Here is a 55,305-nt window from a genome sequence, read left to right as displayed (position 1 = left end):
CCAATTCCACCCCACCTGCCTGTATCACCCCCAGGCCAAGAGCTTCCTGATCACCGAGGCCCTGCGCGGTGAAGGTGCGCACTTGAAACTGCCGAACGGTGAACGTTTCATGCAACGCTTCGACCCGCGCGCCGAGCTGGCCCCCCGGGATATCGTGGCCCGCGCCATCGACCACGAAATGAAACGCCTGGGCATCGATTGCGTCTACCTGGACATCAGCCACAAGCCCGCCGACTTCATCAAGACCCACTTCCCGACGGTCTACGAGCGCTGCCTGGCCTTCAATATCGATATCACCAAAGGGCCGATCCCAGTGGTCCCGGCGGCGCATTACACCTGCGGCGGGGTGATGGTCGACCAACACGGGCGCACCGACGTGCCTGGCCTGTACGCCATCGGCGAGACCAGCTTCACCGGCCTGCACGGCGCCAACCGCATGGCCAGCAACTCACTGCTCGAATGCTTCGTCTACGCCCGTTCCGCCGCTGCCGACATCCTCGAGCAACTGCCGCGCATCCCGGTGCCGGCCGCCCTGCCCCGCTGGGATGCCAGCCAGGTCACCGACTCGGACGAAGACGTGATCATCGCCCACAACTGGGACGAACTGCGGCGCTTCATGTGGGACTACGTGGGGATTGTGCGCACCAACAAGCGCTTGGCGCGGGCGCAGCATCGGGTTCGATTGCTGCTCGATGAGATCGATGAGTTCTACAGCAACTACAAGGTCAGCCGTGACCTGATCGAGTTGCGCAACCTGGCCCAGGTCGCCGAGCTGATGATCCGCTCGGCCATGGCGCGCAAGGAAAGCCGCGGCCTGCATTACACCCTCGACTACCCGCAGATGCTGCCCGAAGCCCTCGACACTATCCTGGTGCCAACCACCTACGGCGGCTGAACTTCAAGCGCACGCGCAGGCGTCGATGCACATCGGCGGCCTGCGAACCGCGCGGCACACACACCGAGCGTACCCGCCACTCCCCCGGCAACCGGTAGCGCAGCACCACGATCAGCGGCAACGCCAGGCTGTCGGGGCGCAACTGCACAGCGTGCCAACCCCGCGCCGCGCTCCACAGTTGCCAGCCGTCGGCATTGCGCCGCAGGCCACGAACCGACGAATGGTGAGTCAAGCGAACCTGGCGCGGCAGCGCCCACGCGGCATGGGCCAGGCACACCAGCACACCGAGTGCAGCCATCGATAAAGGCACAGCCAGCAGGCACAGCGCACCGAGTGCAAGCACCTGGGCGAGGAGATACGCCGCCAGCAGAAGCCCGCAGGCCTGCCAGCGGCATTCGAAGGTATTACTTGGGCTGGACACGATCCAGGATCATCCGGACCATGCGCTGCAGCTCCGGATCTTCTGATTCGGCACGCTCCATGAACCAGCCGAACATATCCTGATCTTCGCAGGTCAGCAGCCTGACGTAGAGGTCGCGGTCCACCTTATCGAGGGTGGCGTACACCTCTTTGGTGAACGGCACCAGCAACACATCCAACTCCAGCATGCCGCGACGGCTGTGCCAGTACAGGCGATTGATTTCTACATCTTCGACCATGGAGCGCTCCTCAAATAGGGCGCAAGTATACAGGCCCACGCCCCTCGGAACAGTCGGCTTTGGTCGGGCTTATGAAACTACCCATTTGCCGGGCGCCCCTCTATGATGCACCCATGACTTTCCAACTGCGATGACCCATGGCTGACTCTGCTTTCTTCTGCCCCCTGTCCCACGAAGGCGTCCTGGCCGTTCGCGGCGCTGACGCGGCCAAGTTCCTCCAGGGGCAACTGACCTGCAACCTCAACTACCTCGACGACACCCACGCCAGCCTCGGCGCGCGCTGCACCCAAAAGGGGCGCATGCAGTCGAGCTTCCGCATCGTGCTGCAAGGTGACGGTGTGCTGCTGGCCATGGCCAGCGAACTGCTTGAACCACAGCTGGCGGACTTGAAGAAGTACGCGGTGTTTTCCAAGTCCAAGCTGACAGACGAAAGCGCCGCCTGGGTCCGCTTCGGCCTGGCCGACGCCGATCAGGCAATCGCCAGCCTGGGCCTGGACTTGCCAGCCGAGACCGACAGTGTGGCGCGCCATGCAGAACTGATCGCCATTCGCGTCTCCCCCGGCCGCGCCGAACTCTGGGCGCCCGCCGCGCAAGCCGACACCCTGCGCAGCCAACTGGGCGCAACACTCATCCAAGGCGACCTCAATAGCTGGCTGCTGGGGCAGATCCGCGCCGGCATCGGCCAGGTCATGGCCCAGACCCGCGAGCTGTTCATCCCGCAGATGCTCAACCTGCAAGCAGTCGGTGGCGTGAGCTTCAAAAAGGGCTGCTACACCGGCCAGGAGATCGTCGCCCGCATGCAATACCTGGGCAAGCTCAAGCGCCGTCTCTACCGCCTGAGCCTGAACGGCAGTGCATTGCCCGAGCCTGGTACGCCACTGTTCGCGCCCAGCCACAACAGTGCCATCGGCGAAGTGGTGATCGCTGCGCGGGCCGACGAAGGGATTGAACTTCTGGCGGTGCTGCAAGCCGAAGCAGCCGACAGTGGCGACGTGCATTTAGGTACGCTGGAAGGCCCGGGCCTCAAGTTGCTTGACCTGCCTTACCAACTGGACCGTGATCGCGAGATCCAGCGGTAATCGCCGGACCCTTTTGCAACACCCTAGAGAGCATGAATGAACAAACTGGCGGAAAAAGTCCAACAGGCGTTGGTGATGGCCATCGATAACGATGACCTGGTTCTGCCCACGTTACCGGAAGTGGCCCTGAAAATTCGTCAGGCCGCCGAAGACCCCGAAGTCAGCATCAGCCATTTGAGCAAAGTCATCGGCCGCGACACCGCCCTGACGGCGCGACTGATCAAGGTCGTCAACAGCCCATTGTTGCGGGCCTCCCAGGAGGTCACCGACCTGCATACCGCCATCACGCGCCTGGGCACCAACTACAGCAGCAACCTGGCGATTGGCCTGGTGATGGAACAGATATTCCACGCCCGCTCAGAAGCCGTGGAACAAAAAATGCGTGAAGTATGGCGCCGCAGCCTGGAAGTGGCCGGAGTCTGCTACGCCTTGTGCCGTAACCACAGCCAGCTCAAGCCGGACCAGGCCGCACTCGGCGGGCTGGTGCACCAGATCGGCGTGCTGCCGATCCTGACCTACGCCGAAGATCACTATGAACTGCTCTCCGACCCGGTCAGCCTCAACCATGTGATCGATAGCATCCACCCGCTGCTGGGGGACAAGCTCTTGCGCGGCTGGGACTTCCCGGAAATGCTGGTGAATGTGCCCGCCCACTACCAGGACCTTGAGCGCGACTCGGCCAGCCTGGATTATGTCGACCTGGTGCAAGTGGCCGTGCTGTATTGCCACAAGAACACCCATCACCCGTTGGCCAACACTGCGCTGTCGAACTTGCCGTCATTCAAGAAACTGCGCATCGACCCGCTCAACGCAGCGGTACGTACCGAGCTGGACGAAGCGCGCTCGATGTTCTACTGAGCCGGCTTGCCGGCGATAGCGGTGGGCCACTCTCAGCCGGCGATAAAACTCACCCGCACCTTGAGCCCTTTCAGCTCGCCATCATGCAGGCTGATCTGGGCCAGGTGCGCGCGGCAGATTTCACCGACAATCGCCAAGCCCAGCCCCGACCCCGCGCCCTGCTGGTTACGCCGATAGAAGCGCTCGAACACCCGGTCGCGCTCATCCAGCGGAATACCCGGGCCGTCGTCTTCCACTTCCAGTACCGCTGGCGCCGTCACCCGCAGGATCACATTGCCGCCTGACGGCGTGTGCGCCAGGGCGTTATCCACCAGGTTGCTCAACAGCTCGTTCAGCAAGGTCGGCTCGCCGCGCAGCCACACCGGCTCATCCGCCTCCAACGCCAGCGCCACACCCCGCGCATGGGCCAGGGGCGCCATGGCCATGCCCAACTCACGGGCCAGTTGACTGAGGTCGAGCAACTGCGCGCCACCTTCGGCAATTGCCCGTGCCCCGTTTTCGATGCGTGCCAGGGACAGCAGTTGATTAGCCAAGTGGGTCAAGCGATCCGTGCCTTGTGCCGCCGTTTCCAGGGTACTGCGCCAAACCGCCGGGTCCTCGGCGCGCAGGCCCAATTCCAGCCGGGCCTTGAGGGCGGCCAACGGAGTGCGCAACTCGTGGGAGGCGTCGGCAATAAACTGTGCCTGGCGCTCGAACTGCCCGCGCAGGCGCTCGGTAAAGTGGTTCAACGCCCGCACCAGCGGCCCGAGTTCGTGTTGCACTTCAACCAGCGGCAGCGGCCGCAGGTCATCCGGCTGACGCTCCTCCACCGCCGTGCGCAAACGCTCCAGCGGGCGTAGCGCCGCACTCACCGCAAACCACACCAGCAGCAAGGCGCCGATGGCCAGCATGCCCAGGCGCAACAGGGTGTCGGCCATCAGGCTGCGGGCCATGCTGACGCGGGCTTCGTCGGTTTCGGCCACGCGGATTTCTGCCATGCCGTTCATGTTCGGCTCCGACACTGCCTTGAGCAGGCTCACCACCCGTACATTCTGCCCCTGGTACTTGGCGTTATAGAACCGCGCCAAGGCCGGGTAATCGTCGGTGCGCGGCGTACCGGGCGGCGGGCCGGGCAGGTGTTCGTAGCCAGAAATCAGCTTCTGGTGAATATCATTGACCTGGTAGTAAATCCGCCCGGCACTGTCATAGGCGAATGTGTCCAGCGCCACGTAGGGCACATCGGCACTCAAGGTGCCGTCGCGCTGGGACAGGCCGGCGGCGATGGTGCGTGCCGAGGCCAGCAGGGTGCGGTCGTAGGCGGTGTCTGCAGCCTCGCGACCGTTCCAGTAGGCGCTCAGGCCGCTGGCCAGCATCAGCACCACCAACAGCAGTGCCAGGTTCCACAGCAGGCGCCAACGCAGGCTGCTGTGCTTACGCATCGCGCGCTTCCAGCAGGTAGCCAAGGCCGCGGAAGGTGACGATGGCGACCGGCTGGCCATCGAGCTTCTTGCGCAAGCGGTGCACATAGATTTCGATCGCGTCGGGGCTCGCTTCCTCGTCCAGGCCGAACACCTGGGATGCCAGTTGCTCCTTGCTCATGACCCGACCAGGGCGGGCGATCAACGCTTCGAGCACGGCCTGCTCGCGGGAGGTCAACGTCAGCAGCTCACCGGCGAGGGTGAAGCGCCGGGTTTCCACGTCATACACCAGCACACCACAGGTCTGCTGCCGCTCGCCGCCCAGCACGCTGCGGCGCAACAGCGCCTTGACCCTGGCTTCCAGTTCGGTCAATTCGAAGGGCTTGGCCAGGTAGTCGTCGGCGCCCAGGTTAAGGCCATGCACCCGATCCTTTACATCGCTGCGGGCGGTGAGCATCAACACCGGCAGATTTTTCCCACGAGCCCGCAGGCGCGCCAGTACCTCGAAACCATCCATGCGCGGCAGGCCCACATCGAGAATCGCCACAGCGTATTCCTCGCTGCTCAAGGCCAGGTCCGCCGCCACGCCATCGTGCAACACGTCCACCGTCAACCCCGTGCTCTTGAGCGCCTGGGCCACACTTTCGGCCAGTTGCAGATGGTCTTCGACGAGCAGGACACGCATGGATTCATACCTCGTTAAGGGGTGGCCGATGCCGCCCTCTGTTTACCAACTCGCGGCGCAGTTTACAGCCGCGGCCTCTGCTGTGAAGCCCGAAAACATTGAAAGGACGCTGAAAGGTTAGTGAAAGGTTCGCCCATTAGCATCCAGAAACGGACGGTTACACCTTCCGAGCTATTTCACCCATAGCGCCCGAAAAACGCCTCGAAGCGTTTTCGCCCCATAAGAACAATAACGGAGTGCATCACGATGCTGTCGACACAGCCCCAGGCTTGCCCGCCTGTTCGTTTTTCCCGCCTGACCCAGACCGCCCTCGCCAGTGCCGCTGCCCTTGCCGGCTTTTCGCCGCTTAGCCAGGCTGCCTTCTTCGAAGACAGTAGCGCGACCCTGGAAACCCGCAACATGTACTTCAACCGCGACTTTCGCGACGGTACCAGCGCGCAACAATCCAAGCGCGACGAATGGGCCCAGGGCTTCATGCTCAACCTGCAATCGGGCTACACCGACGGCACCGTCGGTTTTGGCGTGGATGCGCTGGGCATGCTCGGGGTCAAGCTCGACTCCAGCCCAGACCGCACCGGCACTGGCCTGCTGCCCACCCACGATGATGGCCGCGCCGCTGACGAGTACTCGAAGCTGGGGTTGACCGGTAAAGTGAAAATCTCCGCCACCGAGCTGAAAATCGGCTCGCTGATCCCCGAGCTGCCAATCCTCAAGCCCAACGACGGGCGCATCCTGCCGCAGACCTTCAACGGCGGCCTGCTGACCTCCAAGGAGTTCAAGAACCTGACCTTCACCGGCGGGCGCCTGGACAAAGCCAAGGACCGCGATGACACCAACTACGAGGACATCGCCCTCAACAACAAAAACAGCCGCTTCGTCGGCGGGGCCACCGGCAAGCACTTCAACTTCGGCGGCGTGGACTACAAGTTTGCCGAGAAGGCCACCGCCAGCTACCACTTCGCCCAACTGGACGACGTGTACCGCCAGCACTTCCTCGGCCTGGTCGCCGCCACCCCGATGGGTCCCGGCACCTTCGGCACCGATCTGCGCCTGGCCATCAGTGACGACACCGGCAGCGCACGCGGCGGCAGCATTGACAACAAATCCCTCAACGGCATTTTCAGCTACGCCCTCAACGGCCATAAACTGAGCGCCGGCTACCAGCACATGTCCGGCGACAGTGCATTCCCGTATGTGGATGGCAGCGACCCGTACCTGGTCAACTTTGTCCAGATCAACGACTTTGCCGGCGCCGAGGAACGCTCCTGGCAGGCGCGCTATGACTATGACTTCGCCAAGCTGGGGATCCCCGGCCTGAGCTTCATGAGCCGCTACCTGTCCGGCGACAACATCCAACTCAAGAACGGCGACACCGGCAAAGAGTGGGAACGCAACACCGAGATCAAATACGTAGTGCAAAGCGGCACGCTCAAGGATGTGGCCGTGCGCCTGCGTAATGCCACCTACCGCTCCAACTACTCGGCCCGGGACGCAGACGAAGTGCGCGTGCTGGTCAGTTACAGCGTCGCCCTGTGGTAACCCTGAAAGTCATACCCCAATAACAACAATGACGGAGTTCCCCATGTCCTCATCCCTGCGTAAATTTGCCCTGGCCGCCGGCTGCATGCTGTTTGCCGGCCAACTACTGGCCGCCGAAGAACCCAAGCGCCCGGAATGCATCGCACCGGCCTCCCCCGGCGGTGGTTTTGACCTGACCTGCAAACTGGTGCAAAGCGCACTGGTCAACGAAAAACTGCTGAGCAAGCCGATGCGCGTGACCTACATGCCCGGCGGCGTGGGCGCGGTGGCCTACAACGCCGTGGTGGCCCAGCGCCCTGCCGATGCCGGCACGCTGGTGGCGTGGTCCAGCGGTTCGCTGCTGAACCTGGCACAGGGCAAGTTCGGGCGGTTTGATGAAAGCGCGGTGAAATGGCTGGCGGCGGTTGGCACCAGCTATGGCGCGATTGCGGTGAAAGCCGATTCTCCCTACAAGAGCCTGGATGACCTGGTACAGGCCCTGAAGAAAGATCCGAGCAAAGTGGTGATTGGTTCCGGCGGCACCGTGGGCAGCCAGGACTGGATGCAAACCGCGCTGATCGCCAAGGCTGCCGGAATCAACCCCCGTGACCTGCGTTATGTGGCCCTCGAAGGCGGCGGTGAAATCGCCACGGCCCTGCTCGGTGGACATATTCAGGTGGGCAGTACCGACATCTCCGACTCCATGCCACACATCCTCAGCGGCGACATGCGCCTGCTGGCGGTGTTCTCCGAAGAGCGCCTGGACGAGCCGGAAATGAAGAATATTCCGACCGCCAAAGAGCAAGGCTACGACATCGTCTGGCCGGTGGTGCGTGGCTTCTACCTCGGGCCAAAAGTCAGCGATGCCGACTACGCCTGGTGGAAAGAGGCGTTCGACAAACTGCTGGCCTCCGAAGAGTTCGCCAAGCTGCGTGACCAGCGCGAGTTGTTCCCGTTCGCCCTGACCGGCCCGGAGCTGGACACCTACGTGAAGAAACAAGTGGCTGACTACAAAGTGCTGGCCAAAGAGTTCGGCCTGATCCAGTAATCGCCCCTCTGTGGGAGCGGGCTTGCTCGCGAAAAACCGCAACGATGACGCGTGCTGCCTGGATACACGCGATGTCCTTGCGTTCTTCGTGAGCCAGCTTGCGCCTACAAGAGTCGCAAAGGAGTTTCCTATGCTCTTACAACGCATTTTCGCCGCGGTGTTGCTGCTGGCCTGCGCCTGCCTGGCACTGATGGCCTGGCCGTACCAAGCGTCATTTTCCTACGAGCCGGTGGGACCTCGGGCCTACCCACTGTTGATGCTCGGGCTGATGAGCCTGGCATTGATCTACATGCTGATTCGCCCGCAGCCGACCAAGCATACCGAAGAAGAACCCGCGCTGGACCGCCAGACCCTGGTCAAGATCGGCATCTGCGTGGCACTGCTGATCGTGTTCGCCGGCACCTTCGAACCCTTGGGTTTCATTCTCAGCAGCATGCTGATCGGCATCCCCATGGCGCGCCTGTATGGCGGCCGCTGGATGCCCAGCGTGGTGATCGTCAGCCTGATGGCCATCGGCCTTTATCTGCTCTTCGATAAAGCCATGGATGTTCCGCTGCCCCTCGGCCTGCTCGACGTTCTGGAGAACTGATATGGATACTTTTGGCTATTTGGGCCAGGGTTTCGGCGTCGCGCTGAGCCCCTACAACCTGGTGACCGCACTGTGCGGCACCCTGATCGGCACCGTGGTCGGCCTGTTGCCGGGCCTGGGCCCGATCAACGGCGTGGCGTTGTTGATCCCCATCGCCTTCGCCCTGGGCCTGCCGCCGGAATCGGCGCTGATCCTGCTGGCAGCCGTGTACCTGGGCTGTGAATATGGCGGGCGTATCAGCTCGATCCTGCTGAACATCCCCGGCGAAGCCTCCACCGTAATGACCACCCTCGACGGCTACCCAATGGCCCGCAAAGGCCTGGCCGGCGTGGCGCTGTCGTTGTCGGCATGGAGTTCGTTTATCGGCGCGTTTATCGCCACCTGCGGCATGGTGCTGTTTGCCCCGCTGCTGGCCAAATGGGCGATTGCCTTCGGCCCGGCGGAATATTTCGTCCTGATGGTATTTGCCATTGTCTGCCTGGGCGGCATGGCCGGTGACAAACCGCTGAAGACGTTTGTGGCCGCGCTGATCGGCTTGTTTCTCTCGGCAGTCGGTATCGACGCCAACAGCGGCGTGTACCGTTTTACCGGGGACAACATTCACCTGACCGACGGCATCCAGTTTGTAGTGCTGGTACTGGGCCTGTTCTCCATCAGCGAGATCCTGTTGCTGCTGGAAAAAACCCACCGCGGCCAGGAAGCGGTCAAGGCCACCGGGCGGATGATGTTTAACCTGAAGGAAGCGTCTTCGGTATTCGTCGTCAATATCCGTTGCGGCCTGCTGGGTTTCATCATGGGCGTACTGCCCGGTGCGGGCGCCACCTTGGCGTCAGCTGTGGCCTACATGACCGAGAAACGCCTGGCCGGTGCCAGCGGTAAATTCGGCCAGGGCGACATGCGCGGCCTGGCTGCGCCGGAAACCGCCATCGGCGCTTCCGCCTGCGGTGCCCTGGTCCCCATGCTGACCCTCGGCGTACCCGGTTCGGGCACCACCGCCGTGATGATCGGCGCGCTGTCGCTGTACAACATCACGCCGGGCCCGCTGTTGTTCCAACAGCAACCGGATATCGTCTGGGGCCTGATCGCCTCGTTGTTTATCGCCAACATCATGCTGGTGATCCTCAACATCCCGATGATCCGCATCTTCACCCGCATCCTTGCCGTGCCGAACTGGGCGCTGGTGCCGGTGATCGCCATCATCACCGCGATTGGTGTGTACGCGGTCCACGCCACCACCTTCGACCTGTTCCTGATGGTGGGCATCGGTATCTTCGGCTACATCCTGCGCAAGCTGGACTTCCCGCTGTCGCCGGTGTTGCTGGGCTTTATCCTCGGCGGCCTGATGGAGCAGAACCTGCGCCGGGCGCTGTCGATCTCCAACGGTGACCTGCAGATCCTCTGGTCGAGCCCGATCACCTTTGGTGTCTGGGTGCTGACGGCATTGATGCTGGCCTTCCCGCTGATCCGCATCTACCGCAAACGGGCCCTGCAGCGTCGCGCCGTGGCCGATGTCTGAAGTCACCTTTAAACAATGGTGGGGAACACCGCTGGTCGGCCTGGCCGGCGGTTACCTGGCCAGCCTGATCGGCTGGCCTTTGCCGTATATGGTCGGCTCGCTGCTGGCGATCATCCTGGTGCGTTGCCTCACACCCTGGCAGTTGGCCGAAATTCCCGGCGGGCGCAAATGCGGCCAATGGGTGGTGGGCATCGGCATCGGCCTGCACTTCACCCCGGTGGTGATCGAGCAGGTGATGAGCCACTTTGGCCTGATCTTCTTCGGCGCGCTGGTCACCAGCCTGTCGAGCATTGTCGGCGTGTGGTTGATGCGCCGCAGCGGTGAGGATCGCGCCACGGCGTTTTTCTCAAGCATGCCGGGCGGGTCCGGGGAGATGGTCAACCTCGGCGCGCGCAATGGCGCGGTGCTCAGTCGCGTGGCGGCTGGCCAGAGTCTGCGGGTGTTGCTGGTGGTGCTGTGCGTGCCGGCGATCTTCAAGTATTTGCTGGGCGGCGGTGCGCCACAGTTTCACCCGGCTCCCGTGGATTGGGCCTGGCTGGCCCTGCTGTTTCCGATCGGCGCCCTGTTGGCCTGGGGCTGGCAGCGCCTGCGCCAACCCAACCCCTGGTTGTTCGGGCCGTTGCTGGTCAGCGCCATCGCCAGCATCACCTGGGATTTGCACATCGGCCTGCCCGATGGTGGCAGCCAGATCGGCCAATGGTTGATCGGCAGCGGCCTGGGCTGCCACTTCAACCGGCAGTTCTTCCGCCGGGCACCGTCGTTCATGGGCCGTACGGTGATCGGCACGCTGCTGACCATGTTGATCGCCACCCTGGCGGCGGTGGGCCTGAGTGCATTGACGCAGTTGGATTTGCGTTCGCTGACCCTGGGGATGATGCCAGGAGGGATTGCGGAGATGAGTCTGACGGCGGAAACCTTGCAACTGTCGGTGCCGTTGGTGACGGCGATGCAGGTGATGCGGCTGTTGTTTGTGTTGTTCCTCGCGGAGCCGTTATTCCGCCATTGGAACCGCCAGCCGGGCCCCCTCTAAAACCTGGCACAACCCTAAAGCGGGAGCGGGTTTGCTCGCTCCCACCTCCTCAGGTGTTGAACTTCAGAGCGGCGGCACTCGCCACTCGATCGGCGTCTCGCCGTTCTGCTCAAGAAACTTGTTCGTCCGGCTGAAATGCCCACACCCCAAAAACCCGCGATAAGCCGATAACGGTGACGGATGCACCGAGGTCAGCACCAGGTGTTTGGTCGCATCGATCAGCTTCTGCTTGCCTTGGGCATGGGCGCCCCACAGCAGGAACACCAGGTGCGGCTGATGCTCGCTGACCAACTCGATCACCCGGTCGGTGAAGAACTGCCAGCCCTTGCCCGCATGGGCGTTGGCATTCGCGCGCTCCACAGTCATGGTGGTGTTGAGCATCAATACACCCTGGTCGGCCCAGCTTTGCAGGCAGCCGTGGCTGGGGATGTCGATATTGAGGTCGCGCTTGAGCTCTTTATAGATATTGACCAGGGACGGCGGTGTCGGCACGCCCGGTTGTACCGAGAAGCACAGGCCATGGGCCTGGCCGGGGCCGTGGTACGGGTCCTGGCCGAGGATCACCACCTTGACCTTGTCCAACGGCGTGGAGTTGAGCGCATTGAAGATCAGCGGGCCCGGCGGGTAGATTTCCTTGCCCGCCGCATGTTCCTGGCGCAGGAACTCACGCAGCTCTGTCATGTACGGTTGCTCGAACTCTTCGCGCAGGGCGTGTTTCCAGCTCGGTTCGAGTTTGATACGGTCGTCGGCAGTCATCAGAAACACATCATGTAAAAAGAATGGGCGAACCCTAGGAAAGCCCACTCCACTTGTCAATTGATCTGACGCAGAACCGGCACTTTCCCCCGAAGGGATCATACTCAACGTTCAATTTACCGATTGAGGTCATGATGAATCTGCACTTCGAAGAGCTCACTGGCACAGACGGTGCCCGTATCGGCATCGCCAGCCTGGACGCGGAAAAGTCCCTCAATGCCCTCTCGCTCCCGATGATCCAGGCCCTCGGCGAACGCCTGGACAGTTGGGCGCGCAATCCGCAGATCGTCTGCGTGCTGCTGCGCGGCAACGGTGCCAAGGCGTTTTGCGCCGGCGGTGAAGTGCGCAGCCTGGCCCAGGCCTGCCGAGAGCACCCGGGTGAAGTGCCGGCGCTGGCCGCGCAGTTTTTTGCGGCCGAGTACCGCCTGGACTACCACCTGCACACCTACCCCAAGCCGCTGATTTGCTGGGGCCATGGCTATGTGCTGGGCGGGGGCATGGGGTTGCTGCAAAGCGCCGCTATCCGCATCGTCACCCCGAGCAGCCGCCTGGCCATGCCGGAAATCAGCATCGGCCTCTACCCGGATGTGGGCGCCAGTTGGTTCCTCTCGCGCCTGCCCGGCAAACTGGGGCTGTTCCTGGGCCTCACCGGCGCCCATATGAATGGGCGCGACGCCCTCGACCTGGGCCTGGCAGACCGTTTCCTGCTGGACGAACAACAGGGCGAAATGCTCGAAGGCCTGTTGCAATTGAACTGGCAGGAGCAGACCGCGATGCAGCTCAACAGCTTGTTCAAGGCCCTGGCCCAGGAAGCTGCCAGCCAGCAGCCAGAACCACAGTGGCTGCCGCGACGCCCACAGATCGACGAATGGCTGGATGTAGGCGACGTGCAGTGCGCCTGGCGCGCCTTGAGCCAACTGCGCGAGCATGCCGACCCGCTCTTCAGCCGGGCCGGCAAGACCTTGAGCGAGGGCTGCCCGCTGACCGCGCACCTGGTGTGGGAACAGATCCGACGGGCGCGGCACCTGTCCCTGTCAGAAGTTTTCCAGATGGAATACACCTTGAGCCTCAATTGCTGTCGGCATCCGGAATTCAGCGAGGGAGTACGGGCCCGCCTGATCGACAAGGATCAGCAGCCCCACTGGCATTGGCCGGATATCAAGCGCATTCCCGAGGCCGTGGTCGAGGCGCACTTTCACAAGGCCTGGGAAGGACGGCATCCGCTGGCAGATCTGTCGGATCGATGACATGTGGCGGCCAGCCACAAAAAACGGCGCATGACGCGCCGTTCCAAAGATAAGCGGATTACCTGTGCCCGCCACGGCCTCCTCCATGATCACCACCCCGGCCACCTCTATGCCCCTGGCCACCATTGCCCCGGTGGTCACCCCAACTCTGGCTGGGGTATGGCCGGTAACCCGGCCTTGGCCCGGCTTGATAGTAACGGGGGGCCGGCTGGTAATAGCGCGGCGCCGGGTAATAGCGGGGTGGCGGTGCGTAATAGCCCCGCCGGTACTGGTAGGACGGGCCACCGCCGTAGTAATAGACCGGCGCGGGCGCGGTATAGACTTCGGATCGATAGTAGCTGGAGCCTCCATCGTAATAAGGCACGCAGGCAGAAAGGGTCAAGCCGAGCACAGCGCTGAGGAGCAATCGACGATACATGGCGGCCTCCTGGACCGCGGAAGAGCACACACCAGCGACGCTGGGGGGCGCCACACAGCTTTTGCTGAATGACAGAAGATCAGACATCAAAAACCGAATCTGGTGCGACTTGGACATAGATTGATACATCTGTGGCGCAATAAACCGCCCAGGCCTGTATCGTGCCAGGGACACCGGGTTTCACCGGGATCTTGACTGAATTACGCCTGAACCGACCGATGACCACTCCCACACTTTGCCCCGCCTGCGGCGCCCGCAACGACTGCACCTTGGCCGACCCGCGCACCGCTGACCGTGCCTGCTGGTGCTACAGCGTCACCATCGACCCCAAGCTGCTCGAAGCCCTGGCGCCGGAACTGCGCAACACGGCCTGCCTGTGCCCGCGCTGTGCCCAGGTCGACGCCCAATTGCGCGGGGTCGAGCCCCGGTAATGCGTATCGACCGCTTCCTCAGTAACCTGCCCCGCTTCAATCGCCAGCAAGTGCGCCTGCTACTGGCAGAGCGCCGGATCAGCGTCGATGGGCAGCCGGTTGCCGACCCGCGCCAGGACGTTCGCGAGTTCAGCCGCGTGGAGTGTGATGGCCAGATCCTGCAAGCGGGCAAACCCGCACGTTATTTCATGCTGCACAAGCCGCCAGGGTGCGTGAGTGCCACTGTCGATCCACAGCACCCCACTGTCCTTGATCTGCTGGATGAGCCGGACCAGGGCGACCTGCATATCGCTGGCCGCCTGGACTTCAACACCACCGGGCTGATGCTGATCACCAATGATGGCCAGTGGTCCCGACGCCTGACACAGCCCCACACCAAGCTGCCCAAGGTCTACTACGTCGAGACCGAACAGGAGATTGGCCCGGAGTATGCCGCAACATTCCGCGCCGGCCTGTACTTCGCCTTCGAGGACCTGACCACCCAACCGGCCGACCTGCAAGTGCTGGGCCCCAAAAGCGCGCGCCTGAGCATCATTGAAGGGCGTTATCACCAGGTCAAGCGCATGTTCGGGCACTTCGACAACAAGGTGATACGCCTGCATCGCGAATGCATGGGGCCGCTGGTGCTGGATGAACGGCTCGCTCCCGGCCAGTATCGGCCGCTGAGCGACACGGAAATCTGCCAGATATGACCGTTCAGCCGGTGATAGCCCAAACTGCGGGGTGAAACTTGCGACCTGGCCCGCCTCCTGCTTGAATCAAAACGCCAGCCGCAATCTGACTGGCGAGTCACCCAACCTTCCAAGAAACACTGTGCCTGCCCACACCGCTTGACGTGCGGGCCATGGCAAGTTGCCCGCCATAACAACACCCGTCGGCCAGTTTCATCGGACCGACATGGGCCTCCTTTCAAGGCGTATGCCTACCTGTCACAAAGCTCGTGCAGAGTGATCTGCGCGCACCACCCGCTTGCCAGGAGTCTTACGACATGAGGCCAGAAATCGCTGTGCTGGATATACAGGGTCAGTATCGGGTTTACACGGAGTTCTATCGCGCGGACGCTGCTCAAAAGACCATCATCCTGGTCAACGGCTCCATGGCCACCACTGCGTCTTTCGCCCAGACCGTGAAAAGCCTGTACCCGCAATTTAATGTGGTTTTGTACGATCAGCCCTACGCCGGTCGCTCCAAAGCCCACAACCGCCATGAGCAAATGCTGACGAAGGACATTGAAGGCCAGATCCTCCTGGAACTCATCGACCACTTCGCCGCCGAGCATGTGCTGTCGTTTTCCTGGGGCGGCGTCGCCACCCTCGTCGCCTTGTCCCAGCGCCCTCGCCGCGTGGAAAAAGCCGTGATCAGCTCGTTCTCGCCGCTGATCAACGCGCCGATGCGCGACTACCTGGAACGTGGCGTCGACTACCTCGGCAACCTCGACCGCCACAGCGTCGGCAACCTGGTCAACAGCACCATCGGCAAACACCTGCCGCCGCTGTTCAAGCGCTTCAACTATCGGCACGTCAGCACCCTGGCCGAGCACGAGTACGGGCAGATGCACTATCACATCAGCCAGGTACTCAACAGCGACCGCCAGTGCTACCTCAAGGCTGCACGGCAGATCGACATTCCAGTGCTGTTCTTGAACGGCGAGTGGGATGAATACACCAGCGCCGAAGACGCCAAACTGTTCGGGCAACATGTGGCCAAAAGCAGCTTCGGCACCATCCAGGCCACCGGGCACTTCCTGGACATGGAGCACAAGGCCGCGTGCAACGACAGCCGGCAGGCATTGATGGGCTTTTTGAAACCGGAACAGTCGGTGAATCGACTGCGGTATCACCAGGGCCAGGCCCTGCATGCACTTGCGATTTGAATGCGACCTGGGTGGGCACGACTGCCCAGGGTTGTCTGAACATTTCGGCTGACGCTCGCAACTTGCACATTTTTCAAAGAAAAACTTCAAATCGCCGCGCAGTTCTGGTACAAAGTCAGCCGCTCTGAGCGGGTATAGTTTAGTGGCAAAACGAAAGCTTCCCAAGCTTTAGTTGAGGGTTCGATTCCCTCTACCCGCTCCACTCAATTGCCCTCCTCCACCTGCTTCGCCGGGGTTGGGGATGAAGAAAAAACCGGCCCATGTGGCCGGTTTTTTTATGCCTGGAATTTGCCAGTAAAACCCGCCCCCCCCCTCCTGCAGCCTTGTCCCGCGCTCATACACTGCTTGCTTGCAGCACCTGCCGGCGCAGAAGCTCAACATCACGCTGCCTGGCTATTTGCTCAACCGAATTGACGGGTACGTACTGCATCCCCCGGAAGAAAAAAGCCGCTCGGGGTTCCTCGCGTCGCCAGCGTTGAAGTTACTGTAACAACAGCGGTGACACCGCCGAATTTGACCGCAAGAAACGTAGTTCACCCACCCGCGATGAGCGCTAAAGTGCAGGCCTGTCCGCTAAATGATCCGCGCAACAAGGAGCCCACTCATGCCGTGTGAATACAAACTGATGCCCTCCCCCGTCGGCCAACTGACCCTGGTTGCCCGCAACGGCAAGCTCGCCGCCATCCTGTGGGAAACCGAGCGCGCCAACCGTGTGCGCCTGGGCGAACTGGTAGAGGTCAACCACAGCCCGGTGCTGCTGGAGGCCGAGCGACAGTTGAACGAGTATTTTGCCGGCACCCGCGACCGCTTCGAGCTGGAACTGGACTTTGACGGCACCGAGTTCCAGAAAAAAGTCTGGAGCGCACTGTTGACCATTCCTTTCGGTGAGACCCGCAGCTACAGCCAGATCGCTACGCAGATCGGCAACCCCAAGGCCGTGCGCGCGGTCGGTGCGGCGAACGGGCGCAATCCGATTTCGATCGTCGCGCCCTGCCATCGGGTGATCGGTGCTTCGGGCGGGCTGACCGGGTTTGCCGGCGGGCTTGAAGCCAAGCAGTATTTGCTGACCCTCGAGGATGGCGAGGCTACAAGGTCGTTGTTCTGACAGCCACCAAGCGCTAGGGCTGATCAGCCTTGGAATCCTTCAACTGCACCGAGGATTTGCTGCCGTCGGTGTTGTCTTGGGTTTCATTGTTAGAACTGTCGAAACAGCCTTGCAACAACACCAGGCAGCAGGCCAGGCAGAGAGTACGAGAGAGGCTCATGATCACGCTTCCATTTTGACGGGGTGATGAAATAGTGACCGGCCTACACCAGCAGGGTTCGATGCCTGCGCCTCGAACCTGCCCAACGGTTGCACAGCCCCGTCAAATTCATGCAGGTCAGCAATTGTAAAAAGAAATTTCAGCGTGCCGCCACGGTCAGTACTTCATCAGCACCTAACTGGAGCATCACCATGAAGTTCTCGACCCTTTCCCAATCCCTTGCCCGCTGGGCAGGCAGCGCCCGTACCTTCTTTGCGGCAGTGGTGTTGATTGTGCTGTGGGGCGTCAGCGGCCCTTGGTTTCACTACAACGACACATGGCAATTGGTGGTCAACACGTCCACCACCATCATCACCTTCCTGATGGTGTTCCTGATCCAGAACACCCAGAACCGTGACAGCGACATGTTGCATATCAAGATTGATGAGTTGCTGCGGGTGACCAAGGATGCACAGAACGCGGTACTGAGCCTCGATGGCCTGGACTTCAAAGCCCTGGAAAAACTGCGCAGCGAATACCGTTCTCTGGGCGAGCGCCAAACCGTCAGCCTCGGCGGCGACAGCACAGCAGCGGCCCCAGGCGACTCAGTCAAGACCGACCTGAACCAGGCATAAAAAACGGCGGTTGGATCAGCTCCAACCGCCGCTTGCATGACCAGGCCCGCGATCAACCGTCGCCGTTACGGCTCTTGCCATAGGATGAAGCCAGCGCCCGGGCTTTTTCCAGGCGGGTTTCCAGCTTGGGCAGGGTTTCGTCAACCAATGCCTTTATTTCGGGGATGTCCGACGCCGCGCCCTCCTGCTTGAACAGCGCGATTGCATCTTCGTTGGCCTTGACCTGCTGGGCTGTGTAGGCGGCGTCGAAGGAATCGCCATCGGTCAGTTCAGGCATCAGGGTTTCGGCCTTGTCGACGATCTGGTCGCGAGGTGCCACTGGCAGGTCGAGTTTTTTCGCAATGGCCGCCAAATGTTGATTGGCCAGGGTGCGTTCGTTGATGACCTCGATGGTGTAGTCCTTGATCTCCTGGGACGAGGTCTTGGCGTGGGCCATGCGGCTGGTTTCGATATCGGCCATGCCCTTGGCCGAGGCCTGTTCGATGAATTCGGCGGGGCCTTGGGCGAAAGCATTGCTGGCGCCGAGGCCCAGCAGCATCGCGAAAGTGGCGGTGCGTAACCGGATAGCCATGCGGCTCATGGTGGGTTCCTCCAGGTAATAAAGACATGCCGGGGAACGAGCCCCGCCCTGAATCTGAATTTTCAGGGATGCAAAGGTTTAGAAAAAACTTGCTGGTGCGACGAACGGTCGTCGCTGATCAGGAGGTTTTACTGCCCAGCAAGCCCGGCAATGCGTGGGCCAGGGCATTGATCGCAAAACCGATGAACATCACGCCGCACAGCTTGGTGATCAGCACTTCATGGCGCTGATACACCGTGCGCACCTGCCGCGCGCCCACGACGCCGATCAGGATCCCGTAAGCCAGCAGGCCACCGAAAAAGCTCAGGACAATCAACCACGGCAACATGCCCCAGGTCAGCAACTCGGCCCGGCTCGACAGCAACGCGGTGAACGTGGCCACGGCCACCGGGTACGCCTTGGGGTTGGTCAGGCCAAACAAAATGCCGTGCCAGAACGGATGGCGCGCCGCGCCCTGGGCAGCCTCGCCGCTGCGGCTGCGGGTTCGAATCGCCCGAATGCCCAGCCAAAACAGATACAGGGCGCTGAGCACACCCAACACATCAAACGCACTGCTGCCGATTTCCCGGGCGCCGACAATCGCCACCAACGCGGTGCTACACCACACCACATCACCCAACAGGTGCCCGCACAAAAATCCCGCGCCGGCCCGACGCCCGCGTGCCGCCCCAATGCCAAATACCGCCAGCACCCCGGGCCCCGGCGTGATGCCATAAATAAAGCCCGAGGCGATGACGGCAAACAGCAATGATGAAGTCATGGGTAACACGCTCAGATAAATAAGAGGGGCGCGTCGATTGTGCACAATCCATCCGGCACTGCAATGCTAGGCCGCGCGTTTGGCCAACACGTCTTGCACTTGGGCGATCAACCACTGCAAGGCGCCATCCCCGCCACGGCGTTTATGCCAGGCCAAGACAAAACCGAAGGACGGGATATGGAACGGCGGCGGCACCACCAGCAAGTGCCGGGAGTCGATGTTCAGCAGCCCCTGGGAAGACACGGTGAGGATCAGGTCAGTGCCCTGGATCAACTGCGGTGCGATGCCCCAGTGGGGCAGGCTGATTGCCACGTGGCGTCGTTCACGGATCGCGGTCAGTGCCCGTTCGATTTCCGGAGTGCCGCTACCGCGCATTTCCAGCAGCACATGGGGCCGCGCGAGGTAAGTGGGCAAGTCGAGCACACCGCCTGCGGGCAAGCTGTCGCGGTCGACCAGGCAGGCGTAGTGCTCCTCGAACAACGGCGTGCTGCGCAGCTCGGCGGGCAGGTCGGGAAATACCCCGGCCGCGAGGTCGATCTCACCACTGAGCACCCCTTCCTGCATGCCTTCGCGACTGGCGTGGGTGATGGCCAGGTCAATCCCCGGCGCCTGCTCGCGCAGCGCCCGTGCCAGCCCGGGTAACAGCAGCGCCGCGCCGTAATCGGACATGGCCAGGCGAAACGTACGCCTGGCCGACGCCGGGTCGAAGCGGTTCGGCGCCAGCAACGACTGGACCTGGGCCAGCGCATCGGCCAGCGGCGCCGCCAGCTCCAATGCGCGGGCGGTGGCGACCAGGCCGCCACCCTGGCGCACCAGCAATGGGTCGCCCAGCAGATCCCGCAACCGCGCCAGCGCGTGGCTGACCGCCGGCTGGCTCAGATGCAGGCGCTCGGCGGCGCGGGTGACGTGCTGCTCGCTGAGCAGGGCGTCCAGGATCACCAGCAGGTTGAGGTCGATGCGGCGCAAATCATTCATGGCATGCATGTTAAGCATAAGAACTTGGAATTTAAATCTGCGCGACGAATACCGTACAGTCCAGTAAAACCTTTGGGAGATTGATCATGACCACGTTGCATTGGCTGGGCTTGTTGCTGTTGGCGGTGATTGCCGGGGCGGTGGTGCCGTTTCAAAGCGCGATCAATGCCAACCTCGGGCGCGGCCTCGGGCATCCGTTGTGGGCGACCCTGGCCTCGCTGCTGGTGAGTATCCTGGTGCTGTTGCCAGTGATCCTGGCGCTACGCCTGCCGCTGCCAAGCCTCGGTTTTATCAGCAAGGCGCCGCTGTGGATGTGGACCGGAGGCGCATTCGGTGTGTGTTTTATCTCCCTGGCCCTGGTCCTTTTGCCCAAACTCGGGGCATCGGGATTTATCGCCCTGGCCATGACCGGGCAAATCCTCGCCTCGTTGTTACTCGATCACTTTGGCTTGTTTGGCCTGGTGGAACGACAACTGACCGCGCCGCGCCTGCTCGGCGTGCTGATGCTGATCGGTGGGGTGGCGTTGATTCAGTTCAGCACCGCGCCCGCCAAGGCCCTGGCCGCTGCGGGCTGAGCCACAGCCATCACCGCCCCTCGGCGGCCAGGCGATGGATGTCGGCAGGCTCGATCACCGGTTGCGGTGCGCCATGGCGGACCACACTGAGCATCGCCCGGCCCACGGTCTCGGTACTCACCACCCAGGCCGGCCGCACGCGACGCACCAGTGACAGCAGCGGCCCGATCAGGTTGTAGATCGTCTGGTACAGCGCGGTTTTCGAGCGCACGCCATGCAGCGGCTGGATGATCCCCGGCCGGAACACATACACCGCTTTGAACGGCAGGCGCAGCAAGGCATTCTCGGTCTTGCCCTTGACCCGCGCCCACATCACCTTGCCCTGCTCGGAACTGTCGGTGCCGGCACCGGACACATACACAAAGGTCATCTGCCGATTGAGCCGCGCCAGGGTGCTGGCAGCGACCAGGGTCAGGTCATAGGTCTGGCGGGTGTAAGTGGCTTCATCCATGCCCACCGACGATGCCCCCAGGCAAAACAGGCAGGCATCAAAACCTTGCAGCAGATGCTCCAGGGGTTGGAAGTCGAACATATCGGCATGCAACACCTGGTGCAGCTTGCCATGCTCCTGAGTCAACGCCGTGCGCCCTACGGCCACTACTTCCTGCACATCAGCGGCCAGCAGACACTCACGCAACACGCCCTGGCCGACCATGCCGGTGGCGCCGAATAGCAGAACTCTCATAGGGGGCCTCAGTGGCGAGCTTCAAGTTAAGCGCTGTAAGAGGTGCTCAGGTTAACAGCTTGTCGCTTGAAGCTTGCTACTTGCCGCTGCCCCGCTCAAAACGCGCTACGGAAAATCTCCTCGATCTGGCGCTGATCCGCCCGCCGTGGGTTGGTCAGGCCGCACGCGTCCTTGAGGGCGTTGGTCGCCAGCAACGGGATATCTTGCAGCTTGGCGCCCAGCTCGCGCAGGCCGGCGGGGATGTCGACGTCCTGGGACAGGCAGCGGATCGCCGCGATGGCCGCTTGCGCGCCCTCTTCGAAGGTGGCGTGTTTGTCGGTCACGCCCAGGGCGCGGCCAACGTCACTCAGGCGTGCCGCGCTGACGCTGGCGTTGAAGCTTTGCACGTGAGGCAACAGCACCGCGTTACACACGCCGTGGGGCAGGTCGTAGAGGCCGCCCAACTGGTGAGCCATGGCGTGGACAAAACCCAGGGAGGCGTTGTTGAAGGCCATGCCGGCGAGAAATTGCGCGTAGGCCATGTTTTCCCGGGCGGCCATATCGCTGCCGTCGCGCACGGCCAGGCGCAGGTTGGCGCTGATCAGCTCGATGGCCTTGATCGCGCAGGCGTCGGTGATCGGGTTGGCCGCCGTGGACACATAGGCTTCGATGGCGTGGGTCAGCGCGTCCATGCCGGTGGCGGCGGTCAGGCCCTTGGGCATGGCGACCATCAGCGCCGGGTCGTTGACCGACAGCAGCGGCGTGACGTTGCGGTCGACGATGGCCATTTTCACGTGGCGGGTTTCGTCGGTGATGATGCAAAAACGCGTCATTTCGCTGGCGGTGCCGGCGGTGGTGTTGATCGCGACCAAAGGCAGCTGCGGCTTGCTCGACTGGTCGACCCCTTCGTAGTCGCCGATATGCCCGCCATTGGTGGCACACAGGGCAATGCCCTTGGCGCAGTCATGGGGCGAACCACCACCCAACGACACCACGAAATCGCAGGCACTTTGCTGCAGCAACGCCAGGCCGTTCTCGACGTTCTCCACGTTGGGGTTGGGTTTGGCGCCGTCGTAAATCACCGAATCGATGTCCTGCATTGCCAGCTTCTCGGCAATCATGCTGGCCACGCCCGCCTTGGCCAGGCCGGCGTCGGTGACAATCAGCGCCTTGCGAAAGCCGTAGTTGCGGATCGCGCTCATGGCTTCGTCGAGGCAGTCGATGCCCATGATGTTGACGGCGGGAATGAAGAACGTGCTGCTCATGATGAACCCTCGGGGATACGTTGATGCCTACAGCATCAACCCCACCCGCCTGCGGCATCTTGACCAAGATCAACGCCCGCCCGTGATAAAGTCACCACCCAGCCGTTTTTGAGTAGACCCGCCGCAATGAAGGATTTCCAGGATATCGACGCCACCCTTGAAGACTGGAACGCACTGCGCAACAGCATCGCCTTCGACGCCATCCTGATCGGCAACGGTGCCAGTCGCGCGGTGTGGGAAGATTTTGCCTACGACTCGCTGTTTGAAAACGCGCGCACCGTCGAAGAAAAGCCCCTGAGCGCTTCCGAACTGAGCGTGTTTGACGCGATGCAGACCCGCAGCTTCGAGCAGGTGCTGGGCGCCCTGAAAACCACCAGCCGCGTCAACAAAGCCCTGGCCGTCAGCTCCGCCGCGCCGCGCAATCGCTACTACGCGATCAAGGAAGCGCTGATCAATACCATCCACGCCGTGCATATCCCCTGGCGCCTGGTGCAGCCGTCGACCCTGGCCACGATCAACCAGGAACTGGCGAGCTACAAGACGGTGTTCACCAGCAATTACGACCTGCTCAACTACTGGTCGATTCTGCACACACCGGGCATCGACGACCTGTTTCGCGGCGCCGAATCACGTTTTGACCTGCGCGATACCGCTACCGCCGCGACGCGCATCCTGTACCTGCACGGCGGCCTGCACCTGGTGCGCAACCTGGATGGCTCGGCGCGCAAATTGCCGTCCACTGACAGCACGTTGCTCAGCAGTTTTGCCATCAACAACACCATCAAGACCCTCGACGATGTACCGCTGTTCATCAACGAAGGCCCCAGCAGCGAGAAACTCAAGAGCATTCGCAGTTCGGATTACCTGGCGTTCTGCTATGAGCAATTGCTGGGACAGGCAGGTGCGCTGTGCATCTTCGGCCATCACCTGAGCGAACAGGACGGGCACCTGGTGGAGGCGATTCGCCGGTCGAAGATCAAGACCCTGGCGATCTCGGTATTTGGCCGCAGCGACGGGTTTATCCAGCAGCAAAAGCACAGGTTTGCCGGGCTGTTTGAGGGGATGGAAGTGGAGCTCAGGTTCTTTGCGGCGCGCAGCCATGCGCTGGGCAAGCCGGCATTGTCGGTGCCGGTCGAGCACTGATCCCAGCCTAACTGGAGACCCCATGTGGGAGCGGGCTTGCTCGCGATAGCGGTGGGTCAGACGCTGGATGTGTTGAATGACACACCGCTTTCGCGAGCAAGCCCGCTCCCACACAAGCCAGCTCCTACATTGACCGCGTTCCAGGCCTATTCTTCGGCGCTGTGCACCACCACCAGCAACTGCGCCTGCACCTCGCCCACCGAGCGGATCCGGTGGGGCTTTTGCGCATTGAAGTGCAACGCATCACCGCGCTCGAGCAGCACCCGTTCGTTCATGAAGTCCACTTCCACCCGGCCTTCATGCACAAACAGAAACTCCTCCCCCAAATGCTCCTTGAAGGTCTTGTCGCTGAATTCTGCCGGCGGGTAGATGATAAACGGCAGCAGGCTGCGCTCACTGACCTGGTGGGCCAGCACCGCGTAACCCGGTGCAGTGTCGGGCCGCTCGTGGCTGCGCACCAGGCTGTAGCTGTCGAGGCTGACGCTGTCTTCGCTGAACAGCTCCTCGACCTTGACGTTCAACGCCTTGGCCAGTTTCAGCGCAGCGGCAATCGACGGGGTGTTCAAGCCACGTTCGACTTTGGACAGGTAGCTCTTGGTCATCCCGGATTTTTCGGCCAATGCCTCCAAGGTGACACCGAGTTTTTTTCTCAATAATTTCAAACGGATAGACATGCGCAGCGATTAATCCAAGCAGGAGGCGATGATTATTGCTTGCCAATGACACATTGTGTCATATAGCCTCTTTAGTGTCATTTGCAGAACCCAACGACCTTGCGAGCAGCGGGAACCAGCAAATCGACGTCCAATGAACCACCCAAAGGACACCGATATGGCCAAGACATTAGCACTCCCCAAAGAACAACTGGTCAAGCAAGCGCTGACCCAGATGCAAAGTACCCTGGCGGATAATACGTGGACCGACCGGCAAAAGCTGGCCCTGACCTGCCGTATTCTGTTCGAGAACGGCCACGACTCGGGCCTGGCCGGGCAGATCACCGCCCGCGGCCCGCAGCCTGGCACCTACTACACCCAGCAACTGGGCCTGGGTTTCGATGAAATCACCGCCAGCAACCTGCTGCTGGTCAACGAAGACCTGGAAGTGTTGGAAGGCCACGGCATGCCCAACCCGGCCAACCGTTTTCACAGCTGGGTGTACCGTGGCCGGCCGGATGTGAACTGCATCATCCACACCCACCCGACCCACATCGCCGCGCTGTCGATGCTCGAAGTACCGCTGCAGGTGTCACACATGGACCTGTGCCCGCTGTACGAAGACTGTGCGTTCCTCGAAGCCTGGCCGGGTGTGCCGGTGGGTAACGAAGAAGGCGAAATCATCACCGAGGCCCTGGGCGACAAGCGCGCCATCCTGCTGTCGCACCACGGCCAGTTGTCCACCGGAAGCACCATCGAAGAAGCCTGCGTGATCGCGCAATTGATCGAACGGGCGGCCAAACTGCAATTGCTGGCCATGGCCGCCGGGACCGTCAAGCCGATCCTGCCGCAGTTGGGACGCGAGGCCCATGACTGGATCTCCAAGCCCAAGCGCCACGGCGCCGCGTTCAACTACTACGCTCGGCAGAACCTGCGCCAACACGCCGATTGCCTGAACTGAAGCCTTTTTCGACCGGAGACATTCCATGTCCAGCCCTACAATTCACGGCATCATCGGCTACACCATCACCCCGTTCAGCGCCGACGGCAGCACCCTTGACCTCGACGCCCTGGGCCACTCCATCGACCGTTTGATCGACAGCGGCGTGCATGCTATCGCGCCGCTGGGCAGCACCGGTGAAGGCGCCTACCTGAGCGATGCCGAGTGGGATGAAGTCAGCGCCTACAGCATTCAAAAAGTCGCCAAGCGCGTGCCGACCATCGTCAGCGTGTCCGACCTGACCACCGCCAAGGCCGTGCGCCGCGCACGTTTTGCCGAAGCCGAAGGTGCCGATGTGGTGATGGTGCTGCCAACGTCGTACTGGAAGCTCAGTGAAGCGCAGATCCTCGCGCACTACGCGGCCGTCGGCGACAGCGTTGGTGTGCCGATCATGCTCTACAACAACCCGGCCACCAGCGGCACGGATATGTCGGTGGAGTTGATCCTGCGCATCGTCAACAGCGTTGATAACGTGACGATGGTCAAGGAGAGCACCGGCGACATCCAGCGCATGCACCAGTTGTACCGCCAGGGTGAGGGCCAGGTGCCGTTCTACAACGGCTGCAATCCACTGGCCCTGGAAGCGTTCGCCGCCGGGGCCAAGGGTTGGTGCACCGCTGCGCCGAACCTGATCCCGCAGCTCAACCTGGATCTGTACCAGGCGGTGCAGGCCAACGACCTGAACCGGGCACGCGAACTGTTCTATCGGCAGTTGCCGGTACTGGACTTCATCCTCAAGGGTGGCTTGCCGGCGACAATCAAGGCCGGTTTGCGCATGACCGGGCTGGAGGTGGGAGATCCGCGGTTGCCGGTGTTCCCACTGGACATGGCGGGTCAGGCGCAGTTGCAGAAGCTGCTGGCCGCGTTGCGCTAAAACACCCCCTGTGGGAGCGGGCTTGCCCGCGATAGCGGTGGATCAGACACACCGCCATCGCGGGCAAGCCCGCTCCCACAGGGGAATGCATGCATTGCTAAATTTACGGAGACAAATAGCAATAATTCTCGATATCATTCGCGACTTTTCTGCAGCGTGCTGCGTCAAGAAGGATATCCATGTCTCGTTTCAAGCCCGACCCGTTGTCGGCCGACGCCTTTCGCGGGTTTTATGCAGATATCCTGCATTACCTGCGCAAACGCACGGACAACGCCAGCGACGCGGCGGACATGACCCAGGATGTCTTTACCCAATGGCTGGACTACCGCGACCGGAGCAAGGTCGAGCAGCCACGGGCCTTTTTGTTTCAGATGGCGCGCAACCTGCTGCGCGACCACTGGCGCAAACAGAAGGTGCGGCACAGCGTCCATCATGAACAGGGCGAATGGGATGCCGAGCCTGTCACCGACGAGCAAAACGATCCTATGGCCGCCGCCCTGCGCCTCCAACGCCTGGAACAGTTGAAAGAAGTCCTCGCCGAACTCTCGCCCCGCAGGCGAGAAGCCCTTATGCTGCACCGCTTCGAAGGCCTGAGCCAGGCGCAGATTGCCGAGCGCATGGGCGTTTCGATCAGCATGGTGGAAAAGCACATTGCCTTTGCCCTGCTGCACTGCAAGCAGCGACTTCACAAAGACCCGGGCAAGGAGCAGCCAGAATGACCCGCTTGAGCAACCGCGACGGCCACGAAATTGATGAGCACGACACCATCGATGCCCAGGCTGCCAGTTGGTTTGCGCGCAATCGCAACGCAAGCAGCACGCAGGAGCGCAAGGCCTTCGCCACCTGGCATGCCGTGCCGGCCCATGCGCGCGCCTACGCCGAATTCGAACAGCTGTGGGCCGACCTTGGCGAACTGCAGCAACTGAATAAACCCGTGCCCTTGCCCACGCGCCAGCCCGCGCCCTGGCGCCCCGCCCTGGCAGTGGCGGCCGCGCTGGTCTGCGCCTTGCTCGCCAGTAACCTGGGCGCCCCGCGCGGGCTCTACCACACCGAGGTCGCGGCACAGGATAAGGGCATGCGCACCCTGGACCTGCCGGACGGCAGCACCTTGTACGTCAACGCCAGCACGCAGTTGCGGGTGGACTTCGATGCCCATCGCCGCGTGATCCATCTGGACCAGGGCCAGTTGTACGTGGAGGTGGCGCCCGACAAGGAGCGGCCATTGTTCGTGCGCGCTGGCGAGGCCGATGTGCGGGTGGTGGGCACCGCGTTTGATGTGCGCCGCAGCCAGCAGCAGTTGGTGGTCAGCGTGGCCCACGGGATGGTTGCCTTCGCCCCCGACCAAAAAGCCAGCGCCGTCATGCTCGGCGCCCAGCAGCGGGCAACCTACAACTACGCCAAGGGCTCCGTGCAGCAACAACGCCTGGCCGTTGGCGAAGTCGCCGACTGGCGCAGCGGGCACCTGTCCTTTCGCAACCGTGAACTGGCCAGCCTGCTGGATGAGCTGAGCCTGTACCGGCCCAAGGCCGTGGTGTTGGCCGATGGCCCGGTGGCGCAACTGAAGGTTTCCGGCAACCTCGATGTGAATGACCCGGACGCGCTGCTCAACGCCCTGCCGGCCTTGTTGCCGGTGAAAACCGTGCCCCTGGCCGACGGCAGGATCCGCATCGAAGCACGCAAATAGCACCACTTGAGAATATTTTGCATTCGCATGTGAGGATTTTTTTTCCTGCCGCGTCTTCCTCCGGTCTGCGTTTGATACGCATGCCTTTTTTGGCTATTTAGCCGCCTTGGGGGATTTCATGTTTCGCGCGCCTTGCCTTGCCCAGCACCTGTTTGTTCGACCGACACTGATCGCCGCCTGCCTGACCGTCAGCCTCACGGCCCAGGCCGAGTCGTTCACCCTGCAACTGCCGGCCCAACCCTTGGCCACGTCCCTGAGCCAGGTTGCGCAACAGGCAAAAATCCAGCTGCTGTTCGATGAAGACCTGCTCAAGAATATCCAGGCGCCCGCGCTCAACGGTGATTTCACCCCCGAAGTGGCGATCCGTACCCTGCTCAAGACCGGCGAGTTCACTCTGATCAAAGTAGGCAGCACCTATGTCGTGCGCCCCGAGGAAAGCCGCACCACCAACAGCGCCAGCGTGCAGTTGGACGCCTTGAGCGTGATCGGTACCGGTAACCAGGTCGACGCCAGCACCGTCGGCCGCTCCACCCTGTCCCAGGCCGATATCGACCGCCTGCAGCCCAACAACATCGCCAGCCTGGTGCAGACGCTGCCGGGGGTGACCATGGGCGGCTCGATGAAACCGGGCGGGCAGATCATCAATATTCGCGGGATGGGCGAGGCCGAAGACGTACCGATGACGGTCGATGGCGCGACCAAAAGCGGTTTCGAGCGCTATCAGCAGGGCACCGTGTTTATCGAGCCCGAGATGATCAAGAGCGTCGAGGTGGAAAAAGGCCCGCACTCGGCCTTCACCGGTAACGGCGGGTTCGGCGGTACGGTCAACATGGTCACCAAGGATGCGCCGGACCTGCTCAAGGACGGGCGCAACAGCGGTGCGATGCTCAAGTACGGCTATGCCAGCAACGACCACGAACAGGTCTACAGCGGCGCCGTGTATGGCCGCACCGATGACGGGCGCATCGACGCCCTGGCCTACCTGACCAAGCGCGACGGCGGCGACATGAAGCTGGCCGCAGCGCGCGACTATGACAGCAAGGAATACCCGATCAACCCGCAGCGCCTGCCCAACAGCGCCCAGGATGTGGACGGCCAACTGTTCAAACTGAACATGTACCTGACCGATGAGCACAGCCTCGGTTTCTCCTACTCCCGGGCCAACAGCGAACGCTGGACACCTTTCTCGGCCAGAAGCTATCCATCGCCACCGCGCAAGACCGATATCGACCGCTATGGCTACGACGCGGCCGTAAGACGGTTCCTGGCCAACCGCCACACCGTCGATACCACGTGGTCAGGCAAGTACGAATACCAGCCCCTGGATAACCCGCTGATCGACATGAAGCTCAGCTATTCGGAGTCCAATACCGACCAGACCGACGAACGCGACGCCACGGCCGTCGTCGGTCTGTCCACCGGCGGGCGCAAGATGGACACCGCCTACACCGACAAGATCCTGGAGCTGCGCAACATCAGCCGCTTCAACAGCGGCCCGCTGGACCATGCCTTGACGACCGGCGTACAGATCCGCAAGCACATCCGCGACACAGAAAGCTGGATGCCCGGCGCAACCTACAACACGCCCAAATACAACTACGGGCATTTCCAGCCGGCCTTCATGCCCCACGGCAAAGTCGACACCAACGCGTTCTACATCCAGGACGCGGTGACCCTGGGCGACGTGACCATCACCCCGTCCCTGCGTTATGACCACGTGGTCAACCGTGGCAAGGCCAACGATGCGCCGTACTACAGCAACCCCGACCCGGCCTACGGCCACGACTACAGCGACCGCACCTATGCCGGCTGGTCGCCGCGCCTGGCAGCGTTCTGGAAAGTCACCCCGGACGTGGTGATGTTCGCCAACTGGAGCCGCACCTGGCGCGCCCCGGTGATCGACGAGCAATACGAAGTCCAGGGCCTGGGCAGCCGCACCTCCACCAGCCGCAATCTGGACCCGGAACGCATCACCGCCATCACCGTGGGTAACGTCACCAGCTTTGCCAACGTGATGGCCAGCGGCGACAGCCTGCAACTGCGTACGACGTTGTTCCACAACAAGATCGAAGACGAGATCTTCAAGGCCACCGGGATTGGCTGCAAGGAACAAAACTCCCAGGTCGGCTCCATCGCCGATGTCTGCACCGACATGGCGTCAAAGGCCAACTACCGCAACATCGGCAGCATGACCATCAAGGGCTTCGAGCTCGAAGGCTACTACGACTCGACCTATCTGTTCGGCTCCCTGAGCTACTCGTGGGCCACCGGCAAACGCGAAAACCCTTACACCAACCCGTGGGCCAGCGACATCCACGTCTGGGCCCGGGACATTCCACCGGCCAAGTGGGTCGCTGTGCTTGGCACCAAGATTCCCGCCTGGGACGCACAAGTGGGCTGGCAAGGCCAGTTCGTGCGCAAGACCGATCGCCTGCCCAGCGACAAATATTCGAGCGGCCTGAACAGTGGCTTTGGCGACCTGTTTTACGACCAGTACGCCAACGACAGCTACGACACCCAGGGCCTGTTCGCCAAATGGACGCCGCAACAGGCGTACCTCAAGGGCACTGAAGTCAACTTCACCGTCGACAACCTGTTCAACCGCAGCTATATGCCAGCCTTGAGCGGCGACAGCGCCACCAGCGTCGGGCGCAACGCCAAGATCAGCGTGACCCGCTTCTTCTAACCGCCCAACTGTACGGTTCAATCTGCACCCAGCTGTAAGCCCGCGTCCTGCGGGCTTTGTGGCTAGATGGGCAGCACCTGCCTGCCCATTCAATCCGGTTGCTCCCATGAATTCGCGCGAAAACACCGGCATGGCCCTCGGCCTGCTCGGCGTCATCATCTTCAGCCTGACCCTGCCCTTCACCCGCATCGTGGTGCAGGAAATCCATCCGTTGCTCAATGGCCTGGGCCGCGCCTTGTTCGCGGCGGTGCCGGCGGCCCTGCTGTTGCTCTGGCGCCGCGAAACCTGGCCGACCTGGCGCCAGGTGCGCGGCCTGGCGCTGGTGATTGCCGGGGTGATCCTCGGCTTCCCGGTGTTGTCGGCCTGGGCCATGCAAACCCTGCCCGCCTCCCATGGCGCCCTGGTCAACGGCCTGCAACCGCTGTGCGTGGCACTGTATGCGGCGTGGCTGTCCCATGAGCGTCCGTCAAAAGCTTTCTGGGCCTGCGCGGCACTGGGCAGCGCGTTGGTGCTCGGCTATGCGTTGATCACGGGCGCCGGCAGCATCCAGGCTGGCGACCTGCTGATGCTCGGGGCGATTGCCGTGGGCGGCCTGGGGTATGCCGAAGGGGGCCGACTGGCCAAGGAGATGGGCGGCTGGCAGGTGATCTGCTGGGCGCTGGTGCTGTCGACGCCGCTGTTGATCGGGCCGGTGACGTACCTGGCGCTGCAACATGAAGGCGCAATCTCGGCGCGCACCTGGTGGGCGTTTGGCTACGTCTCGCTGTTCTCGCAGTTCCTGGGGTTCTTTGCCTGGTATGCCGGGCTGGCCATGGGCGGGATCGCGCGGGTCAGCCAGATCCAGCTGTTGCAGATTTTTTTCACCATCGCCTTTTCCGCGCTGTTTTTTGGCGAGCACATCGAGCCGATTACCTGGCTGTTCGCCTGCGGGGTGATCGTCACGGTGATGTTGGGGCGCAAGACGGCTGTGCAGCCTGCACCGGTCTCCAAGGCGAGCACGATCTGATGTGGGAGCTGGCTTGCCTGCGATGCAGGCACCTCGGTGTATCAGGTAAAGCGAGGTGATGCTATCGCAGGCAAGCCAGCTCCCACATTTTGATTTGCGTCATTCTCAGGCCAGGTAACCATCCGCCCGCAGCAGGGTTTCCAGGCAGTGTTCGGTGATGTTGTAGAACGCCTTGAGCTCCTGGATTTTCTCCAGGAGTTGAGCGTTGTCCACCTGCTCGGCACGCTTCACGGCCAGGATCATCTTGTTCTTGTTGGTGTGTTCCAACGAGATGAACTCAAACACCTTGGTCTCATAGCCGCACGCCTCAAGGAACAACGCACGCAAGCTGTCGGTGACCATCTCGGCCTGCTGGCCCAGGTGCAGGCCGTATTGCAGCATCGGCTTGAGCAGTGCCGGGCTCTGGATCTGCAAGCGGATCTGTTTGTGGCAGCACGGCGAGCACATGATGATCGACGCCCCGGAGCGGATGCCGGTATGGATCGCGTAGTCGGTGGCGATGTCGCAGGCATGCAGGGCGATCATCACGTCCAGCTCGCTGGGCGCCACGCTGCGCACGTCACCGCACTTGAACACCAGCCCCGGGTGCTCCAGGCGGGCGGCGGCGTTGTTGCACAGGGTCACCATGTCTTCGCGCAGCTCCACGCCCGTCACCTGGCCTTCGGCCTTGAGGGTGTTGCGCAGGTAGTCGTGGATGGCGAACGTCAGGTAACCCTTGCCCGAGCCAAAATCCGCGACGCGTACCGGCCGGTCCAGTTGCAAGGGGGATGAGGTCAGCGCGTGGCTGAACACTTCGATGAACTTGTTGATCTGTTTCCACTTGCGCGACATCGCCGGGATCAGCTCGTGCTTGGCGTTGGTCACGCCCAGGTCGGCGAGAAATGGCCGGCCAAGGTCGAGGAAGCGGTTTTTCTCACGGTTGTGCTCGGCCGATGGCGCTTCACGCAACTGCTGGGGTTTGCTTTTGAACAGCGAACTTTTGTTCTTCTTGCTGTATTCCAGCTGCGCTTCGTCGGTCAACGACAACAGGTGGGCGTTCTTGAACGAGGCCGGCAACAGCGCGGCAATCGTCGCGACGCCGTCTGCCAGGGCGAAGTTCTTGGTGATATCGCGGGTCTTGTAGCGGTAGACAAAGGACAGGCACGCCTGCTCCTTGACCGTCACTGCCTTGATGATCAGGCGTTGCAGCTCAACCTCATCGCCCACGTACTTGGCCAGCACCAGCTTGATAAAGGCATTCTGCTCGAGGCTTGCGCGCAGCAACTCGATGAACTGGGCATGATGATCCGGCGCGGGGCTGGCAGGTTTAGCGGTGACAGACATGAACAAAAACGCCTCGGGCAGGGAATGCCGGGCATTTTAGGGGGGATGGCGCGCCAGGGCACGGAGTTATTTGCCCAACGGTCAGTGCGATTGAAAATGCCGCTTGTGTAGGAGCCAGCTCCCACACAAGCCAGCTCCTACAGGTTATTTCAGGACGACCAGGCGGTTGGGCAGTTCATTGCGCGTGTGGGTCTGGGGCACATGCACCTTGAGCAGTTCGCCGCAGGCCTCAATGCATGTGATAAACCCCGCCAATGTCTGCCCCTGTTTCACCTGCTGGGTAAACGTCTTGACGATAGCGTCCCAACTGCTGTCATCCAGCCGCTTGGAAATCCCGTCGTCCACCAGGATCTCCACATAGCGCTCGGCCTCACTGACAAAAATCAACACCCCGGTGCTGCCCAGGGTGTGGTGCAGGTTCTGCTCCAGGAACTGCCGGCGCGCCAGGTTCGATGCGCGCCAATGCCGCACCGAGCGCGGGATCAGGCGAGTGGTGATGGCCGGCAGGCGGAACACCAGGCACAGCACAATGAACGTCGCCCATTGCGCCAGCAGCAAGGTGTGCATGGTCAACCAGCCCGACAGGTAATGCACGATCCCCGGCACCACCAACGCCACCACACTGGCCCACAGCAGCGGGATGTAGGCGTAGTCGTCGGCGCGGGCGGCGAGTACGGTCACCAGTTCGGCGTCGGTCTGTTGCTCGACCCTGGCGATCGCTTCGGCGACTTGGCGCTGCTCGTGTTCTGTCAGTAAAGCCATGGTTGTAGATGCTCTTTAGTTATTGTCATTACCAGCCACCCGAAGCCCCGCCGCCGCCAAAACCGCCACCGCCGCCCCTGAAGCCACCGCCCCCGCCGCCACCGCCGCCACGCCCGCTGCTGCTGAGAATCGCCAGCAGGATGGCGCCCACTGGCAGGCCCATGCGGTTGCACAGCCACAACACCACCAGCAACAAGATGAACAGGCCGATGGAAAACACCGGGTTGTCCTTGGCAAAGTTGGGATCCGCCACATGGGCGGGCACCGCCAACGGCTCGCCGCCGACCACCTGGATCATGGCCGCCACGCCGTCGCTGATGCCCTGGGTAAAATTGCCCGCCTTGAACTTGGGCGCAATCACCTGGTTGATGATCACCCACGACTGCGCATCGGTGAGCACGCCCTCCAGGCCGTAGCCCACTTCGATGCGCAACTGGCGCTCGTCCCGGGCCACGATCAACAGCGCGCCGTTGTCCTTGCCCTTCTGGCCGATGCCCCAGTGCCGGCCCAGTTGATAACCGTAGTCTTCAATGGGCAGGCCTTGCAGGTCGGGCACCGTGACGACCACGATCTGGTCGCCGCTGGTTTGCTCCAGCGCCTGCAATTGCTGGCTCAGTTGCGCACGCACCGGCGGGTCGATCATCTGCGCGTTGTCGACCACCCGCCCAGTCAGCGCCGGGAAGTCCGGCGCCGCCTGGGCAGTCAGGCTAAAGGCCAGCAGCAGCGCCGCCAGCCACCCAGCACGCCAGGTCATCAGAATTTCACTTGCGGCGCTTTATCGGCATCGGCACTGGTGGCCTCGAAGTTGGCGCGCACCGGCAGATCGCTGTACATCACGCTGTGCCACAGGCGGCCTGGGAAGGTACGGATCTCGGTGTTGAAGGCCTGCACGGCGGCGATAAAGTCGCGACGGGCCACGCTGATGCGGTTTTCGGTGCCTTCAAGCTGCGATTGCAGGGCCAGGAAGTTCTGGTTGGCCTTAAGGTCCGGATAGCGCTCGGACACCACCATCAGGCGGCTGAGAGCACCGCTCAGGCCTTCCTGGGCCTGCTGGAACTGCTTGAGTTTTTCCGGGTTGTCGAGGGTGCTGGCATCGACCTGGATCGAGGTCGCCTTGGCCCGCGCTTCGATCACCGCGGTGAGGGTGTCCTGTTCATGGGCTGCATAGCCCTTGACCACTTCCACCAGGTTGGGGATCAGGTCGGCACGCCGTTGATACTGGTTCTGCACCTGGGCCCAGGCCGCCTTGACCTGTTCGTCCAGGGTCGGGATTTTGTTGATGCCGCAACCGCTCAGCACGCTGCTGATCAGTAGCAGGGCCGCGGCTTTCCAGCCCCATCGAATAGTCTGTGCTGCTTGCATGGTGTGTCTCCTGACCAACCTTATGGAATTTGACGACTGACCCTATACATCACGCGCTTGGGGCATAATCCGCCACTACTGGATTACAGCGAGCCAATCAGCTAAAAGATGCCCTTCTTTATGGATAGTTCATAAAGAGCTGAGAAGTGTGCGGTATTTATCCACACAACACCCGAACAACAATAGTCGCTCCCCACATTTTGGCCGAGCCGTGTTTTTTACCTGAACACTGCGCAGTTCGCCGAAAAAGGATATTCATGAAAAAGCTGTGTTTGCTGGGCCTTGTTGCCACTCTGGCCAGTCACTCCGTCGTTGCCGAGACCAAGCCCGCTGCGCTTAAGGACAAGGACGCGTTCGTCAGCGACCTGCTCGGACAGATGACCCTGGATGAAAAGATCGGCCAGTTGCGCCTGATCAGCATCGGCCCGGAAATGCCCCGCGAGATGATCCGCAAGGAAATCGCCGCAGGGCGCATTGGTGGCACGTTCAACTCCATCACCCGCCCGGAAAACCGTCCGATGCAGGACGCGGCGATGCGCAGCCGCTTGAAGATCCCGATGTTCTTCGCCTATGACGTGATCCACGGCCACCGCACTATTTTCCCGATCAGCCTGGCCCTGGCCTCGAGCTGGGACATGGACGCCATCAGCCGCTCCGGGCGCATTGCCGCCAAGGAAGCCGCCGCCGACAGCCTCGACATCACCTTCGCGCCGATGGTCGATGTTTCCCGCGACGCGCGCTGGGGTCGGACCTCCGAAGGGTTTGGCGAAGACACCTACCTGGTGTCGCGCATCAGTGAAGTGATGGTCAAGGCCTTCCAGGGCCCGAGCCCGGCCCAGGCCGACAGCATCATGGCCAGCGTCAAGCACTTCGCCCTGTACGGCGCGGTGGAAGGCGGGCGCGACTACAACGTGGTCGACATGAGCCCGGTCAAGATGTACCAGGACTACCTGCCGCCCTACCACGCGGCAATCAAGGCCGGCGCCGGCGGGGTGATGGTGGCGTTGAACTCGATCAACGGCGTGCCTGCTACCGCCAACACCTGGCTGATGAACGACCTGTTGCGCAAGGAGTGGGGCTTCAAGGGCCTGACGGTGAGCGACCACGGTGCGATCTTCGAGCTGATCAAGCACGGCGTGGCCAAGGACGGTCGCGAAGCGGCCAAGCTGGCAATCAAGGCGGGCATCGACATGAGCATGAACGACCAGCTCTACGGCAAGGAACTGCCAGGGCTGCTGAAATCCGGCGAGATCGAACAAAGCGACATCGACAACGCGGTGCGTGAAGTGCTCGGTGCCAAGTACGACATGGGCCTGTTTGCCGACCCATACCTGCGTATCGGCAAGGCCGAGGATGATCCGGCCGACACCTATGCCGAAAGCCGCCTGCACCGCAGCGAAGCCCGCGACATCGCGCGGCGCAGCCTGGTGTTGCTGAAAAACCACAACGACACCCTGCCGCTGAAGAAATCCGCGACCATCGCCCTGGTCGGCCCGCTGGCCAAGGCCCCCATCGACATGATGGGCAGTTGGGCCGCCGCCGGTAAGCCCGCGCAATCGGTGACCCTGCTGGACGGCATGAACGCGGTGATCGGCGAAAAGGGCCAGGTGATCTACGCCCGTGGCGCCAACATCACCAGTGACAAGGCGGTGGTGGACTACCTGAACTTCCTCAACTTCGATGCCCCGGAAGTGGTGGATGACCCGCGCTCGGCCCAGGTGCTGATCGACGAAGCGGTCAAGGCCGCGAAAAGCGCCGATGTGGTGGTGGCCGCCGTGGGCGAGTCCCGTGGCATGTCCCACGAATCCTCGAGCCGTACCGACCTGAACATCCCGCAAAGCCAGCGCGACCTGATCAAGGCCCTGAAAGCCACGGGCAAGCCGCTGGTGCTGGTGTTGATGAACGGCCGGCCACTGTCGATCCTCGAAGAGCACCAGCAAGCCGACGCGATCCTGGAAACCTGGTTCGCCGGCACCGAAGGCGGCAACGCGATTGCCGATGTGCTGTTCGGTGACTACAACCCGTCGGGCAAGCTGCCGATCACTTTCCCACGCTCCGTGGGGCAGATTCCGACCTACTACAACCACCTGACCATTGGCCGGCCGTTCACCCCGGGCAAACCGGGCAACTACACCTCGCAGTACTTCGACGACACCACAGCTCCCCTGTATCCGTTCGGTTATGGCCTGAGCTACACCCGTTTCAGCCTGTCGGACATGGCGCTGTCGTCCACCACCTTGAACAAGACCGGCAAGCTCGACGCCAGCGTCACCCTGAAAAACACCGGCAAGCTCGACGGCGAGACCGTGGTGCAGCTGTACATCCAGGACGTGGCCGGCTCGATGATCCGCCCGATCAAGGAACTGAAGAACTTCCAGAAGATCCTGCTCAAGGCCGGTGAATCGAAGGTGGTGCACTTCAGCATTACCGAGGATGACTTGAAGTTCTACAACACCCAGCTCAAGTTCGCCGCCGAACCTGGCCAGTTCAATGTGCAGATCGGGCTGGACTCCCAGGATGTGCAGCAGCAGAGCTTTGAACTGCTCTGATTGAAGCTGTAAACACGGTCAATGTAGGAGCTCGCTTGCCTGCGATGCAGGCACCTCGGTCTATCAGTTACACCGAGGTGCTGCCATCGCAGGCAAGCCAGCTCCTACAGTTGATTGCGGTGTGTTCCCTACCCTCTTCGATCCAGCAGATTGACCACCAACCGGTCGATCCACCCCCACACCCGCTGCTTGACCCGCCGCCATAACGGTCGGGCCTTCCACGCCTCCAGGCTGACCGCCTGGCTCTGGGCGAAATCACGCTCGAAACTGCCCGCCACCGCCAGCGTCAACTCAGGGTCCAGCGCTTCCAGGTTGGCCTCCAGGTTGAAGCGCAGGTTCCAGTGATCGAAATTGCACGAGCCGACGCTCACCCAATCGTCCACCAGCACCATCTTCAGGTGCAGGAAACACGGCTGGTATTCAAAGATCTTCACCCCCGACTTGAGCAGGCGTGGGTAGTAGCGGTGGCCGGCGTAGCGCACCGAAGGATGGTCGGTGCGCGGCCCGGTGAGCAGCAGGCGCACGTCCACACCGCGCCCGGCCGCCCGGCGCAGGGCCCGGCGTACGCCCCAGGTGGGCAGGAAGTACGGCGTGGCTAGCCAGATACGGCGCTGGCCGCTGTTCAAGGCGCGGATCAGCGATTGCAAAATGTCCCGGTGTTGGCCGGCGTCGGCATACGCCACCCGCCCCAGGCCGGGGCCGGTCGCCGGCACTTTGGGCAGGCGCGGCAAGCCAAAATGCGTCGCCGGCTTCCAGGCGCGACGGTGGTCGTTGACCCGCCATTGGCGGTCGAACAGGGCTTGCCAGTCCTGCACCAGCGGGCCGCTGATTTGCACCATGACCTCGTGCCACTCACAGGTGTCCTGCCCAGGGGTCCAGAACTCATCGGTGACCCCAGTGCCGCCCACCACGGCGATGCTCTGGTCGACCAACAACAGCTTGCGGTGGTCGCGGTAGAGGTTGCGCATCCAGCGGCGCCAGCGCAGGCGATTGTAAAAGCGCAACTGCACCCCGGCCTCGAGCAAGCGGCGCCGCAGGCTGAGGGTAAATGCCAGGCTGCCGTAGTCATCGAACAGGCAACGCACCTGCACCCCGCGCTCGGCCGCCTGCACCAGGGCCTTGACCATCTCTTCGGCGCAGGCGCCCGCCTCCACCAGATACAGCTCAAGCTCTACCTGGCGCTCGGCACGGGCGATCGCCACGAGCATCTGCGGGAAAAAATTCGGGCCGTCGATCAGCAATTCGAAGCGGTTGGCGCTGCGCCAGGGGAACACCGCGCCGCTCATGTCAGCGCGCCGTGAAAATCAGCACCGCACCCACCGGCACCGACAGGCTAATCGCGTCCAGGCCAGCGGCCTTGCGCAGAGTCTCGACACCGGTGAGCAAGTCAAAATCCTTGGCGTGCAGCACCAGTGGTTCCAGGGTCACCACCTGGAACCGCCGGTCATCCAGGCGCGTTGCCAGCAGTTCGGCGTTGTAGGTCTGGGTCTTGCCATGCAGGGTGACCGACAGCGGCAGGCGCAACTCCAGTTGTGCGCCGGTAGCCAGGTCGTTGATCGGCTGCAGATTGATTTGCGCGTTGATCAGCGCATCGGGGTAGGTCTTGATCTGGAACAGGTCGTTGCGCATGCGCTCATCGCGCAGCGGGATGCCGCTGTTGACCGACTCCAGTTCAACCTGCAACTGCGCCGCGCCGTTCTCTTCGACCTTGCCATGCAGCACCAAGAAGCGCTGGACTTCGGAGATATCGGTGTTTTTGGTGGTGACGAACGACAGCCGTGAGGATTCGTTATCCAGGTACCACGCAGCCTGCGCGGGCATGGCGGCAGCGGCCAGCAGCAAGAGGGCCAGGGGTTTGAGGATGGATGTGTTGAACATTAAACACTCGCGCGCAGAAAAACCTGCTCGAACATTAACTGGCCGGCCTGCTGCACGCAATGTAACGGTCCCGGCAATTTAACTGTGGGAGCGGGCTTCCACCTTAGGCCAGTGCCTGCTGCACGCCTTGCACGGTGGCCTCAAGGCTCGCCAGATGCAAACTCAGCACCCGCTCCACCGGCGCCTGGTGCATCGGCCAGTGCAACGCCATGCTCCCTACCAATCGGCCATTGGCCCGCACCGGCAGCGCCACCGCGCGGATCAGGAACGGCAGGCGCACCGGGTATTCCCAGTACCCTTCGGTACGCTGGCCAAACCCCTGGTGCTGGGATTGCTCGCAGGCGCGGTATTGATCATCGGCCGCCACATGCTCGCGGCTGGCCAGGCGCTGCACTTCTTCTGCGGCAAGTTCAGCCAGGCATGCCTTGCCCATGGCTGAATGAAACAGGCTGGCATGCTGGCCAACGATCTGGCAGTTGTTCGGGTACAGCTTGCGCAACACCGTGGGGATCGCGCTTTCCATGACTTCCAGGCGTTCACCGTCAAAGTTCGACAAGTCCGCCACCAGCCCGGTGCGTTCGCTGAGTTCCAGCAGCCAGGGCGCCGCGCACTCCACCAGGCGCCGCTTGAAGCGTTGCTGGGTATCGCCGAACAAGCGCTGGGCGCTGAGGCGGTAACGCCGGTCGCTCAGGCCGCGATAGATCCAGCCCTGTTCTTGTAGGGTCAGCAGCATGCGCGAGACCGTGGCCTTGGGCAGGCGTGTCAGGTAATGCAGTTCCTCAAGCCCCAGGGCCTGGTGTTCACCGAGCAACTCGATGATGGCCAGTGCCCGCTCCACGGAGCGCACAGTCCCTGTGTCGACGTTGCTGCCCATGGCTGACCTCCCGGTTGCTGATGGTTGAGCGAATTTCACAGCAAGATACAGGCCGTCACCCGCTCAAGCATTCCGGAGGGCGACGCTGCACCCAGTGCGTCAGTTGTTCGTGGGCATACGCCAGTTGCAGCACCGCGCGATCCGCCTGGGCCGGGCCGATGATTTGCAGGCCCATGGGCAAGCCTTGCGGGTTGAAGCCCACCGGCACACTCATGCTCGGCAGGCCGGCCAATGTGGGGCCGATCACCACCTCCATCCAGCGGTGATAAGTGTCCATGGCCTGCCCCCCGACGACGCGTGGCCAGGGCTGTTGTGCATCGAAAGGGAACACTTGTGCCGTGGGCAGCAGCAGGAAATCGTAACGTTCGAACAACCTGGCCAGGGCGCGGTACCAGTCACTGCGCGCCAGCGACGCCTGATACACATCCGCCGCCCTCAGGCCCAGGCCGCCCTCGACTTCCCACTGCGCTTCAGGCTTGAGCAACGCACGTTTTTGCGGATCGGCATACGCCGCCCCCAGCGTGCCCTGCACCAGCCAATGGCGATGGACCAGCCAGGTTTGCCACAGGCGCTCCATGGAGAAATCCGGCTGGCAGCTTTCCACCTCGCAACCCAACGCGCTGAAGTCGCCGAGGGCCGATTCACACAGCGCCATTACGCCGTCGTCCATCGGCAGATAGCCGTTGTAGTCACCCAGCCAACCCAGACGCGCGCCCTTGAAATCACGGGCCAACGGCGCGCCGAATACGCTGGGGTCGTCCTTGAGCGACAACGGCACCCGCGGGTCATAACCGGCCTGGGTGCCCAACAGCCGCGCCACGTCCGCCACACTGCGCCCCATCGGGCCTTCGGTGGCCAATTGCTGGACAAACACCTCCGGCGCCGGGCCATGGGGCACGCGGCCCTGGGACGGGCGCAGGCCGAATACGTTGTTGAACGCCGCCGGGTTGCGCAGCGAGCCCATCATGTCGCTGCCATCGGCCACCGGCAGCATGCGCAGCGCCAGGGCCACCGCCGCCCCGCCGCTGCTGCCGCCCGCGACCAGGGTCGGGTCGTAGGCATTGCCGGTGGTGCCGAACACCCGGTTGTAAGTCTGCGAGCCGAGGCCGAACTCCGGCACGTTGCTCTTGCCGATGATAATCGCGCCGCTGGCCCGCACCCGTGCCACGGCGATCGCGTCTTCAGTGGGAATCTGTTCGGCGAACAGTGGCGAACCCAGGGTGGTGCGCAGGCCCTGGGTCGCCGCCAGGTCCTTGATGGCCTGGGGCATGCCGTGCATCCAGCCGCGGGAACGGCCCTGCTTGAGCTCAAGATCACAGGCGCGGGCTTCGGCCAGCACATCGGCTTCGTCGCGCAGCGACACCAGGGCATTGACCAATGGATTGAAGCGCGCGATCTGCGCCAGATAGGCCTGCATCACTTCGTGGCAGGACACCTGCCGGGCATGGATCGCCTGGGACAGCTCCAGCGCATCCAGTTCAACGATGTTCAAGGTTTCACCCCCTTGGCAAACCGCGCCGGCGCTGCAGCCCTTGGCGCCTCATGCATGCAGTAAGTGCCCAGCAGCGTCAGGACGCAAGCGAACAGCACATAAAACGCCGGAGCTACCGGTGTCTCCAACACCTTGCTCAGCCACGTCACAATCAGCGGGGCAAAACCGCCGAACAACATCACCGCCACGTTGTAGGCCACCGACACGCCGGTGGAGCGCACCTCGATGGGAAACTGCTCGGCCAGGGCCGTCGGCGCCGGGCCGAAGAAGCCGCCGATGGCGATGCACAGCATCACCTGCATCACCAGCAAGCGCTCGATGGACGGCGCCGCCGCGACCCATACATACAGCGGGTAGACCATCACGAAAAACGCCAGGGTGAAGGCCATCAGCACCGGCCGCCGGCCCAATCGGTCAGAGAGCAGGCCCGACAAAGGGATGACCACGGTCATCAGCGCCACGGCGAACATCTGCACCATCAACACCTGGTCCAGAGGCAGGCCGAGGTTCTTGTGGGCGAAGGTCGGCATATTCACCAGCACCACGTAGAACGACACCGTCGCACCACAGGCCAGGCCCATGCTCACCAGAATGCTGCGCCGATGCTCACGCAGCACTGTCATCAGGCTTGGCGCCGGGCCGGTGGCCTGTTTACGTGCTTCGATAAATTCCTCGGGGTCTTCCATGTGCCGGCGAATCCACAAGCCCACCGGGCCGATCAGCAGGCCGAACACAAACGGCAGGCGCCAGCCCCACAGGTCGAGGGTCTCTGGGGAAAAGAAATGGGTGACCAACGCCACCATCGCCGCGCCACCAAACACTGCCAAACACTGCCCGACCAATTGCCAGGAGCCGTACAGGCCCTTGCGATGGGCCGGTGCGCTTTCCACCAGGAACGCCGTGGCGCTGGCATACTCGCCGCCGGTGGCAAAGCCCTGGAGCATTCGCGCCACCACGATCAACAGCGGCGCGCCCATGCCGATGGCAGCGTAGTTGGGCGCAAACACGATCAGCGCGATAGACACGGTCATCAAGCGGATAATCAACTGCATGGCGGCCTTGCGGCCTTTGCGGTCGGCATACATACCGAGCAGGATGCCGCCCACCGGGCGCATGAAAAAGCCCACGCCGAAGGTGGCCAGGGCCATCAGCAGCGACGCGTATTCATCGCCCGAGGGGAAAAACTGCCGGGCGATGATGCTGGCCAGAAAGCCGTAGACGATGAAGTCGTACCACTCCAGCGCGTTGCCGACCACCGCCGCTACCACTTGCCGGGTGCGGGACACGCCTTTTATTGAAGTCTGCATGAGAACACTCCATTCAACCTGTTGAGGAAAGGTCCAGCGGCAGGAAAAAGGCAGGTGGTCAGGCCGGCTTGAGCCAGCTCTCGGCCAGGGCGCCCCAGTAGGCGGCACCGGTCAGCAGGATCTCGTCGTTGAAGTCATAGGCGGGGTTGTGGACCATCGGCCGCGACACGCCGTTGCCGATAAACAGGTAGCTGCCGGGGCAGCGTTGGAGCATCCAGGCGAAGTCTTCGCTGCCCATCAGCTTGGGCGTGTTGGCGTCAACCGCCGCTTCACCGAGCAAGGCAACGCCGACCTGGCGGGCGAACTCGGTTTCATCGGCATGGTTGACCAGCACCGGATAGGCCGGGCGGTGTTGGATCTGCGCGGTGCAGCCAAAGCTGGCGGCCTGGGTCTGGATGATCGCCTTGACCCGCTCCAGCATCTGCTCGCGCACCGGCGCATTGAGGGCGCGCAGGCTCAGGCGCAGGATCGCCTGCTGGGGAATCACGTTGGCGGCCTGCCCTGCTTGCAGGGCGCCGACCGTGACTACCGCCGCTTCCTGGGCATTGATGTTGCGCGCGACCACCGTCTGCAAGGCCATCACCGTACTGGCGGCGGCCACCAGCGGGTCCACGGTCAGGTGCGGCATGGAACCGTGGCCGCCGACGCCTTCGAGGGTCACGGTGAGCAGGTCCTGGGAAGCCATCATCGGCCCGGTCCGCAGGCCCAGGTGGCCGGCGGGCAAGCCGGGCATGTTGTGCATGCCGAACAGGGCGTCACAGGGAAAGCGCTCCAGCAAGCCATCGGCGAGCATCGCTTCAGCGCCGCCCTGGCCTTCTTCGGCCGGCTGGAAAATCAGGTTGAGGGTGCCGTCGAACCGGCGCGTCGCCGCCAGGTAACGCGCGGCGCCCAGCAGCATGGCGGTGTGACCGTCGTGACCGCAGGCATGCATGCAGCCGGCGTGCTGGCTGCTGTAGGCGACGCCGGTGTTTTCAATAATCGGCAAGGCGTCCATGTCGGCGCGAATCCCCAGGGTACGCGGGCTGCTGCCATTGCGCAGCACGCCCACCACGCCGGTGTGGCCGATGCCGGTATGTACTTCAAACCCCCAGTTCTTCAGGGATTGGGCGACCAGGGCCGAGGTGCGGTTTTCTTCGAACCCAAGTTCAGGGTGGGCGTGGATGTCCTGGCGTACGGCGTACAGGTCGCTGGCGACATCGCTCAGCCAATCCAGGATGTGCTGGTGTGGGCGCATGGTGACTCTCCTCGCAGGCGGGTATTCCCGTTCTTTTTTGTGGCACCGCCACAGATAACCGCGATGGGCGGGCGAGGACAATCAAAGGTGGTTCCACCCTGTGGAACCTTGTGGCAATAGGTGAGCACGCTTGCTTGAACTGAAGTACGAAGTGCCCCCAACAGGCTTATCCCTCACTGCGGAATCGCCTATCAGAGTGATAAAGAGTCAGTTTATTCACGTAGCAACATCTACACCATGAGTTCTGGGCACCAAACAACCAGGAGCGATGGGCACGTGGAGGAAAGTTATCCAAATCTCTCAAGCAAAAAACTCTAAAGGCGCAAGAGAAAACAAAAAAACAATATAAAAAACTGTCACTTTTCACAGTATTCAAAATACGCACAAAAAAATAAAACTACCTTCGAGCCACAACATCACAACCCACACCTAGGAAAAATCATCATGAAAAACTTCAGCACAGAAAAATGCCTATTGGCTTGCTTCGTAGTTTTGACTGCAATCACAAACGCCAATGCAGCACTAGACCCGAAATGTTACGACAACATCCAGGTCGCCAAAGGTATCAGCGACACCCCGCTAAAAAACCCCGATGGCAGCGATAAGATGGTAGGTACCAAAAAACCCATCAGCATCGATATTGCGTTTCCAAATCCCTTACCCGCAGGCGGCACCGCCACTTTTGACCTTTCTAAATCAAAAGTACCTAGTGTGGAAATGGAAACCCCTGCCCCAGTGCTTCATCCAGAGTTCACACTAATCTCTTCCACCAAATACACCTACACTTACAAAATCCCCATCCGTGCAAGTGACTATCACGGAAAGTTTACGGTAATAGACACTTACTGCGGCTTTTCAAACTCACAAACCAAGTTGCTCATGCCTGTCAGGTAAATCACCACATCACATATTTGGAAGTGCGGGTTTATGACCGATATTGAGAACCTTCTATCGGACAATCACATCATCGATTTACGATCCTGTCCGCCAATCTGCTTCCCTTGGCTGTTGGTCAGCGCCGAGCCTGCAGTTCTTTACCTTGCGCAGTGGTGAGCTAAACATCACAACAATCGACACCCCTGCCGTTCCCCTATCCACCGCGCCGTATGCGTGCGCCCCAACCCACTCGCCGTCACTTCACTGCGTTCCGGCGTGTCGACCAACGCACTGGTCGGCACGTACTGCTTCACATACCCCAGGCAATAGTCAGCAGGATTGCCCGCCACATACCGACACGAGCAATACTCCTTGGCCGTATACGCCGCGATGATGTCGGGGAACGCTTGCAGGTTGACGCGCTCATGCCAGGCCCACCCCAGCAAGGCGAGCAACAGCAGGAGAAACAGGCTGATAAACGGACGGCGCCGGATCATGGTTGCACCGCCGCGAGCACGCGCTTGAGCAGTTCGTTGTGGCGGTAGCTGCCGTCGCGGTCATCGCCATAGCGCACGATCACCAGCCTTGCCTCGGGCAACACATACAACGCCTGGCCCCAGTGACCCAGGGCCGCGAAGGTATCGTCGGGCGCATCCGGCCAGGGTCGGGCTGCGCCCTGCACTTGACGGTTGAGCCACCAGTGGCCGCCGGGCACCGCTTCGTCCTGACCCGCGATGTACTGCGCCAGGGGTTGGCGATTGAAGTCGACCCAGGCCTTGGGTAGCAACTGCCGCTCGCCCCAGCGCCCGTCCCGCGCCATCAACAAGCCAATTCGTGCCAGGTCGCGGGCGGTCATATAGGCATAGGACGAGGCAACAAAGGTTTCATTGGCGTCGCTTTCCCAGGTGGCGCTGCGAATGCCCAGGGGCGTGAACAGCGCGGTCCACGGGTAATCGACATAAGCCTTGTGGCCGAGCATGCCCTTGAGGGCGGCGGACGCCAGATTGCTGTCGCCGCTGGAGTAGCGAAACGCCTGGCCCGCAGCGCTGAAGGCGTGGGTGTCGGCGGCAAACTCTGCCATGTCGGCACGGCCACGGGTGTAGAGCATGGCCACCACCGAGGATTTCAGCGGCGCGTATTCGTAGTCTTCCTGCCAGTCCAGGCCCGAGGTCCAGTTCAGCAGGTGCGCCAGGGTGATGTTCGGGTGCTGTTTCATCGGTGGATAAAAGCGCGCGACCGGGTCGCTGAGCTTGAAGCGGTTTTCGCCGTAGGCAACGCCAAGCACCGTGGCCAGCAGGCTCTTGCTGATGGACCAGGTCAGGTGCGGCGTGCTTGCGCTAGTGGGTGCGGCGTAGCGTTCATAAATGACTTCGCCGTCGCGGATCACCAACAGTGCGTCGGTGCGGATGCCTTCGCGGGTGATGTCATTGCGGGCCGGGAACGCATAGTCCTCCAGCGCCTTGACGGCGGGACCGGCCAACTGTGGGCCCAGGGACCACTCCCGCACCGGCCAGGCCTGGGCATGTGCGGTAGCGGTGAACAGCAGCAAGGCGACGCACAACAGGCCTTTGACCATGGACTAGCACTCGGGGGCATTCAGGCCCGCGAGCCTAATGCAGATAAATGACGGTTTGGCGACAGGCCTGGGAGCCACTATATAGCTCCTGTGGGGGCGGGCTTGCCCGCGATGGCCATAGGTATCTACACAACTCTTTCGTGGTTCTTGGGGTGGTGAACATATCCGTTTTTGCGGTTACGGCGGCTATTGGTTCCGCCCTTACGGCGGCTCACTTTTGTAGAGCGCAAAAGTAAGCAAAACGCTCTTGCCCCACCACTCGGTGCCTCGCCTAGGCTCGGCATGCCCGCAGTCAGGCATTGCTCCGTGGGCCCGCCGCGATCGGCCATCCATGGCCGTGTCGCGGCTACCCCGGCATCCATGCCGGGGTGCCCACTGCGCAATACCTGCCTGCGGCCAGCGTGGTTTAACGGGGCGCTTAAGATCAAAAGCCAGATCAAAAGCAGAGCAACAGCAAAGCCAGAGCGCGAAGCTGCCTTCCCCTGTAGGAGCTGGCTTGCCTGCGATGGCGGTGTATCAGTCGATAAATGTATTGGCTGATGCACCGTCATCGCAGGCAAGCCAGCTCCTACAGAGTCCGCGCACGCTTCGATGATCAGGTCGGCTGTCAGGCCGCCTCGCTTTGCTTTTGATCTTAGGCGCCCCGTTAAACCACGCAGGCCGTCAGGGCGGAACCCCAAGTGGCCATGACCGCAGCAATGGATATGTACACAAACCTAAGAATCACTAAAGAGTTGTGTAGATACCTATACCCCGATGGCGGTATATCAGTCACCGCCTGTATTGCCTGACCCACTGCTATCGCGGGCAAGCCCGCTCCCACACACACTCATCCCACAGTCAGCGGGGTGCTGGGTTCAGGGCTTTTTCCAGGCGTTTGGCCCGGGCGCTGGCGGCGAGGTCCAGCACGGCTTGGTCGCGCTGCCACATGGCGGCCCACGCCCCTTGAGCCATCGCTTGATTGACCTGCGGCTTTAGCGCTTCGAACTGCGCAAACAATCCTCCCAACAACACATGCCCCGCCGCCGATGCGCTGGGCTGGCGAATGACCTCGGCGCAGCCGGCCAGCAGCGCCAATAACTGCAGGCGCAGGGCCTGGGGCCAGTCGCACTCCTGGCCGATGCCATGTAGCCAGGCGGTCATCGCGCTCAGTACATAGCTGTCCTCCAGGGTGCGGAAGGGTTTGACGTAATCGTCCCAACCATCCCCCGGCAAGCGCTCGCAGGCGGCGTGGTCGAGGTGGACGCGGCCGTGGCTGATGTCGGGCATCAAGGCGATCGCGGGCAAGGGTTCTACGCGTACGCCGGGCTCGCCGGCCAGCACCACGGCCAGGGTCAGGCGTGGCTTTTCATCGGCGGCCTCGCAACGGGCGGCGATCAACAGCCAGTCGGCCGCATCGCCGGCGGTGACGAAGTCTTTGCGCCCGCTCAGGCGCAGGTCGTCCAGGCGCGTTTGCATGTCCAGCGGGCGCAGGCTGCGCTGTTCGGTCGCACACAAGGCGCCCAGGCTGTGGGGCGCGCTGGGCCATAACGCGCGCAACGCCGCTTGATAGCCCACCAGGAACGCCAGGCCGGGCGTGGCCATCAGCCGCGCGCCCTGGGTCGCCAACTCAAAGGGCGCCACCTGCCCCAGGCGTTGCAATAAAACGCTGTAGCCCTCGGCCAGGTTGGCGTGGACGGGCAGTCGGTCGGGTCGATCGAGCAAAGCGTGCCAGGGCATGGAGGGCTCCTTGGGGGCTGTCATCTAAGCGTCACCGTAGATTCATGGAGATGACACCGGGGGTACATAGCCTGACTTTGCACAACAAAGTCGACTGGCCGCAACCCTGGCCGGCACCTGGAGACTCGCCATGACTCAGATCGCCCGCATCAGTGACACCGGCAATGAACGCCGTCTGCAAGCCGAACGCCTGATCGGCGCCCAGGCTTTGCAGGAAGCCCAGGCCTTGCGTTTCAGCGTTTTCAGCGGCGAGTTCAATGCCAAGCTCAAAGGCGCAGAACTGGGCCTGGACATGGATGACTATGATGTTCACTGCAGCCACATTGGCGTACGGGACTTGAACACCGGGCGACTGGTTGCCACCACCCGGCTGCTGGATCACCAGGCGGCCAGCACCCTGGGCCGGTTCTACAGCGAAGAAGAATTCAGCCTCCACGGCCTGTTGCATTTGCAGGGGCCGATCCTGGAAATCGGCCGTACCTGTGTCGACCCGGCCTACCGCAACGGCGGCACTATCGCGGTGCTGTGGGGCGAGTTGGCCGAAGTCCTCAACCAGGGCGGCTACAGCTACCTGATGGGCTGCGCGAGCATCCCGATGCATGACGGTGGCATCCAGGCCCACGCAATCATGCAGCGCCTGCGCGAACGCTACTTGTGCAACGAACACCTGCGCGCCGAGCCGAAAAAGCCCCTGCCAAGCCTGGATTTGCCATCCAACGTCATCGCCGAAATGCCGCCGCTGCTCAAGGCCTACATGCGCCTGGGCGCGAAGATCTGCGGCGAGCCGTGCTGGGACGAGGATTTCCAGGTGGCCGACGTGTTCATCCTGCTCAAGCGCGACGAGTTGTGCCCGCGTTATGCCCGTCACTTCAAGGCGGCCATGTGATGGGCCGCCTGCGGGTTTACGGGCGGATCGCCCGCGTGCTGTTGGTGGTGGCGCTGGGCTTGAGCATGGCCGGGGTGTTTGGCCTGTTCGAACGCTTGGGCGTGGCCAATTCCATGGTGCGGCGCCAGCGCTGGTCGCGGTTTTTCATGGCGCGTCTGAGCAATGCCCTGCCCTTTCGCGTGAGCGTGCACGGTGAGTTACCGCAACAGCCCATGCTGTGGGTCAGCAACCATGTGTCCTGGACCGATATCCCGCTGCTGGGGATGGTGGCGCCGCTGTCGTTCCTGTCCAAGGCCGAAGTGCGCACCTGGCCAGTGGCGGGTTGGTTGGCCGCCAAGGCCGGCAGCCTGTTTATCCGCCGGGGCTCGGGGGACAGCCAATTGATCCGCAAGCAGATGACCCGGCATCTCGAGCAAAAACACCCGCTGCTGATGTTCCCCGAGGGCACCACCACTGATGGCCGCAGCCTGCGCACCTTTCATGGCCGGCTGCTGGCCAGTGCGATTGATGCCGATGTGGCGCTGCAACCGGTGGCGATCCGTTATCTGCGCGATGGGCAGATTGATCCGCTCGCGCCGTTTATTGGTGACGATGATTTGCTCTCGCACCTGATGCGTCTGTTTGGCAACGATCAGGGCGACGTTGAGATTCATCTGCTCAAACCCATTGCCTGCGCCGGGCAGGAGCGTGCGGCGCTGGCGTACCAGGCGCAGCAGGCGGTGCAGAAGGCGTTGTTTGGAGCGGTGCCGCAAAGCGAGCAAGTGCCGGTTCGGCCGGCGTACGCGGCCTGAGGCAAACACGCAAAAAATGTAGGAGCTGGCTTGCCTGCGATAGCAGTGGCGACTGATGCACCGCCATCGCAGGCAAGCCAGCTCCCACATTAGATCGGCGTGGATATTTGACTATCTGCATAGGCCTGCAACTGGGGATAGAACACCCGGAAATCCTCGCTCAACGGCTCATACAGCACCCGCAGTTCCTGCATCGCCCGGTCCAGTTCCTGAGGTTGGCTCAGGCGCCGGGCAATCCCCCGCAGCACGTGCTCCATTACCGCGAACTCGCGGTAGGAACCCAGCCAGTCATCGGCCGCCATATACGGTGCAATCTGCGCCAGGCGCCCTGGCAGCTGCGGTTCGGCCGCCAGCACCCGGTACACCTGGGAGGTAAAGCGTTCCAGCGGCTGGTCGGCATACTGTGCCCAATCGCGCGCCAGGCAATGGTCGAAGAACACGTCGAGGACGATCCCCGCATAGCGGCGCCGGGTCAGGGTGAACCGTGACAACGCCTGCCCGACCAACGGGTGGCTGTCGGTGAAACGGTCAATGGAGCGATGCAGCTGGATCGCCGCCTCGATTTGCGGGTGGTACTGGCCCTGCAGGCGGCCTTTGACGAAATCGCCATAGAGGCTGCCCAGCAGTTGTGCAGGAAGTTGGCCGCCGAGGTGTAGATGTGCGAGATAATTCATGGCGCGCAGTTTAGCACTGCCGCCAACGTATCGTTATAACCCGATATACCGATTTATCTGGTAACAAGATCAAAATCGTATTGGTATATCGGGATATAGCGATTTAAAGTTCGCCTCATCGCGATATAACGTTTTACCCACACCGAGCCCTGCCATGTCCATTGACCTCGACGAAATAATAAAAGCCCTGGCACACCCAGTACGGCGAGACATTCTCAACTGGCTGAAAGACCCGAAAGTGCAGTTCCCCGAACAAGTGCACAACCACGAGTACGGCATCTGCGCCGGCCAGATCGATCAACGCTGCGGCCTGTCGCAGTCTACCGTCTCGGCGCACCTGGCCACCCTGCAACGGGCGGGCTTGATCAGCAGCCAGAAAGCCGGGCAGTGGCACTTTTTCCGCCGCAATGAAGACGTGATCCAAGCGTTTATCCAAGCCATCACCGAAGAACTCAGCCCACCGCTGTAAAGGACCCCACAATGCCTCTCTCGCTACTCATACTGGCCTTAAGCGCCTTCGCCATCGGTACCACCGAATTCGTCATCATGGGCCTGTTGCCCGATGTGGCGGCCGACCTCGGTGTGTCGATTCCAGGCGCCGGCTGGCTGGTGACCGGCTATGCCCTGGGCGTGGCCATCGGTGCACCTTTCATGGCACTGGCCACCGCCAAGCTGCCGCGCAAGGCTGCCCTGGTAGCGCTGATGGGCATTTTCATCATCGGCAACCTGCTCTGCGCCCTGGCCAGTGACTACAACGTGCTGATGTTTGCCCGTGTGGTGACCGCGCTGTGCCACGGTGCCTTCTTCGGCATCGGCTCGGTGGTGGCCGCCAACCTGGTGCCGGCCAACAAGCGCGCTTCGGCGGTGGCCCTGATGTTTACCGGCCTGACCCTGGCCAATGTGCTCGGCGTGCCCCTGGGCACCGCGCTGGGCCAGGAAGCCGGCTGGCGCTCGACCTTCTGGGCGGTGACGGTGATTGGTGTGATTGCGCTGATCGGCCTGATCCGCTTCCTGCCGGCCAAGCGTGATGAAGAGAAACTCGATATGCGCGCCGAACTGGCGGCCCTCAAGGGTGCCGGGATCTGGTTGTCGCTGAGCATGACCGCGCTGTTTGCCGCGTCGATGTTCACCCTCTTCACCTACGTCGCGCCGCTGCTCGGCGATGTCACCGGCATCTCGCCCAAAGGTGTGACCTGGACCCTGCTGCTGATCGGCCTGGGCCTGACCGTGGGCAACATCATCGGTGGCAAGCTGGCGGACAAGCGCCTGGCGGCCACCCTGATCGGCGTGTTCATCAGCATGGCCGTGGTGTCCACCGCACTGACCTGGACCAGCGTCGCCATCATCCCCACCGAAATCACCTTGTTCCTCTGGGCCACCGCGTCGTTTGCCGCCGTGCCGGCATTGCAGATCAACGTGGTGACCTTCGGCAAGGCCGCACCCAACCTGGTGTCGACCCTCAACATCGGCGCTTTCAACATCGGCAACGCCCTGGGCGCCTGGGTTGGCGGCAGTGTGATTGCCCATGGTTTCGGCCTGACCAGCGTGCCGTTGGCGGCTGCGGCCCTGGCGATCCTGGCGCTGCTGGTCACGCTGATCACGTTCCGCCAGAGCGGCGATGCCGACCTGGCCCCCGCCACTAATTAACCACTTAGAACAGACGAGTGTTTGCGATGACGACTATTTTCGATCCAATCCAACTGGGTGATGTGCAGCTGTCGAACCGCATCATCATGGCGCCGCTGACCCGCTGCCGTGCCGATGCCGGCCGCGTGCCGAATGCGCTGATGGCTGAATACTATGTGCAGCGGGCCTCTGCCGGGCTGATCCTCAGCGAGGCCACCTCGGTGACGCCGATGGGCGTGGGCTACCCGGACACCCCGGGCATCTGGTCCAACGACCAGGTGCGCGGCTGGACCAACATCACCAAGGCCGTGCACGGCGCCGGCGGCAAGATCTTCCTGCAACTGTGGCATGTGGGGCGGATCTCCCACCCGTCGTACCTGAACGGCGAGACCCCGGTAGCACCGAGCGCCATCCAACCTGCCGGCCACGTCAGCCTGGTGCGCCCGCTGGCCGACTATCCGACCCCACGCGCCCTGGAAACCGCAGAAATCGCCGATATCGTCGATGCCTACCGCGTGGGCGCCGAGAACGCCAAGGCCGCCGGCTTTGACGGGGTGCAAGTGCATGGGGCCAATGGCTACCTGCTCGACCAGTTCCTGCAAAGCAGCACCAACCAGCGCACCGACGAGTATGGCGGCTCTGTGGAGAACCGCGCACGGCTGTTGCTGGAAGTGACCGATGCAGTGATCGAAGTCTGGGGCGCTGGCCGTGTGGGCATGCATTTGTCGCCACGGGCCGACCTCCATGACATGGGCGATGCCAACCTGGCAGAAACCTTTACCTACGTCGCCCGTGAATTGGGCAAGCGTGGCATCGCCTTTATCAGCGCCCGCGAGAAAGACGCCGACGACAGCCTGGGCCCGCACTTGAAAGCTGCGTTCGGTGGCCCGTTTATCGCCAACGAGCGCTTCACCAAGGACAGCGCCAATGCCTGGCTGGCAGCGGGCAAGGCCGATGCGGTAGCCTTCGGCGTTCCGTTTATCGCCAACCCGGACCTGCCGGCGCGCCTCAAAGCCGATACACCGCTGAACGAAGCCATTGCGCAAACCTTCTACACCCCAGGCCCGGTCGGCTATATCGACTACCCGACCCTGGCGCTCTGACCCGCAACAACGCAAAAGCCCCGGCTCACAAGAGCCGGGGCTTTTTATTGGATCTTCAAAACACCGCTGCCCAATGTAGGAGCGGGCTTGCCCGCGATAGCGGTGGGCCAGCCAGCACATCACCTAGCGATAGTTCGCTCCCACAGGTTCGGTAACATTCCTTCACAGCAATGCAACAATATCGCTACAAAATACTTAGCCGGCTACCTTTCAACCTGGCGCCAGCGCGTATATAAAGTCACCCCACAAATAAGCCGGAAGGACGATTGACCGTCCTTGGGCTTTACTATTGACACAAACAGACGTAATTACGCATTTTGTATCAATTGCGCAGGCTGGGGCTCAAGCGCAGCATGTCCAGCCCGATATCCACCAGGCGCTCGGCCTGCTGATACAGCTCGAAACTGTCAGGCACCAGAAGCCACTGGCCAACAAGCCCGTTGATGTAGGCATGAATGCACACCGCCCCACGAGCGGTGTCGAGGTTTTCCGGAAGTTGCCCGCGGTGGACTGCATTGCGCAACGTCAGGCCGATACGCAGGTTGCACTCAAGGCTATGGGTCTGGCGTTGACGGCGCATGTCGCACATTTCGTCGGTAAATTCGCACTTATGGAACAGGATCTCATTAATGCGCCGAGTCTTCGGGTCCAGGGCCACCTGATGAAAAAGATGGATCAGCAGCTTGCGCATGCAGCCCAGCGGATCTACCTCATCCTCGCTTTCACTGGCCCTGGCCAATTCGTCCAGGGGTTCGTGCAGCGTGTCGAGCAGTGCCTGCAACAGGTCCGACTTGTTGCTGAAGTGCCAATAGATCGCGCCCCGCGTCACCCCCGCCCGCGCCGCGATATCCGCCAGCGTAGTGCGCGCAACACCGCGCTCATAAAAGGCTTGCTCGGCGGCTTCAAGTATCTGGCTGCGCGTTTCCTGAGCTTCCTCTTTGGTACGACGAACCATGGCAGTAACACCTCAATCAGGACACGGGCGGTGGTGGATAACCACCTTCTGAATAATTATGGGACGACGCCTTCATGGGCATCGAACGTACTAGAATCGAGGCTTTGGGCATTGCTTTGTAAGGATTCCGCGAAGCCTGTCAAGAGTTTACAAACAACCATGAACGTAAGTATATTGCCTAGCAAGCTACTTATCTACTCACTGTCTGTTTTTTACCCTTCCACACTTCTTGTGCGCATCAAGCGCGCCTGACCCGAGGATCTTCATGCAACTTAAGCCAGCTGTTACCGCTCTGGTCACTGCCGTCGCCCTGGCATCGCTGCTCAGCGGATGTAAAAAGGAAGAAGCGGCGCCGCCCGCTCAAACCCCTCAGGTCGGCGTGGTCACCCTTCAACCTCAAGCCTATACCCTGACCTCCGAATTGCCGGGCCGCACCACTGCGTTCCGCATCGCGGAAGTCCGCCCCCAGGTCAATGGCATCATTCTCAAGCGCCTGTTCAAGGAAGGCGGCGACGTCAAGGAAGGCCAGCAGCTCTATCAGATCGATCCGTCGGTGTATGAGGCGACCCTGAAAA

Annotated in this window: 58 protein-coding genes, 1 tRNA gene and 1 pseudogene (2 of these 60 cut by a window edge); 32 read left to right on the top strand and 28 right to left on the bottom strand. The window is 62.1% G+C overall.

Features of this window, described 5'->3' with window-relative positions; all coding sequences use genetic code 11:
- A protein-coding gene (gene nadB / locus HBO19_RS23130; RefSeq protein ID WP_170058379.1) for an L-aspartate oxidase crosses the window boundary here: on the top strand, positions 1–895 show its 3' portion. It extends 722 nt beyond the left edge of the window; the window shows 895 of its 1,617 coding nt (coding positions 723–1,617); its start codon lies off the left edge, out of view; it ends in the stop codon at positions 893–895.
- Here the strand turns inward: nadB and HBO19_RS23125 are convergent.
- Together HBO19_RS23125 and HBO19_RS23120 are read right to left on the bottom strand one after the other, a co-directional pair.
- On the bottom strand, positions 864–1,316 hold the full coding sequence (locus HBO19_RS23125) for a hypothetical protein (protein WP_169956723.1): 453 nt from the start codon (positions 1,314–1,316) through the stop codon (positions 864–866). The genes nadB and HBO19_RS23125 overlap by 32 nt on opposite strands.
- On the bottom strand, positions 1,300–1,554 hold the full coding sequence (locus HBO19_RS23120; protein ID WP_017736358.1) for a succinate dehydrogenase assembly factor 2: 255 nt from the start codon (positions 1,552–1,554) through the stop codon (positions 1,300–1,302). Before HBO19_RS23120 ends, HBO19_RS23125 begins: the two co-directional genes overlap by 17 nt.
- 137 nt (positions 1,555–1,691) lie before the next feature.
- Here HBO19_RS23120 and HBO19_RS23115 point away from each other — a divergent pair, with 137 nt between their 5' ends.
- A complete protein-coding gene (locus tag HBO19_RS23115; RefSeq protein ID WP_170058378.1) occupies positions 1,692–2,633 on the top strand; it encodes a folate-binding protein YgfZ in 942 nt (313 codons plus the stop codon).
- A 36-nt stretch (positions 2,634–2,669) separates the two neighbouring features.
- The gene (locus HBO19_RS23110; RefSeq protein ID WP_169956727.1) at positions 2,670–3,491 is read left to right on the top strand and encodes an HDOD domain-containing protein; all 822 of its coding nucleotides are present in this window, start codon (positions 2,670–2,672) and stop codon (positions 3,489–3,491) included.
- A gap of 32 nt (positions 3,492–3,523) precedes the next feature.
- On the opposite strand, the gene HBO19_RS23105 is transcribed toward HBO19_RS23110, so the two are convergent.
- Both HBO19_RS23105 and HBO19_RS23100 read right to left on the bottom strand, forming a co-directional pair.
- Positions 3,524–4,909 (bottom strand): sensor histidine kinase, encoded by a 1,386-nt coding sequence (locus HBO19_RS23105; protein ID WP_169956729.1) that lies wholly within the window; start codon positions 4,907–4,909, stop codon positions 3,524–3,526.
- Entirely contained in the window at positions 4,902–5,573 is a 672-nt protein-coding gene (locus HBO19_RS23100) for a response regulator (RefSeq protein WP_169956731.1), read from the bottom strand. The genes HBO19_RS23105 and HBO19_RS23100 overlap by 8 nt, the downstream gene beginning before the upstream one ends.
- Before the next feature lie 246 nt (positions 5,574–5,819).
- Between HBO19_RS23100 and HBO19_RS23095 the strand changes: the two genes are divergently transcribed.
- The 5 genes from HBO19_RS23095 to HBO19_RS23075 all read left to right on the top strand — a co-directional run bounded on the left by HBO19_RS23095 (position 5,820) and on the right by HBO19_RS23075 (position 11,274).
- Positions 5,820–7,112 (top strand): OprD family porin, encoded by a 1,293-nt coding sequence (locus HBO19_RS23095; protein WP_170058377.1) that lies wholly within the window; start codon positions 5,820–5,822, stop codon positions 7,110–7,112.
- Positions 7,113–7,155: 43 nt separating this feature from the next.
- Positions 7,156–8,139, top strand: coding sequence for a tripartite tricarboxylate transporter substrate binding protein (locus tag HBO19_RS23090; RefSeq protein ID WP_169956735.1), 984 nt, complete (start codon positions 7,156–7,158; stop codon positions 8,137–8,139).
- Between the two features lie 130 nt (positions 8,140–8,269).
- Complete coding sequence (locus HBO19_RS23085; RefSeq protein WP_170042871.1) at positions 8,270–8,728, top strand: tripartite tricarboxylate transporter TctB family protein; 459 nt, start codon at positions 8,270–8,272, stop codon at positions 8,726–8,728.
- Between the two features lies 1 nt (position 8,729).
- Positions 8,730–10,244, top strand: a complete 1,515-nt coding sequence (locus tag HBO19_RS23080; RefSeq protein WP_169956739.1) for a tripartite tricarboxylate transporter permease — start codon at positions 8,730–8,732, stop codon at positions 10,242–10,244.
- Complete coding sequence (locus HBO19_RS23075) at positions 10,237–11,274, top strand: AbrB family transcriptional regulator (RefSeq protein ID WP_170058376.1); 1,038 nt, start codon at positions 10,237–10,239, stop codon at positions 11,272–11,274. Before HBO19_RS23080 ends, HBO19_RS23075 begins: the two co-directional genes overlap by 8 nt.
- A 63-nt stretch (positions 11,275–11,337) precedes the next feature.
- Here the strand turns inward: HBO19_RS23075 and ung are convergent, their stop codons facing one another.
- Positions 11,338–12,033 carry a uracil-DNA glycosylase gene (ung, locus tag HBO19_RS23070; protein ID WP_170042872.1) on the bottom strand — a complete coding sequence of 232 codons (696 nt, stop codon included), beginning with the start codon at positions 12,031–12,033 and terminating at the stop codon, positions 11,338–11,340.
- A gap of 131 nt (positions 12,034–12,164) precedes the next feature.
- Between ung and HBO19_RS23065 the strand changes: the two genes are divergently transcribed.
- Positions 12,165–13,277 carry an enoyl-CoA hydratase/isomerase family protein gene (locus HBO19_RS23065; protein ID WP_169956745.1) on the top strand — a complete coding sequence of 371 codons (1,113 nt, stop codon included), beginning with the start codon at positions 12,165–12,167 and terminating at the stop codon, positions 13,275–13,277.
- A 58-nt stretch (positions 13,278–13,335) separates the two neighbouring features.
- Here the strand turns inward: HBO19_RS23065 and HBO19_RS23060 are convergent, their stop codons facing one another.
- Positions 13,336–13,695: a hypothetical protein gene (locus tag HBO19_RS23060; protein ID WP_170058375.1), complete on the bottom strand. Its 360-nt coding sequence runs from the start codon at positions 13,693–13,695 to the stop codon at positions 13,336–13,338.
- Between the two features lie 218 nt (positions 13,696–13,913).
- Here HBO19_RS23060 and HBO19_RS23055 point away from each other — a divergent pair, with 218 nt between their 5' ends.
- From HBO19_RS23055 to HBO19_RS23030, 6 genes and pseudogenes are all read left to right on the top strand, one after another.
- Entirely contained in the window at positions 13,914–14,126 is a 213-nt protein-coding gene (locus HBO19_RS23055; RefSeq protein WP_169956749.1) for a cysteine-rich CWC family protein, read from the top strand.
- Positions 14,126–14,818 carry a pseudouridine synthase gene (locus tag HBO19_RS23050; RefSeq protein ID WP_170058374.1) on the top strand — a complete coding sequence of 231 codons (693 nt, stop codon included), beginning with the start codon at positions 14,126–14,128 and terminating at the stop codon, positions 14,816–14,818. Before HBO19_RS23055 ends, HBO19_RS23050 begins: the two co-directional genes overlap by 1 nt.
- A 296-nt stretch (positions 14,819–15,114) precedes the next feature.
- Positions 15,115–15,999 carry an alpha/beta hydrolase gene (locus HBO19_RS23045; protein ID WP_169956754.1) on the top strand — a complete coding sequence of 295 codons (885 nt, stop codon included), beginning with the start codon at positions 15,115–15,117 and terminating at the stop codon, positions 15,997–15,999.
- A gap of 128 nt (positions 16,000–16,127) precedes the next feature.
- A tRNA-Gly gene (locus HBO19_RS23040) sits at positions 16,128–16,201 on the top strand.
- 162 nt (positions 16,202–16,363) lie between these two features.
- Positions 16,364–16,489, top strand: a pseudogene (locus tag HBO19_RS23035) (type II toxin-antitoxin system HicB family antitoxin); the annotation flags it as partial.
- Positions 16,490–16,603: 114 nt separating this feature from the next.
- Positions 16,604–17,104 (top strand): methylated-DNA--[protein]-cysteine S-methyltransferase, encoded by a 501-nt coding sequence (locus HBO19_RS23030; protein ID WP_169956756.1) that lies wholly within the window; start codon positions 16,604–16,606, stop codon positions 17,102–17,104.
- A 13-nt stretch (positions 17,105–17,117) separates the two neighbouring features.
- Here the strand turns inward: HBO19_RS23030 and HBO19_RS23025 are convergent, their stop codons facing one another.
- Positions 17,118–17,264 (bottom strand): hypothetical protein, encoded by a 147-nt coding sequence (locus HBO19_RS23025; RefSeq protein WP_169956758.1) that lies wholly within the window; start codon positions 17,262–17,264, stop codon positions 17,118–17,120.
- A 191-nt stretch (positions 17,265–17,455) separates the two neighbouring features.
- On the opposite strand from HBO19_RS23025, the gene HBO19_RS23020 reads away from it, so the two are divergent.
- Positions 17,456–17,878, top strand: a complete 423-nt coding sequence (locus tag HBO19_RS23020; RefSeq protein WP_170058373.1) for a low affinity iron permease family protein — start codon at positions 17,456–17,458, stop codon at positions 17,876–17,878.
- 52 nt (positions 17,879–17,930) lie between these two features.
- On the opposite strand, the gene HBO19_RS23015 is transcribed toward HBO19_RS23020, so the two are convergent.
- From HBO19_RS23015 to HBO19_RS23005, 3 genes are all read right to left on the bottom strand, one after another.
- The gene (locus tag HBO19_RS23015; RefSeq protein ID WP_169956762.1) at positions 17,931–18,458 is read right to left on the bottom strand and encodes a DUF4142 domain-containing protein; all 528 of its coding nucleotides are present in this window, start codon (positions 18,456–18,458) and stop codon (positions 17,931–17,933) included.
- 118 nt (positions 18,459–18,576) lie between these two features.
- Positions 18,577–19,218, bottom strand: a complete 642-nt coding sequence (locus tag HBO19_RS23010) for a LysE family translocator (protein ID WP_170058372.1) — start codon at positions 19,216–19,218, stop codon at positions 18,577–18,579.
- A 66-nt stretch (positions 19,219–19,284) separates the two neighbouring features.
- On the bottom strand, positions 19,285–20,211 hold the full coding sequence (locus HBO19_RS23005; RefSeq protein WP_170058371.1) for a LysR family transcriptional regulator: 927 nt from the start codon (positions 20,209–20,211) through the stop codon (positions 19,285–19,287).
- A 68-nt stretch (positions 20,212–20,279) separates the two neighbouring features.
- On the opposite strand from HBO19_RS23005, the gene HBO19_RS23000 reads away from it, so the two are divergent.
- Positions 20,280–20,768 (top strand): DMT family transporter, encoded by a 489-nt coding sequence (locus HBO19_RS23000; protein WP_169956768.1) that lies wholly within the window; start codon positions 20,280–20,282, stop codon positions 20,766–20,768.
- Between the two features lie 10 nt (positions 20,769–20,778).
- Here the strand turns inward: HBO19_RS23000 and HBO19_RS22995 are convergent, their stop codons facing one another.
- Together HBO19_RS22995 and yiaY are read right to left on the bottom strand one after the other, a co-directional pair.
- Complete coding sequence (locus HBO19_RS22995) at positions 20,779–21,453, bottom strand: NAD(P)H-binding protein (RefSeq protein ID WP_170058370.1); 675 nt, start codon at positions 21,451–21,453, stop codon at positions 20,779–20,781.
- A 95-nt stretch (positions 21,454–21,548) separates the two neighbouring features.
- Entirely contained in the window at positions 21,549–22,697 is a 1,149-nt protein-coding gene (gene yiaY / locus HBO19_RS22990; protein ID WP_170058369.1) for an L-threonine dehydrogenase, read from the bottom strand.
- Positions 22,698–22,823: 126 nt separating this feature from the next.
- Between yiaY and HBO19_RS22985 the strand changes: the two genes are divergently transcribed.
- The gene (locus HBO19_RS22985; RefSeq protein ID WP_170058368.1) at positions 22,824–23,840 is read left to right on the top strand and encodes a DUF4917 family protein; all 1,017 of its coding nucleotides are present in this window, start codon (positions 22,824–22,826) and stop codon (positions 23,838–23,840) included.
- A gap of 146 nt (positions 23,841–23,986) precedes the next feature.
- Here the strand turns inward: HBO19_RS22985 and HBO19_RS22980 are convergent, their stop codons facing one another.
- Positions 23,987–24,514 (bottom strand): XRE family transcriptional regulator, encoded by a 528-nt coding sequence (locus HBO19_RS22980; RefSeq protein WP_169956775.1) that lies wholly within the window; start codon positions 24,512–24,514, stop codon positions 23,987–23,989.
- Positions 24,515–24,671: 157 nt separating this feature from the next.
- On the opposite strand from HBO19_RS22980, the gene HBO19_RS22975 reads away from it, so the two are divergent.
- The 6 genes from HBO19_RS22975 to HBO19_RS22950 all read left to right on the top strand — a co-directional run bounded on the left by HBO19_RS22975 (position 24,672) and on the right by HBO19_RS22950 (position 31,743).
- Positions 24,672–25,454, top strand: coding sequence for an aldolase (locus HBO19_RS22975; protein WP_169956777.1), 783 nt, complete (start codon positions 24,672–24,674; stop codon positions 25,452–25,454).
- A gap of 25 nt (positions 25,455–25,479) precedes the next feature.
- Positions 25,480–26,367, top strand: coding sequence for a dihydrodipicolinate synthase family protein (locus tag HBO19_RS22970; RefSeq protein WP_170058367.1), 888 nt, complete (start codon positions 25,480–25,482; stop codon positions 26,365–26,367).
- Between the two features lie 179 nt (positions 26,368–26,546).
- Entirely contained in the window at positions 26,547–27,086 is a 540-nt protein-coding gene (locus tag HBO19_RS22965; protein WP_170058366.1) for an RNA polymerase sigma factor, read from the top strand.
- Complete coding sequence (locus tag HBO19_RS22960) at positions 27,083–28,051, top strand: FecR domain-containing protein (protein ID WP_170042881.1); 969 nt, start codon at positions 27,083–27,085, stop codon at positions 28,049–28,051. Before HBO19_RS22965 ends, HBO19_RS22960 begins: the two co-directional genes overlap by 4 nt.
- Before the next feature lie 118 nt (positions 28,052–28,169).
- Positions 28,170–30,737: a TonB-dependent receptor gene (locus tag HBO19_RS22955; RefSeq protein WP_170042882.1), complete on the top strand. Its 2,568-nt coding sequence runs from the start codon at positions 28,170–28,172 to the stop codon at positions 30,735–30,737.
- A gap of 106 nt (positions 30,738–30,843) precedes the next feature.
- Positions 30,844–31,743 (top strand): DMT family transporter, encoded by a 900-nt coding sequence (locus tag HBO19_RS22950; protein WP_170058365.1) that lies wholly within the window; start codon positions 30,844–30,846, stop codon positions 31,741–31,743.
- A gap of 105 nt (positions 31,744–31,848) precedes the next feature.
- On the opposite strand, the gene HBO19_RS22945 is transcribed toward HBO19_RS22950, so the two are convergent.
- From HBO19_RS22945 to HBO19_RS22930, 4 genes are all read right to left on the bottom strand, one after another.
- Positions 31,849–33,066 (bottom strand): SAM-dependent methyltransferase, encoded by a 1,218-nt coding sequence (locus tag HBO19_RS22945; protein WP_170042884.1) that lies wholly within the window; start codon positions 33,064–33,066, stop codon positions 31,849–31,851.
- Positions 33,067–33,210: 144 nt separating this feature from the next.
- Positions 33,211–33,828 (bottom strand): TPM domain-containing protein, encoded by a 618-nt coding sequence (locus tag HBO19_RS22940; protein ID WP_169956789.1) that lies wholly within the window; start codon positions 33,826–33,828, stop codon positions 33,211–33,213.
- Positions 33,829–33,856: 28 nt separating this feature from the next.
- A complete protein-coding gene (locus HBO19_RS22935) occupies positions 33,857–34,582 on the bottom strand; it encodes a YgcG family protein (RefSeq protein ID WP_169956791.1) in 726 nt (241 codons plus the stop codon).
- The gene (locus HBO19_RS22930; RefSeq protein WP_029297013.1) at positions 34,582–35,190 is read right to left on the bottom strand and encodes a LemA family protein; all 609 of its coding nucleotides are present in this window, start codon (positions 35,188–35,190) and stop codon (positions 34,582–34,584) included. Before HBO19_RS22930 ends, HBO19_RS22935 begins: the two co-directional genes overlap by 1 nt.
- A 257-nt stretch (positions 35,191–35,447) precedes the next feature.
- Here HBO19_RS22930 and bglX point away from each other — a divergent pair, with 257 nt between their 5' ends.
- Positions 35,448–37,739: a beta-glucosidase BglX gene (bglX, locus tag HBO19_RS22925; RefSeq protein ID WP_170058364.1), complete on the top strand. Its 2,292-nt coding sequence runs from the start codon at positions 35,448–35,450 to the stop codon at positions 37,737–37,739.
- A 128-nt stretch (positions 37,740–37,867) separates the two neighbouring features.
- Here the strand turns inward: bglX and HBO19_RS22920 are convergent, their stop codons facing one another.
- The 6 genes from HBO19_RS22920 to HBO19_RS22895 form a co-directional block, all read right to left on the bottom strand.
- Positions 37,868–39,025, bottom strand: a complete 1,158-nt coding sequence (locus HBO19_RS22920) for a phosphatidylserine/phosphatidylglycerophosphate/cardiolipin synthase family protein (protein WP_169956795.1) — start codon at positions 39,023–39,025, stop codon at positions 37,868–37,870.
- Position 39,026: 1 nt separating this feature from the next.
- Positions 39,027–39,617, bottom strand: coding sequence for a YceI family protein (locus HBO19_RS22915; RefSeq protein WP_169956797.1), 591 nt, complete (start codon positions 39,615–39,617; stop codon positions 39,027–39,029).
- Positions 39,618–39,720: 103 nt separating this feature from the next.
- Positions 39,721–40,491, bottom strand: coding sequence for an IclR family transcriptional regulator (locus HBO19_RS22910; RefSeq protein ID WP_169955539.1), 771 nt, complete (start codon positions 40,489–40,491; stop codon positions 39,721–39,723).
- Between the two features lie 55 nt (positions 40,492–40,546).
- Positions 40,547–41,983, bottom strand: a complete 1,437-nt coding sequence (locus tag HBO19_RS22905; protein ID WP_170058363.1) for an amidase — start codon at positions 41,981–41,983, stop codon at positions 40,547–40,549.
- A complete protein-coding gene (locus tag HBO19_RS22900; protein ID WP_170058362.1) occupies positions 41,980–43,290 on the bottom strand; it encodes a citrate-proton symporter in 1,311 nt (436 codons plus the stop codon). The genes HBO19_RS22905 and HBO19_RS22900 overlap by 4 nt, the downstream gene beginning before the upstream one ends.
- Before the next feature lie 58 nt (positions 43,291–43,348).
- A complete protein-coding gene (locus tag HBO19_RS22895) occupies positions 43,349–44,524 on the bottom strand; it encodes a M20 aminoacylase family protein (protein WP_170058361.1) in 1,176 nt (391 codons plus the stop codon).
- A gap of 444 nt (positions 44,525–44,968) precedes the next feature.
- On the opposite strand from HBO19_RS22895, the gene HBO19_RS22890 reads away from it, so the two are divergent.
- Entirely contained in the window at positions 44,969–45,418 is a 450-nt protein-coding gene (locus HBO19_RS22890) for a hypothetical protein (protein ID WP_169955535.1), read from the top strand.
- A 167-nt stretch (positions 45,419–45,585) separates the two neighbouring features.
- On the opposite strand, the gene HBO19_RS22885 is transcribed toward HBO19_RS22890, so the two are convergent.
- The 3 genes from HBO19_RS22885 to HBO19_RS22875 form a co-directional block, all read right to left on the bottom strand.
- Entirely contained in the window at positions 45,586–45,897 is a 312-nt protein-coding gene (locus HBO19_RS22885) for an amidase (protein WP_169955534.1), read from the bottom strand.
- Positions 45,894–46,976 carry a serine hydrolase gene (locus HBO19_RS22880; protein WP_170058360.1) on the bottom strand — a complete coding sequence of 361 codons (1,083 nt, stop codon included), beginning with the start codon at positions 46,974–46,976 and terminating at the stop codon, positions 45,894–45,896. The genes HBO19_RS22885 and HBO19_RS22880 overlap by 4 nt, the downstream gene beginning before the upstream one ends.
- Positions 46,977–47,816: 840 nt before the next feature.
- A complete protein-coding gene (locus tag HBO19_RS22875) occupies positions 47,817–48,695 on the bottom strand; it encodes an acyl-CoA dehydrogenase family protein (protein ID WP_169955532.1) in 879 nt (292 codons plus the stop codon).
- Positions 48,696–48,825: 130 nt separating this feature from the next.
- Here HBO19_RS22875 and olsB point away from each other — a divergent pair, with 130 nt between their 5' ends.
- Together olsB and HBO19_RS22865 are read left to right on the top strand one after the other, a co-directional pair.
- Positions 48,826–49,581, top strand: a complete 756-nt coding sequence (olsB, locus tag HBO19_RS22870; RefSeq protein ID WP_057439788.1) for an L-ornithine N(alpha)-acyltransferase — start codon at positions 48,826–48,828, stop codon at positions 49,579–49,581.
- The gene (locus HBO19_RS22865; RefSeq protein ID WP_170042891.1) at positions 49,581–50,372 is read left to right on the top strand and encodes a lysophospholipid acyltransferase family protein; all 792 of its coding nucleotides are present in this window, start codon (positions 49,581–49,583) and stop codon (positions 50,370–50,372) included. Before olsB ends, HBO19_RS22865 begins: the two co-directional genes overlap by 1 nt.
- Before the next feature lie 89 nt (positions 50,373–50,461).
- On the opposite strand, the gene HBO19_RS22860 is transcribed toward HBO19_RS22865, so the two are convergent.
- The gene (locus HBO19_RS22860) at positions 50,462–51,046 is read right to left on the bottom strand and encodes an ACP phosphodiesterase (RefSeq protein WP_169955530.1); all 585 of its coding nucleotides are present in this window, start codon (positions 51,044–51,046) and stop codon (positions 50,462–50,464) included.
- A gap of 154 nt (positions 51,047–51,200) precedes the next feature.
- Between HBO19_RS22860 and HBO19_RS22855 the strand changes: the two genes are divergently transcribed.
- From HBO19_RS22855 to HBO19_RS22845, 3 genes are read left to right on the top strand one after another with little or no spacing between them, the layout of a single operon-like run.
- Positions 51,201–51,515, top strand: coding sequence for a helix-turn-helix transcriptional regulator (locus tag HBO19_RS22855; protein ID WP_029297039.1), 315 nt, complete (start codon positions 51,201–51,203; stop codon positions 51,513–51,515).
- Positions 51,516–51,526: 11 nt separating this feature from the next.
- Positions 51,527–52,693, top strand: coding sequence for an MFS transporter (locus HBO19_RS22850; protein ID WP_169955529.1), 1,167 nt, complete (start codon positions 51,527–51,529; stop codon positions 52,691–52,693).
- A gap of 26 nt (positions 52,694–52,719) precedes the next feature.
- Positions 52,720–53,775, top strand: coding sequence for an alkene reductase (locus tag HBO19_RS22845; protein ID WP_169955528.1), 1,056 nt, complete (start codon positions 52,720–52,722; stop codon positions 53,773–53,775).
- Between the two features lie 322 nt (positions 53,776–54,097).
- Here HBO19_RS22845 and HBO19_RS22840 read toward each other — a convergent pair whose 3' ends face one another.
- Positions 54,098–54,730, bottom strand: coding sequence for a TetR family transcriptional regulator (locus HBO19_RS22840; protein WP_032858025.1), 633 nt, complete (start codon positions 54,728–54,730; stop codon positions 54,098–54,100).
- Between the two features lie 265 nt (positions 54,731–54,995).
- Between HBO19_RS22840 and HBO19_RS22835 the strand changes: the two genes are divergently transcribed.
- Positions 54,996–55,305, top strand: the 5' end (the start) of a protein-coding gene (locus HBO19_RS22835; protein WP_169955527.1) for an efflux RND transporter periplasmic adaptor subunit. The gene runs 833 nt beyond the window's last position; the window shows 310 of its 1,143 coding nt (coding positions 1–310); the start codon lies at positions 54,996–54,998; its stop codon lies beyond the right edge, outside the window.

This window comes from Pseudomonas sp. WS 5021, assembly GCF_012985535.1.
Taxonomy (GTDB): domain Bacteria; phylum Pseudomonadota; class Gammaproteobacteria; order Pseudomonadales; family Pseudomonadaceae; genus Aquipseudomonas.
The sequence above is the reverse complement of the archived record's forward strand: the minus strand, read 5'-3'. Positions and strand labels throughout refer to the sequence as shown.

Coding starts and splice junctions, on each gene's coding strand:
- HBO19_RS23120 (WP_017736358.1), bottom strand. CDS start 1,554: ATGGTCGAAGATGTAGAAATCAATCGCCTGTACTGGCACAGCCGTCGC.
- HBO19_RS23115 (WP_170058378.1), top strand. CDS start 1,692: ATGGCTGACTCTGCTTTCTTCTGCCCCCTGTCCCACGAAGGCGTCCTG.
- HBO19_RS23110 (WP_169956727.1), top strand. CDS start 2,670: ATGAACAAACTGGCGGAAAAAGTCCAACAGGCGTTGGTGATGGCCATC.
- HBO19_RS23105 (WP_169956729.1), bottom strand. CDS start 4,909: ATGCGTAAGCACAGCAGCCTGCGTTGGCGCCTGCTGTGGAACCTGGCA.
- HBO19_RS23100 (WP_169956731.1), bottom strand. CDS start 5,573: ATGCGTGTCCTGCTCGTCGAAGACCATCTGCAACTGGCCGAAAGTGTG.
- HBO19_RS23095 (WP_170058377.1), top strand. CDS start 5,820: ATGCTGTCGACACAGCCCCAGGCTTGCCCGCCTGTTCGTTTTTCCCGC.
- HBO19_RS23090 (WP_169956735.1), top strand. CDS start 7,156: ATGTCCTCATCCCTGCGTAAATTTGCCCTGGCCGCCGGCTGCATGCTG.
- HBO19_RS23085 (WP_170042871.1), top strand. CDS start 8,270: ATGCTCTTACAACGCATTTTCGCCGCGGTGTTGCTGCTGGCCTGCGCC.
- HBO19_RS23080 (WP_169956739.1), top strand. CDS start 8,730: ATGGATACTTTTGGCTATTTGGGCCAGGGTTTCGGCGTCGCGCTGAGC.
- HBO19_RS23075 (WP_170058376.1), top strand. CDS start 10,237: ATGTCTGAAGTCACCTTTAAACAATGGTGGGGAACACCGCTGGTCGGC.
- HBO19_RS23065 (WP_169956745.1), top strand. CDS start 12,165: ATGAATCTGCACTTCGAAGAGCTCACTGGCACAGACGGTGCCCGTATC.
- HBO19_RS23060 (WP_170058375.1), bottom strand. CDS start 13,695: ATGTATCGTCGATTGCTCCTCAGCGCTGTGCTCGGCTTGACCCTTTCT.
- HBO19_RS23055 (WP_169956749.1), top strand. CDS start 13,914: ATGACCACTCCCACACTTTGCCCCGCCTGCGGCGCCCGCAACGACTGC.
- HBO19_RS23050 (WP_170058374.1), top strand. CDS start 14,126: ATGCGTATCGACCGCTTCCTCAGTAACCTGCCCCGCTTCAATCGCCAG.
- HBO19_RS23045 (WP_169956754.1), top strand. CDS start 15,115: ATGAGGCCAGAAATCGCTGTGCTGGATATACAGGGTCAGTATCGGGTT.
- HBO19_RS23030 (WP_169956756.1), top strand. CDS start 16,604: ATGCCGTGTGAATACAAACTGATGCCCTCCCCCGTCGGCCAACTGACC.
- HBO19_RS23025 (WP_169956758.1), bottom strand. CDS start 17,264: ATGAGCCTCTCTCGTACTCTCTGCCTGGCCTGCTGCCTGGTGTTGTTG.
- HBO19_RS23020 (WP_170058373.1), top strand. CDS start 17,456: ATGAAGTTCTCGACCCTTTCCCAATCCCTTGCCCGCTGGGCAGGCAGC.
- HBO19_RS23015 (WP_169956762.1), bottom strand. CDS start 18,458: ATGAGCCGCATGGCTATCCGGTTACGCACCGCCACTTTCGCGATGCTG.
- HBO19_RS23010 (WP_170058372.1), bottom strand. CDS start 19,218: ATGACTTCATCATTGCTGTTTGCCGTCATCGCCTCGGGCTTTATTTAT.
- HBO19_RS23005 (WP_170058371.1), bottom strand. CDS start 20,211: ATGCTTAACATGCATGCCATGAATGATTTGCGCCGCATCGACCTCAAC.
- HBO19_RS23000 (WP_169956768.1), top strand. CDS start 20,280: ATGACCACGTTGCATTGGCTGGGCTTGTTGCTGTTGGCGGTGATTGCC.
- HBO19_RS22995 (WP_170058370.1), bottom strand. CDS start 21,453: ATGAGAGTTCTGCTATTCGGCGCCACCGGCATGGTCGGCCAGGGCGTG.
- yiaY (WP_170058369.1), bottom strand. CDS start 22,697: ATGAGCAGCACGTTCTTCATTCCCGCCGTCAACATCATGGGCATCGAC.
- HBO19_RS22985 (WP_170058368.1), top strand. CDS start 22,824: ATGAAGGATTTCCAGGATATCGACGCCACCCTTGAAGACTGGAACGCA.
- HBO19_RS22980 (WP_169956775.1), bottom strand. CDS start 24,514: ATGTCTATCCGTTTGAAATTATTGAGAAAAAAACTCGGTGTCACCTTG.
- HBO19_RS22975 (WP_169956777.1), top strand. CDS start 24,672: ATGGCCAAGACATTAGCACTCCCCAAAGAACAACTGGTCAAGCAAGCG.
- HBO19_RS22970 (WP_170058367.1), top strand. CDS start 25,480: ATGTCCAGCCCTACAATTCACGGCATCATCGGCTACACCATCACCCCG.
- HBO19_RS22965 (WP_170058366.1), top strand. CDS start 26,547: ATGTCTCGTTTCAAGCCCGACCCGTTGTCGGCCGACGCCTTTCGCGGG.
- HBO19_RS22960 (WP_170042881.1), top strand. CDS start 27,083: ATGACCCGCTTGAGCAACCGCGACGGCCACGAAATTGATGAGCACGAC.
- HBO19_RS22955 (WP_170042882.1), top strand. CDS start 28,170: ATGTTTCGCGCGCCTTGCCTTGCCCAGCACCTGTTTGTTCGACCGACA.
- HBO19_RS22950 (WP_170058365.1), top strand. CDS start 30,844: ATGAATTCGCGCGAAAACACCGGCATGGCCCTCGGCCTGCTCGGCGTC.
- HBO19_RS22945 (WP_170042884.1), bottom strand. CDS start 33,066: ATGTCTGTCACCGCTAAACCTGCCAGCCCCGCGCCGGATCATCATGCC.
- HBO19_RS22940 (WP_169956789.1), bottom strand. CDS start 33,828: ATGGCTTTACTGACAGAACACGAGCAGCGCCAAGTCGCCGAAGCGATC.
- HBO19_RS22935 (WP_169956791.1), bottom strand. CDS start 34,582: ATGACCTGGCGTGCTGGGTGGCTGGCGGCGCTGCTGCTGGCCTTTAGC.
- HBO19_RS22930 (WP_029297013.1), bottom strand. CDS start 35,190: ATGCAAGCAGCACAGACTATTCGATGGGGCTGGAAAGCCGCGGCCCTG.
- bglX (WP_170058364.1), top strand. CDS start 35,448: ATGAAAAAGCTGTGTTTGCTGGGCCTTGTTGCCACTCTGGCCAGTCAC.
- HBO19_RS22920 (WP_169956795.1), bottom strand. CDS start 39,025: ATGAGCGGCGCGGTGTTCCCCTGGCGCAGCGCCAACCGCTTCGAATTG.
- HBO19_RS22915 (WP_169956797.1), bottom strand. CDS start 39,617: ATGTTCAACACATCCATCCTCAAACCCCTGGCCCTCTTGCTGCTGGCC.
- HBO19_RS22910 (WP_169955539.1), bottom strand. CDS start 40,491: ATGGGCAGCAACGTCGACACAGGGACTGTGCGCTCCGTGGAGCGGGCA.
- HBO19_RS22900 (WP_170058362.1), bottom strand. CDS start 43,290: ATGCAGACTTCAATAAAAGGCGTGTCCCGCACCCGGCAAGTGGTAGCG.
- HBO19_RS22895 (WP_170058361.1), bottom strand. CDS start 44,524: ATGCGCCCACACCAGCACATCCTGGATTGGCTGAGCGATGTCGCCAGC.
- HBO19_RS22890 (WP_169955535.1), top strand. CDS start 44,969: ATGAAAAACTTCAGCACAGAAAAATGCCTATTGGCTTGCTTCGTAGTT.
- HBO19_RS22885 (WP_169955534.1), bottom strand. CDS start 45,897: ATGATCCGGCGCCGTCCGTTTATCAGCCTGTTTCTCCTGCTGTTGCTC.
- HBO19_RS22880 (WP_170058360.1), bottom strand. CDS start 46,976: ATGGTCAAAGGCCTGTTGTGCGTCGCCTTGCTGCTGTTCACCGCTACC.
- HBO19_RS22875 (WP_169955532.1), bottom strand. CDS start 48,695: ATGCCCTGGCACGCTTTGCTCGATCGACCCGACCGACTGCCCGTCCAC.
- olsB (WP_057439788.1), top strand. CDS start 48,826: ATGACTCAGATCGCCCGCATCAGTGACACCGGCAATGAACGCCGTCTG.
- HBO19_RS22865 (WP_170042891.1), top strand. CDS start 49,581: ATGGGCCGCCTGCGGGTTTACGGGCGGATCGCCCGCGTGCTGTTGGTG.
- HBO19_RS22860 (WP_169955530.1), bottom strand. CDS start 51,046: ATGAATTATCTCGCACATCTACACCTCGGCGGCCAACTTCCTGCACAA.
- HBO19_RS22855 (WP_029297039.1), top strand. CDS start 51,201: ATGTCCATTGACCTCGACGAAATAATAAAAGCCCTGGCACACCCAGTA.
- HBO19_RS22850 (WP_169955529.1), top strand. CDS start 51,527: ATGCCTCTCTCGCTACTCATACTGGCCTTAAGCGCCTTCGCCATCGGT.
- HBO19_RS22845 (WP_169955528.1), top strand. CDS start 52,720: ATGACGACTATTTTCGATCCAATCCAACTGGGTGATGTGCAGCTGTCG.
- HBO19_RS22840 (WP_032858025.1), bottom strand. CDS start 54,730: ATGGTTCGTCGTACCAAAGAGGAAGCTCAGGAAACGCGCAGCCAGATA.